Genomic DNA, 55538 nt, shown 5'->3' on the forward strand with positions numbered 1-55538 from the left:
GCCGCTTCGGCCAGGCCGGCATCGATGTGTTGGCGGTGTTCGGGCGTTCCAGCTTGTTCCTGTTCCATGCCTTGCTTGGACGGGGCGGCATCGGTGGCGGCTTTGGGCTGCTGGTCAAGCAGTTGCATTCGGTGGGCGTGATGTCCCTGGTGATCATCGTGGTCTCCGGGGTGTTCATCGGCATGGTGCTGGCGCTGCAGGGCTTCAACATTCTTTCCAGCTATGGTTCAGAGCAGGCCGTCGGGCAGATGGTGGCGCTGACACTGCTGCGTGAACTGGGGCCGGTGGTGACCGCCTTGCTGTTCGCCGGGCGCGCAGGTTCGGCGTTGACCGCCGAAATCGGCAACATGAAGTCCACCGAGCAGTTGTCCAGCCTGGAAATGATCGGGGTCGACCCGCTCAAGTACATCATCGCGCCACGTTTGTGGGCCGGTTTCATTTCCCTGCCGGTGCTGGCGATGATTTTCAGCGTCGTGGGTATCTGGGGGGGCTCGTGGGTAGCTGTCGACTGGCTGGGAGTCTATGAAGGTTCCTACTGGTCGAACATGCAGAACAGCGTGACGTTCTCCGACGATGTGCTCAACGGGATCATCAAAAGTATCGTCTTTGCCTTTGTCGTGACCTGGATCGCCGTATTCCAAGGCTATGACTGCGAACCCACTTCCGAGGGGATCAGTCGTGCCACTACCAAGACCGTTGTGTATGCCTCGTTGGCAGTGCTCGGCCTGGACTTTATTCTGACCGCCTTGATGTTTGGAGATTTCTGATGCAAAACCGCACCCTGGAAATCGGTGTCGGCCTTTTCTTGCTGGCTGGCATCCTGGCTTTGCTCTTGTTGGCGTTGCGGGTCAGTGGCTTGTCCCCGACTCCGAGCACCGACACGTATAAACTTTACGCCTACTTCGACAATATCGCCGGTTTGACGGTCAGAGCAAAGGTGACCATGGCCGGTGTGACCATCGGCAAGGTCACGGCCATCGATCTGGATCGCGACAGCTTTACCGGTCGGGTGACCATGCAGCTGGAAAAACGCATCGATAATCTGCCGGCGGACTCCACTGCATCTATCCTGACCGCAGGACTGTTGGGCGAGAAGTACATCGGTATCAGCGTGGGCGGGGAAGACACCCTGCTCAAGGATGGTGGAACCATCCATGACACGCAGTCATCGCTGGTGCTCGAAGACCTGATCGGTAAATTCCTGCTCAATACCGTTAGCAAAGAAGCTAAATGAGGAACAGTTAAATGATCTCTACCTTGCGACGTGGCCTGTTGGTAATGCTCGCGGTGTTTCCGTTGGTGTCTCATGCCGTGGCGGCGCCTTCGGCGCACGATCTGGTGCAGGACACAACCAACCGTATGCTCGCGGACCTGGCTGCAAACAAAGAGAAGTACAAGCAGGACCCGCAGGATTTCTATACGGCGCTGGACAGCATCGTCGGGCCGGTTGTGGATGCCGAGGGTATTTCCAAGAGCATCATGACGGTCAAGTACTCGAAGAAAGCTACGCCTGCGCAGATGAAGACCTTCGAAGAAAACTTCAAGAAGGGTCTGTTCCAGTTCTACGGCAATGCCTTGCTGGAGTACAACAACCAGGGCATCACCGTTGAACCGGCAAAAGACGAGTCGGGCGACCGTACCAGCGTTGGCATGACCGTCAAGGGCAGCAGCGGCGCGATCTATCCAGTGTCCTACACGCTGGAAAAGATCAACGGCGAGTGGAAACTGCGTAACGTCATCATCAACGGCATCAACATCGGCAAGCTGTTCCGCGACCAGTTCGCCGATGCGATGCAGCGCAATGGCAACGACCTGGACAAGACCATCAACGGTTGGGCCGGGGAAGTCGCCAAGGCCAAGGAAGCCACCGACAAAAAACCGGAGCAGTCAGCCCAATGAGTGAGTCGGCAGTCCAGATGGACGAAGCGGGCGAGCTGCGACTCAGTGGCGTGCTGGATTACCGCACCGGCCCTGGCCTGCGCGAGCAGGGCAAGGCGCTGATCAAGGCCAGCAAGGCTTCGGCGCTGGTGGTCGATTGCTCGGCGGTGACCAAGTCCAGCAGCGTCGGTTTGTCGTTGCTGCTGTGCTTTATCCGGGATGCGCAGGCGGCCGGCAAGTCCCTGAGCATCCACGGGATGCCGGAAGACATGCGTGAAATCGCTCAGGTCAGCGAGCTGACCGAGCTGTTGGCGCATCCCTAACCCGCATCTATGAACAAGCCCCCCGTCCGAGTCCTGCTTGGCGGGGTTCGCAGGCGCGGGGCTTTTTTGTATGATGTCCGACCCGCGCGCACAGGGCGCCGATTGAGGTTGAGCATGCAGGCCAACGAAGTTAAGAGCTTTCTTGAAGGAAAGCTGCCCGGAACGAAAGTAGAAGTCGAGGGCGAAGGCTGCAATTTCCAGCTGAACGTGATTAGCGATGAACTGGCGGCATTGAGCCCGGTCAAGCGTCAACAGCAGGTCTATGCCCATTTGAACCCGTGGATCGTCGATGGCAGCATCCATGCGGTCACTATGAAATTTTTCAGCAGCGCGGCCTGGGCCGAGCGCACCTGAGCCCAAGGGCGTCGAGATTCTTATGGATAAATTGATTATTACCGGTGGCGCTCGTCTTGATGGCGAGATCCGCATCTCCGGGGCAAAGAACTCTGCCCTGCCGATCCTTGCCGCCACTTTGCTGTGCGATGGCCCGGTGACTGTGGCCAACCTGCCGCACCTGCACGACATCACCACGATGATCGAGCTGTTCGGGCGCATGGGCATCGAGCCTGTGATCGACGAGAAGCTCGCCGTCGAAATCGACCCGCGCACCATCAAGACCCTGGTCGCGCCGTACGAACTGGTTAAAACCATGCGTGCGTCGATTCTGGTACTGGGCCCGATGGTTGCCCGTTTCGGTGAAGCCGAAGTTGCCTTGCCTGGCGGTTGCGCCATTGGTTCGCGTCCGGTTGACCTGCACATCCGTGGCCTGGAAGCCATGGGCGCGGTCATCGACGTCGAAGGTGGCTACATCAAGGCCAAGGCGCCTGAAGGCGGCCTGCGCGGTGCACACTTCTTCTTCGATACCGTCAGTGTGACCGGTACCGAAAACATCATGATGGCTGCCGCTCTGGCCAAGGGCCGCAGCGTGCTGGCCAACGCCGCGCGCGAGCCGGAAGTGGTCGACCTGGCGAACTTCCTGAACGCCATGGGCGCCAAGGTTTCCGGCGCCGGTACCGATACCATCACCATCGATGGCGTCGAGCGTCTGCACACCACCACGTATAAAGTGATGCCAGACCGTATCGAAACCGGCACCTACCTGGTGGCGGCGGCGGTGACCGGCGGTCGTGTGAAGGTCAAGGATACAGATCCGACCATCCTCGAAGCCGTTCTGGAAAAACTCCGCGAGTCCGGTGCCGAAATCACCTGCGGCGAAGACTGGATCGAGCTGAACATGCACGGCAAGCGTCCGAAAGCCGTCAACGTGCGGACCGCTCCGTACCCGGCGTTTCCGACCGACATGCAGGCGCAGTTCATCTCCCTCAACGCCATTGCCGAAGGCACTGGTGCCGTGATCGAGACGATCTTCGAAAACCGCTTCATGCACGTTTACGAATTGCACCGCATGGGCGCTCACATCCAGGTCGAAGGCAACACTGCGATCGTTACCGGGATCGAAAAGCTCAAGGGCGCGCCAGTCATGGCCACCGACCTGCGTGCTTCGGCCAGCCTTGTGATCTCGGCGCTGATCGCCGAAGGCGATACCCTGATCGATCGCATCTACCACATAGACCGTGGTTACGAGTGCATTGAAGAGAAACTGCAGATGCTCGGCGCCAAGATCCGCCGCGTACCGGGCTAGTTTCTGCTGCATGGGCGCAAGGATGTGCCCGCTGAACTGTTGTAAAGTCGAGCCGGTTTCCGGCTCGATGTGTGTCCGGCGTCATTTGCGACCGGGCATGAGTACCTTGATAAGGACTGACGTTTCCCATGTTGACCATCGCACTGTCCAAGGGCCGCATCCTTGACGACACCCTGCCGCTTCTGGCTGAAGCGGGCATCGTGCCGACCGAGAATCCGGACAAGAGCCGCAAGCTGATCATTCCCACGACCCAGGAAGATGTACGCCTGCTGATCGTGCGTGCCACCGACGTGCCGACTTACGTCGAGCATGGTGCCGCCGACCTCGGTGTCGCCGGTAAAGATGTGCTGATGGAATATGGCGGCCAGGGTCTGTACGAGCCTCTGGACCTGCAAATTGCCCAGTGCAAGTTGATGACGGCCGGCAAGGTCGGTGCGGTCGAGCCCAAGGGCCGTCTGCGCATCGCCACCAAGTTCGTCAACGTTGCCAAGCGTTATTACGCTGAACAGGGTCGGCAGGTCGACATCATCAAGCTGTACGGCTCGATGGAACTGGCACCGCTGATCGGCCTTGCCGACAAGATCATCGACGTGGTCGACACCGGTAACACGCTGCGGGCCAACGGCCTGGAGCCACAGGATTTCATTGCTGCCATCAGCTCCCGGCTGATCGTCAACAAAGCTTCGATGAAGATGCAGCACGCCCGTATCCAGGCGTTGATCGACACCCTGCGCAAGGCAGTGGAGTCTCGACACCGCGGCTGATTCACCCGCGCGACGTTAAGTCGCGCCCGTCTATCCGCCTCATAGCCAGAATTCTCAGGTGCCCAAGCGGAAACGACTGCTAAGTTAGGGCGCCTGAGTTTTTGCCATTCCTATGAGGCTCTCGCTATGACCGCACCGACTGCAATTCGCCGACTCAACGCTGCTGACCCGGATTTCGCACATCATCTGGATCATCTGCTGAGCTGGGAAAGTGTGTCTGACGACTCGGTCAATCAGCGGGTGCTGGACATCATCAAGGCCGTGCGTGAGCGTGGCGACGCAGCCCTGGTGGACTTTACCCGCCAGTTCGATGGCCTGGACGTGAAGTCAATGGCCGACCTGATCCTGCCGCGCGAGCGTCTGGAACTGGCGCTGACCCGCATCTCCGTGCCTCAGCGCGAAGCCCTGGAAGTCGCCGCGGCCCGTGTGCGCAGCTACCACGAAAAACAGAAGCAGGACTCCTGGAGCTACACCGAGGCTGACGGCACCGTACTGGGCCAGAAAGTCACGCCGCTGGACCGCGCCGGTCTGTATGTACCGGGCGGCAAGGCGTCGTACCCGTCGTCGGTGTTGATGAACGCGATTCCGGCCAAGGTCGCCGGTGTCACCGAAGTGGTCATGGTGGTGCCAACCCCGCGCGGTGAAATCAACGAACTGGTGCTGGCCGCTGCCTGCATCGCCGGCGTCGACCGGGTGTTCACCATCGGTGGCGCTCAAGCCGTTGCCGCATTGGCTTACGGCACCGAAAGCGTGCCGAAGGTCGATAAAGTGGTCGGCCCGGGCAACATCTATGTCGCCACCGCCAAGCGCCACGTGTTTGGCCAGGTCGGTATCGACATGATCGCCGGTCCTTCGGAAATCCTCGTAGTGTGCGACGGCCAGACCGATCCGGACTGGATCGCCATGGACCTGTTCTCCCAGGCCGAGCACGACGAAGACGCCCAGGCGATTCTGGTCAGTCCCGACGCCGGGTTCCTCGACAAGGTCGCCGCCAGCATCGCCAAGCTGATGCCGACCATGGAGCGCGCCGCGATCATCGAAACCTCGATCAATGGCCGTGGTGCATTGATCAAGGTTCGCGACATGGAGCAAGCCATCGAAGTGGCCAACCGCATCGCGCCCGAGCACCTCGAATTGTCCGTTGCCGATCCACAGGCCTGGCTGCCGCAGATCCGCCACGCCGGCGCGATCTTCATGGGTCGTCACACGTCCGAAGCCCTGGGCGACTACTGCGCAGGTCCCAACCACGTGTTGCCGACCTCCGGCACTGCGCGCTTCTCTTCGCCGCTGGGCGTGTACGACTTCCAGAAACGCTCGTCGATCATTTTCTGCTCCGAGCAGGGCGCTTCCGAGTTGGGCAAGACCGCTTCCGTGCTGGCCCGTGGCGAGTCGCTGACCGCCCACGCCCGTAGCGCCGAATACCGCATCGTTGATGAAGACTCTCCACAAGGGCAGGGAAACTGAACATGAGTAAATTCTGGAGCCCGTTCGTCAAGAATCTGGTGCCTTACGTGCCGGGCGAACAGCCGAAACTGGCGAAACTGGTGAAACTCAACACCAACGAAAACCCGTACGGTCCATCGCCGAAAGCCTTGGCTGCGATGCAATCCGAACTCAATGACAACCTGCGCCTGTACCCGGACCCCAATAGCGATCTGCTGAAGAACGCGGTCGCCAAATACTATGGCGTGCAGAGCAACCAGGTGTTCCTCGGCAACGGTTCCGATGAAGTGCTGGCGCACATCTTCCACGGTTTGCTGCAGCACGATCAGCCGCTGCTGTTCCCGGACATCAGCTACAGCTTCTACCCGGTCTACTGCGGGCTGTACGGCATCAAGTTCGACGCGGTGCCGCTGGACGAGCAGTTCCGGATCAACCCGGCGGACTACGCCAGGCCGAACGGCGGGATCATTTTTCCCAACCCGAACGCACCGACCGGCTGCCTGTTGGCGCTGGAGGCGGTGGAGCAGATTCTCAAGGCCAGCCCGGATTCGGTGGTGGTGGTCGACGAGGCCTACATCGACTTCGGCGGCGAGACGGCAATCACCCTGGTGGACCGCTATCCGAACCTGCTGGTGACCCAGACCCTGTCCAAGTCCCGTTCCCTGGCCGGGCTACGGGTGGGTCTGGCGGTCGGTCATCCGGACCTGATCGAGGCGCTGGAGCGGATCAAGAACAGCTTCAACTCCTATCCGCTGGATCGCATGGCGAATGTCGGTGCCGCCGCCGCATTCGAAGATCGCGAGTACTTCGACAAGACCTGCCGTTTGGTCATCGAGCACCGTGAGTGGGTGATTGCGCAGCTGGAAGGGAAGGGCTTTGAAGTGCTGCCATCGGCGGCGAATTTTATTTTCGCCCGTCACCCCCGGCACGATGCGGCAGGTATCGCGGCTAAATTGCGCGAACAGGGCGTGATTGTCCGGCACTTCAAGCAGGAACGGATTGCCCAGTTCCTGCGGATATCCATCGGCACGCCAGAGCAGAATCAGGCGCTGATCGACGGTCTGGGCGATCTTTAACTCACCGCCAACCCTTGTGGGAGCGGGCTTGCTCGCGAAAGCGGCGTGTCAGTCGACGCAGAAGTTAACTGACACGCCGCTTTCGCGAGCAAGTCGGATCGCCGCACCGCCGCTCCCACAGGTTTTTGGGTTGCCCGCTTACTCTTCTTCTTTCTCTTGGGCCGGTGCCGGCGGTGGTCGCAGGCCGACTTCCGCCATCAGCTTGAGCTCCTTGCCGTTGCGCATTACCTCGATCGCGACCTTGTCGGTCGGCTTGATCCGCGCCACTTGATTCATCGAGCGACGGCCATCTCCGGCCGGTTCGCCATCGATGGAAAGAATCACATCACCCAGTTGCAGGCCGGCTTTCTGTGCCGGGCCATCGCGGAAAATCCCCGCCACGACAATGCCTGGACGTCCGGACAAGCCGAACGACTCAGCCAGTTCCTGGGTCAGCGGCTGCACTTCGATACCCAGCCAGCCACGAATCACCTGGCCGTGCTCGATGATCGACTTCATCACTTCCATCGCCAACTTCACCGGGATTGCGAAACCAATGCCCTGGGAGCCCCCGGACTTGGAAAAGATCGCCGTGTTGATGCCGGTCAGGTTGCCGATGGCATCCACCAGCGCACCGCCCGAGTTGCCGGGGTTGATCGCCGCATCGGTCTGGATGAAGTCTTCGTAGTTGTTCAGGCCCAGTTGGTTGCGCCCGGTGGCGCTGATGATGCCCATGGTCACGGTCTGGCCGACGCCGAACGGGTTGCCGATGGCCAGCGCGACGTCGCCGATGCGGATGTTGTCGGAACGCCCCACGGTGATCGCCGGCAGGTTTTTCAGGTCGATCTTCAGAACTGCGAGATCAGTCTCCGGATCGCTGCCGATCACCCGCGCCAGGGTTTCCCGGCCGTCCTTGAGTGCCACCACGATCTGGTCGGCGCCGCTGGTCACGTGGTTGTTGGTCAGGATGTAGCCTTCCGGGCTCATGATCACGCCGGAACCGAGGCTCGACTCCATGCGTTTCTGCTTGGGCGAGTTATCGCCGAAGAAACGACGGAACTGCGGATCTTCGAACAACGGATGGTTGGGTTTGTTGATGACTTTGGTGGTGTACAGGTTCACCACCGACGGTGCCGCGGTGGATACCGCTTCGGCATAAGACACCGGGCCCTGCTGCATGCTGGTGGTTTGCGGCGCTTGTTGCAGATTGACATCGAGGCTCGGGAGCCCGACCCACTGCGGGTAACGCTGGATTATCAAAAGAGCGACAAGCACGCCGGCCAACAGCGGCCAGCCGGAAAAACGCAGCGCCTTGAGCATTAAGCAGTTCCTGAGAGAGTTGCAGGCGGTATGAGACCGCTCATAATGACGCGCATTATACGAGGCCGCACGCGCCTCTGAACGGGATATTTAGGAGTCTTTTATGGCCGTCGCCCTGAGCACCCTGGTCGAAGAAGCCGACCGCTACCTCAACAGCGCCAAAATCGCCGATTACTGCCCCAACGGCTTGCAGGTCGAGGGGCGGCCGCAAGTGATGCGCATTGTCAGTGGCGTCACTGCCAGCCAGGCCTTGCTCGATGCGGCCGTGGAGGCCAATGCCGACCTGGTGCTGGTGCATCATGGCTACTTCTGGAAGGGCGAGAACCCGTGCATCACCGGCATGAAACAGCGCCGCCTGAAGACCCTGCTCAAGCACGATATCAGCCTGTTGTCCTATCACCTGCCGCTGGACCTGCACCCGGACGTCGGCAATAACGTGCAGCTCGCGCGTCAGCTCGACATCACCGTCGAAGGTCCGCTGGACCCGGACAACCTGAAGATTGTCGGCCTGGTCGGCTCGCTGAATGAGCCGATGATGCCCCGGGATTTCGCCCGCCGCGTCCAGGAAGTGATGGGCCGTGAGCCGCTGTTGATCGAAGGCAGCGCCATGATCCGTCGCGTCGGCTGGTGCACCGGTGGTGGCCAGGGTTACATCGATCAGGCCATTCTGGCGGGCGTCGATCTGTACCTCAGCGGCGAGGCTTCCGAGCAAACCTTCCACAGCGCCCGGGAAAACGACATCAGCTTCATCGCCGCCGGTCACCATGCCACCGAGCGCTACGGCGTTCAGGCGCTGGGGGATTATCTGGCCCGTCGGTTTGCGCTGGAGCACATCTTCATCGATTGTCCCAATCCGATCTGAGGTACGCCATTGATCCAAATGTGGGAGCGGGCTTGCTCGCGAATGCGGTGAATCAGTCAGCATTCACGTTGAGTGATACGCCGCCTTCGCGAGCAAGCCCGCTCCCACAGGGTTCTGCTGTGCCCAAACGGGCAGGCATATTCATATGCTCTTTCGATCTAGTTTGCGTCCTGATTAGAAGTTGTCGCTGTGCTAGGATCCCCGCTCGAACACGGCCCGCTGGCCGTTCATAAGAAAGTTTTCGTGAGTAGCCATGGTCGACAAACTGACGCATCTGAAACAGCTGGAGGCGGAAAGCATCCACATCATCCGCGAGGTGGCCGCCGAGTTCGACAACCCGGTGATGCTGTACTCCATCGGTAAAGACTCCGCCGTGATGCTGCATCTGGCACGCAAGGCGTTCTTCCCGGGCAAGCTGCCGTTTCCGGTGATGCACGTCGACACTCGCTGGAAATTCAAGGAGATGTACAGCTTCCGCGACAAGATGGTCGCCGAGCTGGGTCTCGACCTGATCACCCACGTCAACCCGGACGGCGTGGCGCAGGACATCAACCCGTTCACCCACGGCAGCGCCAAGCACACCGACATCATGAAGACCGAGGGCCTCAAGCAGGCACTCGACAAGTATGGTTTCGACGCAGCATTCGGCGGCGCCCGTCGCGATGAAGAGAAGTCCCGCGCCAAAGAGCGCGTGTACTCGTTCCGCGACAGCAAGCACCGCTGGGACCCGAAGAACCAGCGTCCCGAGCTGTGGAACGTCTACAACGGCAAGGTCAACAAGGGCGAATCGATCCGCGTCTTCCCGCTGTCGAACTGGACCGAACTGGACATCTGGCAGTACATCTACCTTGAAGGCATCCCGATCGTTCCGCTGTACTTCGCCGCTGAACGCGAAGTCATCGAGAAGAACGGCACGCTGATCATGATCGACGACGAGCGTATCCTCGAGCACCTGAGCGATGAAGACAAAGCGCGCATCGTCAAAAAGAAAGTGCGTTTCCGTACCCTTGGTTGCTACCCGTTGACGGGCGCGGTGGAGTCCGAGGCCGAAAGCCTGACGGACATCATTCAGGAAATGCTCCTGACGCGAACTTCCGAGCGCCAGGGCCGTGTCATCGACCACGATGGCGCAGGCTCGATGGAAGACAAAAAACGTCAGGGTTATTTCTAAGGGGTTGTCATGTCGCACGTATCTGATTTGATCAGCGAGGACATCCTCGCCTACCTGGGCCAGCACGAACGTAAAGAGCTGCTGCGCTTTCTGACCTGCGGTAACGTCGACGACGGCAAGAGCACCCTGATCGGGCGCCTGCTGCACGACTCCAAGATGATCTACGAAGATCACCTGGAAGCCATTACCCGCGACTCGAAAAAAGTCGGCACCACCGGCGAAGACATCGACCTGGCGCTGCTGGTCGACGGCCTGCAAGCCGAGCGTGAGCAAGGCATCACCATCGATGTCGCGTACCGCTATTTCTCCACCGCCAAGCGCAAATTCATCATCGCCGACACCCCTGGCCATGAGCAGTACACCCGCAACATGGCCACCGGTGCCTCCACCTGTGACCTGGCGATCATCCTGGTCGACGCCCGTTACGGCGTGCAGACCCAGACCCGTCGCCACAGCTTCATCGCCTCGCTGCTGGGTATCAAACACATCGTCGTGGCCATCAACAAGATGGACCTCAAGGGCTTCGATCAGGGCGTGTTCGAGTCGATCAAGGCCGACTACCTGCAGTTCGCCGAAGGCTTGAAGCTCAAGCCCACCAGCATGCACTTCGTGCCGATGTCGGCGTTGAAGGGCGACAACGTGGTGAACAAGTCCGAGCGCTCGCCGTGGTACACCGGCCAGTCGCTGATGGAAATTCTCGAGACCGTGGAAGTGGCGGGCGATCGCAACTTCACCGACCTGCGTTTCCCGGTGCAGTACGTCAACCGTCCGAACCTGAACTTCCGTGGCTTCGCCGGTACGCTGGCCAGCGGCATCGTCAAGAAAGGCGACGAAGTCGTGGTGCTGCCGTCGGGCAAGAGCAGCCGCGTGAAGTCCATCGTCACCTTCGAAGGTGAACTGGAGCACGCAGGCCCGGGTCAGGCAGTCACGCTGACCATGGAAGACGAAATCGATATCTCCCGTGGCGATCTGTTGGTTCACGCCGACAACGTGCCGCCGGTAACTGACAGCTTCGAAGCGATGCTGGTGTGGATGGCTGAAGAGCCGATGCTGCCGGGCAAGAAGTACGACATCAAACGCGCCACCAGTTACGTGCCGGGCTCTATCGCCAGCATCGTCAACAAGGTCGACGTGAACACCCTGGAAGAAGGTCCGGCCAGCGCGTTGCAGCTCAACGAAATCGGCAAGGTCAAGATTGCGCTCGATGCGCCGATTGCCCTCGACGGTTACGACAGCAACCGCACCACCGGCGCCTTCATCATCATCGATCGCTTGACCAACGGCACCGTTGGCGCCGGCATGATCGTTGCCCAGCCGTTGGCCCATGGCACCAGCACGCATCACGGCAAACTGGCCCACGTCGCCACCGAAGAGCGCGCACAGCGCTTTGGCCAGCAACCGGCCACCGTGCTGTTCAGCGGCTTGTCGGGCGCGGGCAAAAGCACCCTGGCGTATGCGGTTGAACGCAAGTTGTTCGACATGGGCCGTGCGGTGTTCGTACTCGATGGCCAGAATCTGCGTCACGACCTGAACAAAGGTCTGCCACAGGATCGCGCCGGTCGTACCGAGAACTGGCGCCGTGCCGCACACGTTGCGCGTCAGTTCAACGAAGCCGGTCTGCTGACCCTGGCGGCGTTCGTTGCCCCGAATGCAGAAGGTCGTGAACAGGCCCGGGAACTGATCGGCAAGGAACGTCTGCTGACGGTCTACGTCCAGGCTTCGCCGACGGTTTGCGCCGAGCGTGATCCGCAAGGTTTGTACGCGGCGGCCGGGGATAACATCCCGGGCGAGTCCTTCCCGTACGACGTGCCGCTGGATGCCGACCTGGTGATCGACACCCAGTCCGTATCGCTGGAAGAAAGCGTCAAGCAAGTGCTGGCTCTACTGCGTGAGCGCGGTGCGATTTAAGCCTTAGCCGCAAAATGAAAAACCCGCCGATGAGTGATCATCGGCGGGTTTTTTTATTTGAGATCGACTCGATCAAATGTGGGAGCGGGCTTGCTCGCGAATGCGGTGTGCCATTCAACATTGGTGTTGACTGATCCACCGCTTTCGCGAGCAAGCCCGCTCCCACAGGGGGATCAGTGTTTGTCTGGATATTCGCGGTGCATCTGTTCCAGCAACGCATCCTTGTCCTGCCACAACTGGTTGATCCAGCCCTGGAACTGCAGGCGGTATTCGCCGTCCTGGTCGTAATTCTTGCCGATGAATTGCGGCGGGATATTCAGTTCTTCGAAGTGCACCACCACATCTGCGACGTTCCCGCACAGCAAATCCCAGAAACCCGGGCGCCCGGCGGGGTAGTGGATGGTCACGTTGACGATCGACTCCAGCTGCTCGCCCATCGCATCCAGCACAAAGGCAATGCCGCCGGCCTTGGCCTTGAGCAGGTACTTGAAGGGTGACTGCTGCTGGGCATGCTTGCCCTCGGTGAAGCGCGTGCCTTCGACGAAGTTGAAAATACCCACCGGGTTGTCGCGGAATTTCGCACAGGTCTTGCGGGTGGTTTCCAGGTCCTTGCCTTTCTTCTCCGGGTGTTTCTCCAGATAGGCCTTGGAGTAGCGCTTCATGAACGGAAAGCCCAGCGCCCACCAGGCCAGACCGATCACCGGGACCCAGATCAGCTCCTGCTTGAGAAAGAACTTCAGCGGCTGAATGCGCCGGTTGAGCACGTATTGCAGCACCAGGATGTCGACCCAGCTCTGGTGGTTGCTGGTGATCAGGTACGAGTGCTGATAGTCGAGGCCTTGCAGGCCGCTGATGTGCCAGCGCGTGGGGCGCACCAGGTTCATCCAGCCTTTGTTGAGGCTGATCCAGGCTTCGTGAGTATGGCTCATCAGCCAGCCCGCGAGGCGCTGGGTGAGGGCGAATGGCAGTACCTTGACGAGCGCCACGCAAAACAGGAACGAGCAGAGCAATATCGTGTTCAGTGCCAACAGCAGCGAGGCGATCACGCCCCGCAACGGGGCGGGTAGGAAGTCCAGCATTTACACATCCATAGGTCGGTTGGCGGCTTGAATCGCGGTCAGGGCGATGGTGTAGACGATGTCATCGACCTGCGCGCCGCGGGGCAAATCGTTCACCGGTTTGCGCAAGCCTTGCAGCATCGGCCCGAGGCTGACGCAGTCTGCGCTGCGCTGCACGGCTTTGTGGGTGGTGTTGCCGGTGTTGAGGTCGGGGAACACGTACACCGTGGCACGACCGGCCACCTGACTGTTCGGCGCCAGTTGCCGGGCCACGTTTTCGTTGGCGGCGGCGTCGTACTGCAAGGGGCCGTCGATCAGCAGCGAGTGCTGTTGTTCGTGTGCCAGCAAGGTCGCCTCGCGGACCTTCTCGACGTCTTCGCCGCTGTCCGACTCGCCGCTGGAGTAGCTGATCATCGCCACCCGTGGCGTGATGCCGAAGGCGGCGGCCGAATCAGCGCTTTGCAGGGCGATCTCGGCCAGTTCGCTGGCACTCGGGTGCGGGTTCATCACGCAGTCGCCGTAGACCAGCACTTCTTCCGGGAACAGCATGAAGAACACCGACGACACCAGGGTGCAACCGGGGGCGGTTTTGATCAGTTGCAGAGCCGGGCGGATGGTGTTGGCGGTGGTGTTGATCACGCCCGACACGAGGCCGTCGACTTCATCCAGGGCCAGCATCATGGTGCCGATCACCACGGTGTCTTCCAGTTGTTGCTCGGCCATCGGCGCGTTGAGGCTTTTGCTTTTGCGCAGCGCGACCATGGGCTCGACATAGCGTTCGCGAATCGAGTCCGGATCGATGATTTCCAGTCCCGGTGGCAACTCGATGCCTTGGGCGCGGGCGACGGCCTGCACGTCCTCGGGCTTGGCCAGCAACACACAGCGAGCGATGCCACGGGCCTGGCAGATCGCGGCGGCCTGCACGGTCAGCGGCTCGCTGCCTTCGGGCAGCACGATGCGCTTGTTGGCCGCCTGGGCGCGCTGGATCAATTGATAGCGGAAAACCGCTGGTGACAGGCGCATTTCCCGTGGCGTACCACAGCGCTGGTGCAGCCAGTTGGCATCGAGATGGCCGGCGATGAAATCGGTAATGATTTCGGCGCGCTCGCGGTCATCGATGGGGATTTCCTTGTTCAGGCCATTGAGCAGGTTGGCGGTGTCATAGGAACCGGTACTCACCGACAGCACCGGCAACCCGGCCTGCAGGGCGCCGCGACACAGGTCCATGATGCGCGGGTCGGGCAGGGTGTCGCTGGTCAGCAGCAGGCCGGCCAGCGGCACGCCGTTCAAGGCCGCGAGGCTGACGGCGAGGATGATGTCGTCGCGGTCGCCGGGGGTCACCACCAGTACGCCGGGCTTGAGCAGCTCCACTGTGTTGCGCATGGTGCGGGCGCAAATGATGATCTTGGTCATGCGCCGGGTTTCGTAATCACCGGCGTTGAGCACTTGCGCGCCCATCAGGTCGGCGACGTCGCGGGTCCGCGGGGCGTTCAGTTCCGGCTGGAACGGAATGCAGCCGAGCAAGCGGAAATCACCACTGCGCAGCAACGGTGAATGCTCCTTCAGGCGCGTGGCGAAGGCCTCCATGCTTTCCTCGGTCTTGACCTTGTTGAGGATCACGCCGAGGACTTTCGGGTCTTTCGGCCCGCCGAACAATTGCGCCTGCAGCTCGACGCGACCTGAGAGTTCGGTCAGCACTTCGTTTTCCGGCGCCGAGACCAGGATCACCTCGGCGTCGAGGCTCTTGGCCAGGTGCAGGTTGACCCGCGCGGCATAACTGGCGCTGCGGGTCGGCACCATGCCTTCGACGATCAGCACGTCCTTGCCGATGGCCGCCTGCTGATAAAGGGCGATGATTTCTTCGAGCAGTTCATCGAGCTGACCGTCGCCGAGCATCCGCTCGACATGGGCCAGGCCCAGGGGCTGAGGCGGTTTCAAGCCGTGGGTGCGGGCCACCAGTTCGGTGGAACGTTCCGGGCCCGTGTCGCCCGGATGCGGCTGGGCAATGGGTTTGAAGAAACCGACCTTGAGCCCTGCTCGCTCAAGGGTGCGCACCAGCCCGAGGCTGATGGAGGTCAGACCCACACCAAAATCGGTGGGCGCGATAAAAAAAGTTTGCATGCGGATTCTCTGGAAGGTGCATGGCAATGGTGAAAGCCTATAACTGGCGATCTACCGAAATTCAGTCGCCAAGGTTATCGCTAACCGAGCCTTGTGCGCACCAACCGCAATCAAAGGGCTGGCCTATTTTTTCCTGGCGCTGCGCGGGGTCCATGACCCAGGCGCGGGATTGCCAGGGTGGCTGGTGCCGCAGGTGCTGCGTGTGGCCGCAGGAAAGCTCGGCCACCCAGTGTCCGTCCTCGTCCTGATGGAAGCCGGTGATCGTCGTATCCCGTCTGTCCGGGTTGTGTTCGCTTTCGGACGATGGCTTCGCTAAACTTGGCCTTTCAATCTTCTTATGCAAAAGGTCTCGCCCCATGCTGATCGCCGCCAATAAGGCTGTCTCCATCGACTATACCCTGACCAACGACGCTGGTGAGGTCATCGACAGCTCCGCCGGCGGCGCGCCGCTGGTCTACCTGCAAGGCGCAGGCAACATCATCCCGGGCCTGGAAAAGGCTCTGGAAGGCAAGGCTGTCGGCGAAGAGCTGACCGTTGCCGTTGAACCGGAAGACGCTTACGGCGAATACGCTGCCGAACTGGTCAGCACCCTGAGCCGAAGCATGTTCGAAGGCGTCGACGAGCTGGAAGTGGGCATGCAGTTCCACGCTTCCGCACCGGACGGCCAGATGCAGATCGTAACCATCCGTGATCTGGACGGCGACGAGGTGACCGTTGACGGCAACCACCCGTTGGCCGGCCAGCGCCTGAATTTCCAGGTCAAGATCGTTGCCATCCGTGACGCCAGCCAGGAAGAAATCGCTCATGGCCACGTCCATGGCGAAGGTGGCCATCACCACTGATTTCTGCGCTAAGCTCAGATAACTGGAGAGGCGCCCCGAGGGCGCCTTTTTAGTCTGCGGCTGTCCCTGACGACACCGCCAAGTGGCTGTTTCGAGAAGAACACGGGAATCTGGAGTACGCCATGAGTGCTTTTCACGACCTTAAATTGACAGCCCTGGATGGACAGGAGCTACCTCTGGCGCCTTTCAAAGGCCAAGTCGTACTGGTGGTCAACGTCGCCTCAAAATGCGGCCTGACCCCGCAGTACGCGGCGCTGGAAAACCTCTACCAACAATACAAGGGCAAAGGCTTCAGTGTGCTGGGCTTGCCGTGCAACCAGTTTGCCGGACAGGAACCGGGGACCGAGCAGGAGATCAAGGATTTCTGCAGCCTCAACTATGGCGTGACCTTTCCGTTGTCCAGCAAGCTGGAAGTCAACGGACATGACCGTCATCAGTTGTACCGCCTGCTGGCGGGCGAGGGCGCGGAATTTCCCGGCGACATCACCTGGAACTTCGAGAAGTTCCTGCTGGGCAAGGATGGCCGTGTACTGGCTCGGTTCTCGCCGCGTACGGCGCCGGATGATCCGACCATCGTTCATGCAATTGAAAAAGCGCTGAGCTGATATCTCCCCCTGTAGGAGCGAGCCTGCTCGCGATGAACCTGAGAACGCCGCGGTGTGTCTGGCTTACGGCGTTGTCGTTGACGAACATCGCGAGCAAGCTCGCTCCTACAGTACTCCCTGCCTTTTGACCCTTAATCACGCTGATCAATAATGCTGTTCAATGTGTTGGACTCTCCATATTATCACCGTCATAAAGTCATTCTTCCGTGGAGCGTCCCATGCCCGTCAAAGCCCTGTTCAAACCGTTCCACCTCGGCACCCTCGAACTGCCGACCCGCGTCGTCATGGCGCCGATGACCCGCTCCTTTTCCCCGGGCGGCGTGCCTGATTCCAAAGTGATCGAGTACTACCGTCGTCGCGCCGCTGCGGGCGTCGGCCTGATCATCACCGAAGGCACCACCGTTGGTCACAAGGCTTCCAACGGCTACCCGAACGTTCCGCATTTCTACGGTGAAGCGGCCCTGGCCGGCTGGAAAAAAGTCGTCGAGGCCGTTCACGCTGAAGGCGGCAAGATCGTTCCGCAACTGTGGCACGTGGGCAGCGTGCGCCGTATCGGCACCGAGCCGGACGCCAGCGTGCCGGCTTATGGCCCGTCGGAAAAGTTGAAGGAAGGTCAGGTCGTGGTGCACGGCATGACCAGGCAGGACATCCAGGACGTGATTGCCGCGTTCGCCCAGGCCGCCAAGGATGCCCAGAGCATCGGCATGGACGGCGTGGAAATCCACGGTGCCCACGGTTATCTGGTGGACCAGTTCTTCTGGGAAGGCAGCAATCAACGTACCGACGAATACGGCGGCAGCCTGGCCAATCGTTCGCGCTTCGCCATTGAATTGATTCAGGCCGTGCGTGCCGCGGTCGGTGAAGGTTTCCCGATCATCTTGCGCTTCTCCCAGTGGAAGCAGCAGGACTACACCGCGCGCCTGGTGCAAACCCCGGAAGCCTTGGGCGAGTTCCTCAAGCCGTTGGCCGACGCGGGCGTGGATATTTTCCACTGCTCGACCCGCCGCTTCTGGGAGCCGGAGTTCGACGGTTGCGAATTGAACCTGGCCGGCTGGACCCGCCAACTCACCGGCAAGCCGACCATCACCGTGGGCAGCGTCGGCCTGGACGGCGAGTTCCTGCAATTCATGGTCAACACCGACAAGGTCGCACAACCGGCCAGCCTGGAAAAACTGCTGGAGCGCCTGAACAACGATGAGTTCGACCTGGTGGCGGTCGGTCGTGCCTTGCTGGTGGATCCGGACTGGGCGCAGAAAGTGCGCGACGGCCGTGAGGAAGACATTCTGCCTTTCAGCCGTGAGGCGTTGATGACGCTGGTTTAAGCGGCGACCGGACTTACGCTTTCGCGAGCAAGCCCGCTCCCACAAGGGATTTGTGTACGACACAGAACCAATGTGGGAGCGGGCCTGCTCGCGAAGACTGACTAAAGAACACTACAAACTCAGGGAACAATCGGTGCATTCGGCACCACCATCTCCCCGGCACAGGCCCCGCGCAACTGCCCCTCGAACTGCTCGATGATCGTCGCCCAACCCTGCCGACTGGCATGCTGGCGTGCATTGAGCCGCACATTGCGCAAGGTTTCCCTGTCCTCCAGCAGCCATGCCGCTGCATCGCAGAACGCCTCCTCATCCCCCGGCATCGCCAGCACGCCATTGTAGCCATGACGAATATGCTGGGCGGCGGCCGCCTGGTCGTAGGCCACCACGCCAAGCCCCGAGGCAAGTGCTTCGAGCACCACATTGCCGAAGGTTTCAGTCAGGCTCGGAAACAGAAACACGTCGCCCGACGCGTAGTGACTCGCCAGGGCTTCACCCCGTTGGGTGCCGCAGAAAATCGCCTCGGGCATTTCGTATTCCAGTTCCTGGCGCTGCGGGCCATCGCCGACCACGATCAGTTTCAGCGTGCGCTGGGGATAACTCGCCTTGAGGGTATTGAAGGTGCGCTTGAGCAGGCCAAGGTTTTTTTCCTGGGCCAGGCGGCCGACATGAATGACGGCGATGTCTGCCTCGGCCAGTCCCCATTGCTCGCGCAGGGCGTTCAAGCGTTTGGCCGGGTGAAACAATTCGCTGTCGACCCCCCGGGACAGCAACGCCAGTCGCTCGAAATGACGTCGCTCCAGTTCCAGGCGCTGGCTGACGCTGGGCACCAGGGTCATGGTCGAACGGTTATGGAACCAGCGCAGGTAGTGAGTCAGCAGGCGCGTGAGCAAGCCAAAACCGTACTGGTTGGAGTACTGCTGGAAATTGGTGTGGAAACCGCTGACCACGGAAATCCCCAGTCGCCGTGCCGCGCGCAACGCAGAGAGACCCAGCGGGCCCTCGGTGGCGATGTAGAGCACATCCGGGCGGTGACGCGTCCAGCGCCGCAGCAGTTTGTGCATCGACGACTGACCCCATTGCAGGCCGGGATAGCCCGGCAGCGGCCAGCCGCGGCACAGCAGCAATTCATCGTCGCTGCCCAACTGCTGGTCGCAGCCCTGACGCGGCCGCACCAGTTCCACTTGATGCCCGCGCGCGCGCAAACCGTCGCACAAGCGACCCAGGGTATTGGCCACGCCGTTGATTTCCGGTGGGAAGGTTTCGGTAATCAGGGTGATATGCAGAGCTGTCGTCATGACCCCAGTGTCGACCGGGGCCATGTCGTCAGTGTGACGTCGGGATGATGGATTTGTGACTTAGCGCTGGGTCACCAGGTTTTCCGCACCACGTTCACGCACCCAGAACAGCGTCGCTCCGGCCACGGCGGCCGGCATCATCAGGATGTTGACCACCGGAATCAGCAGCACCAGATAAACACTTCCGCCAAAACTCATGCTCTGCCAGCGCTTCTCGCGCAGCCAGGCGAGCATCTCGTTCCAACCCAGCTTGTGGTTGTCCGCCGGGTAGTCGATGTATTGGATCGCCATCATCCACACCCCGAACAACAGCCACAGCGGCGCGGCGATGATGTTCACCACCGGGATGAACGAGAGGATGAACAGCCCGATTGCCCGGGGCAGGAAGTAGCCGAGTTTGCGCATTTCCCGGGCCAGGGTGCGGGGGATCATCGCGATCAGCTCACTCCAGCTGAAGGCCGGGAAGTCATCGGTGCCGCGCACCACCACTTCGACTTTCTCCGCGAGGAAGCCGTTGAACGGCGCGGCAATGACGTTGGCGAGCATGGTGAAGGTGAAGAACACCATCAACACCACCAGTACCACGAACAGCGGCCAGAGGATGTAGCCGAGAAAACTCAGCCAGTCAGGCAGGGACGGCATCAAGGTGTCGACCCACAGGCTGAATTGATGGCCGGCCAGGTAGATCAATCCGACGAACAGCACCAGGTTGATTGCCAGCGGCAACAGCACAAACAAGCGCAGGCTGGGGCTCAGCACCAGCTTGAGGCCTTCGCGCAGGTATTGCGGGCCGGACAGAACGGGGGCGGGCATAAGAGGCTCCAGGCAGAGGGAAAACGCGCCGACCTTACCGGCTTTGCCTCACAGGCGAAAGCGCGATGGTGGTATCGACATTCACTGTAACAAAGACGTCGATATCGTCGGTCAGATGGCATAGAGACCACCTATGAGCTGGATTGTTAAACCGTATTTCCTTAATCTTCGCCCCCTCGATACGCTGCACCCAATCTTTTTACAGGACGGTCGGGTTCAAGCCTTCCCCAAGTGCTTTCAACCGTTCTTTTTTATTCCAGCCGGCAATCCGGCGTTCCGCGCCAGGTATTCCGGGCCGGTCAACAGGAGCAGGTCATGTCTGAAGTCCGTCATTCGCGAGTGATTATTCTCGGTTCCGGCCCTGCCGGTTACAGCGCCGCGGTCTATGCCGCCCGTGCCAACCTCAAGCCACTGCTGATCACCGGCATGCAGGCCGGCGGTCAACTGACCACCACCACCGAAGTCGACAACTGGCCGGGCGACGTCCACGGCCTGACCGGCCCGGCGCTGATGGAGCGGATGCGCGAGCACGCCGAGCGCTTTGAAACCGAGATCGTGTTCGATCACATCAATGCCGTCGACTTCGCCGCCAAGCCGTATACCCTGACCGGTGACAGCGCGACTTACACCTGCGATGCCCTGATCATCGCCACCGGCGCCAGCGCTCGTTACCTGGGCCTGCCATCGGAAGAAGCGTTCATGGGCAAAGGCGTTTCGGCCTGCGCGACCTGCGACGGTTTCTTCTATCGCAACAAGCCGGTTGCCGTGGTCGGCGGTGGCAACACCGCTGTTGAGGAAGCTCTGTACCTGGCCAACATCGCCAGCAAGGTGACCCTGATCCACCGTCGCGAGACCTTCCGCGCCGAGAAGATCCTGATCGACAAGCTGAACGCCCGTGTTGCCGAAGGCAAGATCGAGCTGAAGCTGAACGCGACCCTGGACGAAGTGCTGGGCGACAACATGGGCGTGACCGGTGCCCGCCTGAAGAACAACGACGGCAGCTTCGACGAAGTGAAAGTCGACGGCGTGTTCATCGCTATCGGCCACACCCCGAACACTTCGCTGTTCGAAGGCCAGCTGACCCTGAAAGACGGTTACCTGGTGGTGCAGGGCGGCCGTGACGGCAACGCCACTGCCACCAACCTCGAAGGTATCTTCGCCGCTGGTGACGTGGCTGACCACGTGTACCGCCAGGCCATCACCTCGGCTGGCGCCGGTTGCATGGCGGCACTGGATGCCGAGCGTTACCTCGACAATCTGCAGAACGCTTGATTCTGCTTTCGTAAAAAAACCGGCCTCGGCCTAATACCCGTCAGTTAAGCCACAACGCAATCTGTAGCAGCTGGCGTAGCCTGCGTCCGGCTGTGCAGCAGTCGTAAAATCAGAGTTCGCGGTCCATCAGAGAGATCGTGCAAGCCGGATATACGACTGCTGCGCAGCCGGACGCAGCCTTCGGCAGCTGCTACAAGGAAGGCGTAGCGTCTGGGTTCACCTGACTGATCGGCATTAGGTCTCGGCCGGTTTTTTTATGCCCACGATTTAATGCTTGATAACACTCCCACAGGGATTGTGTTCAGGTCAGTCTTGCCAGGCATGCCTCAAGGATGTCCAGCCCTTCTTCCAGCACCGCAGCTTCGATGGTCAACGGCGCCAGCAGGCGGACGATATGACGAGATTTGCCGCTGGGCATCAGCAGCAAACCCGCATCCCGCGCCAGGGCCAGCAGTTGGGTCAATTGAGCCGGCGCAGGCGAGCCATCGGCATTGATCAGCTCGATACCGCGCATCGCGCCGACACCGGTCAGGCGGCCCAGATATGGTGTCAGCAGATTCGCACGCCAGGTTGCATGGCGGCCGACAATCGCTTCTTCCTGTTGGGTGCCCCAGGCATGCAGGTTGGCATCGGTCATTTCGTCCAGGGTTGCCAGTGCCGCAGCGCAGGCAATGGGATTGCCGGAATAGGTGCCACCGAGTCCACCCTTGGGCAGGTTATCCAGCAGCGCTTTGCGCCCGACCACCGCACCCAGCGGCACACCGCCGGCGATGCTTTTGCCGAGCAGGATCAGGTCCGGCTCGATGCCCAATCGCGAGAACGCGAAGCGCTGGCCGGTACGGCCGAAACCGGACTGGATTTCATCGGCGATCAGCACGATGCCTTTCTCGTCGCAGAAGCGGCGCAGCGCCTGGGCGAACTCGACCTCCATGGCCAGGAAGCCCGCTTCGCCCTGCACCGGTTCGACGATAAAGCAGGCGACGTCTTCGACATCAATCTCGACGCTGAACAGGCGTTCCATGGCTTTGAGGGCCTCGGCACAGGTGACGCCGTTGTCCTGGCTGGGGAAGGGCAGGTGAAACACCGGCCCCGGTAGTACACCGACCTTCTGTTTGTAGGGCGCGACTTTGCCATTGAGGTTGAGGGTGGCCAGTGTGCGGCCGTGGAAAGCGCCGTCGAAGGCGATGGCCGCGCTGCGGCCGGTGGCGCCACGGACGATCTTCAGGGCGTTCTCCGCCGCTTCCGCGCCGCTGTTGGTCAGCATGCCGCTGACCGGGTAACCCACCGGCATGAACGCACTGAGGCGATCCATCAGCTCGAGGTAAGGCTCATGGGGGGCTGCGTTGAACGCATAGTGGGTCAGTCGGGTGGCTTGTTCGCGAATGGCTTCGACGATGCGCGGATGGCAATGGCCGAGGTTCAGCACGCCGATGCCGCCGACAAAGTCGATGTAGCGTTTGCCATCGGTGTCCCAGACCTCGGCATTCTTGCCGTGGCTGAGCGTGACTGGGTGAACGGTGTTGATCGACTGGCTGATGGTTTCGCTGCGCATGGAGGACCGGCTCGCAAGAAGGAGGACTTCTTTTTATCTAAGCCGTGAGCGGTGGCAGGGGGCAAACGAAATAAAGTTGCCGGGTCAATCTTAAAAGTCGGGTTGTGCTTGTGATCAATTCCGCGCCATGAACGCAAAACCTGTAGGAGCGAGCTTGCTCGCGATGGTGGTGAACGATGACGCTGGGAGCCTGACACCCCGTGGCGTTCTTCAGTCCATCGCGAGCGGGCTCGCTCCTACAAATCAAATCAGCGGCGTGTCAGCGGCTGTTGAGAGAACTTCACACCGGCAAGGCCATGGGCAATCAACGCGCGGATGTTGCCGTGATCGCTGCCTTCAGGTGTGGCAACAACCGAACGGTAATGCTCGCCGAAAGCCAGCAGGGCTTCTTCATCGCTCAAGCCTTCGAGCAGCGCCAGGCCCAGGGTCTTGCACGAACCTTCGTTCTGCCCGGCCGCGTTTTCCACGCCACCGTTGTTGAAGGCCTGAGGCTGATAGTCGTAACCGGCGGCGATGAACGCCAGGGTGTCGGCGAAGGCGTGTTCGCCGCTCTTGAGGCTGGCGCGCAGGGTGTTCAAATCACTCATTGGGTTTTCCTTTGGCGAACGCCGCTTGCTGGTCGGCGCTGGCTTCTTGCTGATATTGGGCTTTCCATTCGGCGTACGGCATGCCGTAAACCACTTCGCGGGCCTCGTCGAGGCTGACCTCGATCTGGCGTTCGTCGGCCGCGGCCTTGTACCACTTGGACAGGCAGTTGCGGCAGAAGCCCGAGAGGTTCATCAAGTCGATGTTCTGCACATCCTTGCGGCTGTCCAGGTGGGCCACCAGCCGGCGAAAGGCGGCGGCTTCGAGTTCCAGGCGTTGTTGGTCGGTCATGGGGGGTCTCTGCGAGACAGCTTTGAGCGACAAGCTTCAAGCTGCAAGATGGATTGCGGTGGCTTCTAGCTTACCGCTTGAAGCTTGAAGCTTGAAGCTTAGCGGCTTGCCGCGAGTGTTATCGACACCGACTCGGCGAATCGCAGCGCGTGAGGCTTGTCGACCTCGACCTCTGCGTACAGCACCGATGCGTTGGCCATCACCAGGTCGAGAATTTCCTGGGTCAGGCGTTCGAGCAGCGCAAAGCGGTTGCCTTCCACATGGGCGATGATCGCCTTGGTAATGGTCCGGTAGTTCAACGCGTGATCGATGTCGTTGTCCCGTACGGCTTGCTGGGCGGCGTACAGAATGGTGAGGTTGATCAGCACATCCTGCTTGTTGAGGATTTCATCCTCGTTGATGCCGATGAAGGTACGCAGGCACAGGTCTTTGACCCGGATGCGTGCCATGCCTGGCTGAAGTTGTGGCATTGCTACTTGCTCCGTCCAATCAATTGCAGGAACTCCTGGCGGGTGTTGCTCGACTCGCGGAAGGCGCCGAGCATCACCGAGGTGTTCATGGTCGAATTCTGTTTCTCGACGCCGCGCATCATCATGCACATGTGCTGTGCCTCGATGACCACGGCGACGCCTGCCGCGCCGGTCACCTGTTGCACTGCGTCGGCAATTTGCCGGGTGAGGTTTTCCTGGATCTGCAGGCGCCGGGCGAACATGTCCACCAGTCGCGCGATCTTCGACAGGCCCAGCACCTTGCCGGTTGGAATATAAGCCACATGCGCCTTGCCGATGAAGGGCAGGATGTGGTGTTCGCAAAGCGAGTACAGCTCGATGTTGTCGACGATCACCATTTCATCGTTGTCGGAGGCGAACAGCGCGCCGTTGACGATCTCTTCGACACTTTGCTCATAACCATGGCAAAGGTACTGCATCGCTTTGGCTGCGCGCGTCGGCGTATCGAGCAAACCTTCGCGGTCAGGGTTTTCACCGAGACCGATGAGGATCTCTCGATAATTCTGGGGCAGGGATAACGTCATGGAAAATCCTCGCGGGACACTATTTGATGTGCCTTCCGCCGTTGACGGTCAGGGTGGTGCCGGTGACATAAGGGTTGTCGAGCAGATAGCGCAGACTCTGGTAGACCACTTCGCAGCCGGGTTCGATGCCCAGCGCGGACTTGGCCAGCACCTTGGCACGGTAGGCCGCGTCGTCCTCAGGGTTGAACAGTAGCAGGGCTGGCGCGATCCCGTTGACCTTGATGGCCGGCGCGTACCTGGCGGCGAAGGACAGGGTCAGGCTGTCGAGCCCGGCTTTGCTGGCGCAATAGCCAATGTGCTTGCTGCTGCCCTTGCGGGTCACGTCATCGCTGATGTGCACGATGTCGGCGGGGCTCGAGCGTTGCAGCAGGTCGGCGCAATGCAGGTTGATCAGGTAGGGCGCCAGCATGTGCACGCTGAACATGCGGGTGAATGCCGCGGCGTCGGTGTCCGGCGTTTCGGCCAGCCATTCGGAGGCGTTGTGGACAATCGCCCGCAAACAGTCGGTGTGGGTTTTCAGTTCGCTGATGAAGGCGAGAATCCCGGCCTCGCTGGCGAAGTCCGCGAACACGGCGGTGGCCCCCAGGTCGCGCAGGGCTTGTACGCCGGGCCGCTCGCTGCGGTAGCTGAAAATCACTCGATGGCCGTCTTCCAGCAATCGCCGGGCGCAGTGCAAACCGACACGCTGGCCGGCGCCGGTAATCAGGATAGGGGCTGCGGAAGAAGTCATGAACGGCTCGCGTCGCGGTGAGAGCAAAACTATACCAGCGACGGAGGCGGTCTACCTATTGTGCAAAACAGGCCTGTGTGGGAGCGGCGGTGCGGCGATCCGACTTGCTCGCGAAGACGGTGTGTCAGTCAACATTTGTTCCGGCTGACACAACGCTATCGCGAGCAAGTCGGATCGACGCATCGCCGCTTCCACAACAGTTATCAGTGGTTTTGGGGGGCGGGTTCGGTGGGCAAACGGCGCACCGGCGTGCTGTTCAGCCAATTGGCCAGCAGTCGAGTCGACAAAGGAATGAAGAAATACACCATCAACGGCGTCAGGCACAGGGTGCTGATGAACACTCGCGGCAACAAGTTCATGTCACTGATCAACGGCCCCAGCACAAAGTTGAACAGCAGCGAGACCGGAAAGAACGCCAGCCAGATCGCCACGGCCTGTTTCCAGCGCGGCGGGCGTTGACCGACGGCACCGAACCAACCCTCGATACCACTGACCCGGTGTTCTGTCGGGTGGGCGAACAGGTCGCTGCCACGTGCCAGCCAGGCAGTGCGCGAAGCGGAATGCTCCCAGGCGTGCAGGGTCTGCTCGTCGGCGAAGCGGAAAATGATCTGGAATTCGTCGTCCTCGGGCGGTGGAGCGAGCACACCGGAGCCGAGATAACCGGGAAAATCAGTGGCCAGTTGTTCGCCTTCGCGCAGCCAGGCAATCAGGTCCTGGTAACGTCCATTGGCAACGCGGCGCGCTACCATCAGCGTGACGGGAGGGGTAGACATTGTGTATCTCCGTAAGGCGTTTGCGTCGCTCCGGATAGGAACTTCGCCAGGCGCAGCGCCGGGGTAGTGGGCTGCGACTTGAAACAAGCAAGGATTATTCCTGATTCTGCCCGTGGCGTCTGTGACGTTTATCCGCTCATCCGCAGTATCGATTTTTTACGGAAACTTTACGGGGCGGGGGCGTTAAAATAACGCTCGGACGATACAGGGATGTTTCAACAGCATGCCGATACATACAGACGTCGCTTCAGGATCCAAGCAGGCCATCGCTCTTGAGCAAGAAGAGCTCTTTCCCATTCGCGAGGTGGCTCGACTGACAGGTGTCAACCCGGTCACGCTTCGCGCCTGGGAGCGACGTTATGGCCTGATTGTTCCAACACGCACCGAAAGCGGGCATCGCCTGTACTCGCTGACCGATATTGAGCGCGTTCGCAGCATCCTCGGCTGGATCGAGCGCGGGGTTGCCGTCAGCAAGATCGGCAAGCTCCTGGCCAGGGCCGAGCCGCTCCAGACGTTGTCGCACATCATCCCCAACAGCCTTGTGGAAGCCGATTACGCGCAGTGGCGGCAGCAGGTGCTTGCCGCGGTCAACGGGTTTGACGACATTCGGCTGGAGCAGGTCTACGGGCAAATCTTTTCCAGCTACTCCCTGCCAGTGGTGTTCCAGGACATTCTGATCCCCGTCTGGAGGCAGTTGTTGCAACGCCAGGACCAGTTCGGTGAAACCAGCGAGTGGCTGTTCCTGGATGGCTTTCTGCGTTCCCGGGTGGTGCAGCGTCTGTTGTTGATGCGTGAAAAACAGCCGCGACGCGTGGTCATCTGTGCCCTGGATGGCAATGGCCGGGAACTGGAACTGCTGGTCGCCGCCCTGTTCCTGAGTTCCGGGCCATCGGCCGTTCGCGTATTGAACATGGGTCAGCCATTCGAGGAGCTGGCGCTGGTGTGCGAAAGGATCAAGCCCCTGGCGCTGGTGCTGTTTTCCAATCAGGTGCCGAATGCCGAGTTGCCGCGGCGCCTGAATCGCCTGGCCATGAGTCTGGAGTGTCGGTTGTTGTTGGCCGGCGATGCTTGCGACCTGGCGCAAGAGAGCCTGGCCGGGTCATCGATCGGTTGCCTGGGCAATGAAGGGGAGGTCATGAGCCAGCGTCTGAAGCAGTTCCTGGCGGGTACTCTGGATACTTGACGTTCAGAGATGCAGCGCGGGATGCGTCAACCGATGCTGTTGCAGGATGAACTGGCGCAGACGCTCGGTTTCGTCCGTATCGCTCTGGTTCAGTTGATAGGCGTAGAAGCCCTGTTCGTTTTCTTTCTCGAAGGTGCCGCGCAAGGCAATACGCTCATAACCAGACGGGCTGAACCACAAGGCGAAATGCTTCGGCGGCTTGGTCTTGTTGCGAGCTTCCAGCAAAACCCCTTTGCACGAGACTTCGTGTACCCACAGGGTGCCGGGTTGACCCTTGGCGTTTTCCAGCGCTACCGGTTCGTCCAGCACCAGGCGCCAAGGCCGGACCATCGGTCCGTCTTCATAGATGCTCGGTACGCCCAGGCGCAAATGCAGCGCATGGAACTCATCTTCCACCAAGTGCAGGGGGAAGGTCATTTGCTGGTTTTCGAAGCTGGCTTGAATGGTGACCTGTTCATGGGCCGCCAGGCGGGTGAGCAGGTCACGGATTTGCGACCCACCGTTGACGAGCAGGCTCGACGTCGCGTCCCGCACATTGAGTTGCGGGTTGTGTTGCATGGTCTGGATGAAATCCAGCTCATCCTGGGTCAGGAGCGCGTCGCGTTGCATGGCCAGCTCGAAAGGTATAGTTACAAAATTATTGGTGATTGTAGTTACTGACCATTAATTCTAAGTTTTGTTTACACCGTTCGTCGCCTTGAGCGCGGCAAGCTCGGCCTGGAGTTCAGCCAGCTGCCCCTCCAGCTGTGCCACGCGCTGTTGCGTCTTGACCTGCACGGTGACGTCTTTCTGCACGCCGACAAAATAGGTTTGTCCGTCCGCCGGATTTTTCACCGTTGAAAGGGACAGCTCGTTCCAGAACGGTGTGCCGTCCTTGCGGTAGTTGCGCAGTATTTCCCGGCAGGAGCCTTCTCGGTTCAAGGCGTTGCGAATCAACGGCAGGGCTTCCTGGTCGCGGTCCCCTGACTGCAGGAAACGACAATCCTGATAGAGGATCTCTTCACTGGAGTACCCCGTCAGGCGCTCGAACGCGGGGTTGACGTAAATGAGGATGTTGTCCTGATCGCCTTCCTTTTCGGCGATCACGATGCCGTCATTGGAGGCGTTGATCACCATTTGCAGTAGTTGAGCATTAATCATCGGAGCATCCTTTCCTGATTGATTGTCAATTGCATTCTAAAAGAATAATCACGACCGTGGTGTTAATATCCGGGTCTTTCACTCGGATTCAGGATCAGATTGATGAAAGTCGCCATCATTTCCGGCTCGGTATACGGCACGGCCGAAGAAGTTGCCCGCCACGCCGCCAGCCTGTTGAAAGCCGCCGGTTTCGAAACCTGGCACAACCCGCGTGCGACCCTCGCCGACGTCCAGGCGTTTGGCCCCGAAGCCTTTCTGGCGGTGACCTCGACCACCGGCATGGGTGAGCTGCCGGACAATCTGCAACCACTGTATTCGAGCATTCGTGACCAATTGCCAGCAGCCTGGCGCGGTTTGCCGGGCGCGGTGATCGGATTGGGCGATGCGAGTTATGGCGATACTTTTTGTGGCGGCGGCGAGCAGATGCGCGAATTGTTCGGTGAACTGGGCATTCGCGAAGTACTGCCGATGCTGCGCCTGGATGCCAGCGAGAGCGTGACCCCCGAGACGGATGCCGAGCCTTGGCTGGCGGACCTGATCCGCGCACTAAGCACCTGATCGTTACCCGGCATCCATGCCAGTCAGGGTTCTGACAGTACGGTAAAAACCGCCTGTCAGACCATCGCTGGCGCCGGTCGTTTGACATGGATCCAGGGTGGCAGAGCGACTGACCCGCTGGGCCACCAAGCTGGCTGCCAATGCAACTACACGAACCTCAAGGGCTGACTAGACTCGGTGAACATAGGAAACACTCCATAATAAAAAACACCGAGGCTCCTTGCCGTGACTGTCGCTCCCGTCCAATCGCCACACAGTGTCAAAGACCAGGTCAGTGCTGCCGAGTGGCAGACCCGCGTCGACCTGGCAGCCTGTTATCGCCTGGTCGCTCAACACGGTTGGGATGACCTGATCTTTACCCACATCTCCGCCAAGGTGCCCGGCACCGAAGATTTCCTGATCAACCCGTTCGGGTTGATGTTTCACGAAATGACCGCGTCGAGCCTGGTCAAGGTGGATCAGGCCGGCAACAAGCTGATGGACAGTCCTTACGAGATCAATCCGGCGGGTTACACCATCCACAGCGCCGTGCATGAAGTCCGTCACGATGTCGTCTGCGTGCTTCACACCCACACGGCTTCGGGGGTGGCGGTGTCAGCACAGAAGCAGGGTATTTTGCCGATCAGCCAGCAGTCGTTGTTCGTGCTTTCCAGCCTGGCCTACCACGCCTACGAAGGCGTGGCGCTCAACCATGAAGAAAAAGTGCGGCTACAGGCCGATCTCGGTGAAAACAATTTCCTGATGTTGCATAACCACGGTCTGCTGACGTGCGGCAGCACCATTGCCGATACGTTCCTGATGATGTTTACCTTTCAGCGTGCCTGTGACATTCAGGTCATGGCGCAAAACGGTGCCGCTGAACTGATCGCCATCGAACCGCAGATTCTGGCCGGCGCCAAAGCCATGATCGCGGGTGTCACCCGAAGTGCTCAAGGAATGGGCGGAGCGCTGGCCTGGCCGGCGTTGCTGCGTAAACTCGATAAACTGGACCCGGGTTATAAAGTCTAATGGAACTCGCCGAGATCCCCCTGTGTGTCTGGCGCAAACGCAGCCAGACGTTCGTGTTTCGTGGCCAGAGCATCCGTTACTGGACAGCAGGGCAGGGTGAACCTCTGTTGCTCATTCACGGCTTTCCGTCCGCCAGTTGGGACTGGCATTACCTGTGGCAGCCATTGACCCAGCGTTTTCGCGTGATCGCTTGCGACATGCTGGGTTTCGGCGATTCGGCCAAACCGGTGAATCACGAATACAGCCTGCTGGAGCAAGCGGATCTGCAACAGGCACTGCTTGAACACCTGAATGTCGAGCAGCCAGTGCACCTGCTCGCCCACGATTATGGCGACAGCGTGGCCCAGGAACTGCTGGCCCGGCATTACGAGTCGCGAGTGGAGCTGGCCAGTTGTGTGTTTCTCAACGGTGGGCTGTTTCCGGAAACCCACCGCCCGGTACTGATGCAAAAACTCTTGCTCAGCTCTTTGGGCTGGATGATTGGCCGCGCCTTCAGCCGTGATGGCCTGGTCAGAAGTTTTCGGCGGATTTTCGGTCCGCAAACCCGTCCCAGTGAAAGCCAGATGGATGACTTCTGGAGCCTGGTCGAAAGCCAGCGCGGGCCACGGATCATGCACAAGTTGATCGCTTACATCCCGGAGCGACGCGTCTGGCGCAACCGCTGGGTGAGCGCGATGCAGCGCGGTGAAGTGCCGCTGCGAGTGATCGATGGCGGAGTCGATCCGATCTCCGGTGTGCATATGGTCGAGCGCTACCGGGAACTGATACCGGATGCGGACACCGTGGTGTTGCCCGACATCGGTCACTACCCGCAGATCGAAGCCCCCGGCGAGGTGCTCAAGCACTATCTGGCGTTTCGCGATCAGTTGCTTTCCCCTCCGCGCAATGTTGCCTGCTCCTGATTCGCAGCGTTGAACCTGCTCTGCTCCCTCGCCACAAGGGCTGCGCAACCTGTTGACGCGATCATCATCCCCCAGCCTTATCGCGCACCATTCAGCCTCCCCCGTGTTGATTGTGACCCGCTGCGCCGTGCCGGAAACTCGGACTCATCGTCCCTTGGCCTGCTGGAGTCCCCCCATGAATGAGTCTGTGCGCTTCGAAGATAAAGTCGTGATCATCACCGGTGCCGGTGGCGGCCTGGGACGGGCGCATGCACTGCTGTTCGCCAAACAGGGTGCCAGGGTTATGGTCAACGATCTGGGCGGCTCGACCCAGGGCGAAGGCGCCAACGCCTCGGCCGCCGACCGCGTGGTCGCGGAGATTCGCGAGGCCGGCGGCATCGCCGAGGCCAACCACGACTCGGTCACGGACGGTGACAAACTGGTTCAGCACGCCCTGGACGTCTTCGGTCGCGTCGACGTGGTGGTCAACAACGCCGGGATCCTGCGTGACAAGACCTTCCACAAAATGGATGACGCCGACTGGGACCTGGTTTACCGCGTCCACGTCGAAGGTGCCTACAAAGTCACCCGCGCCGCCTGGCCGCACATGCGCGAGCAAAACTACGGCCGGGTGATTTTCACTGCGTCGACCTCGGGTATCTATGGCAACTTCGGTCAGTCCAACTACGGCATGGCCAAGCTTGGTCTCTATGGCCTGACCCGCACTCTGGCCATCGAAGGCCGCAAGAACAACATCCTGGTCAACGCCATCGCCCCAACCGGCGGCACGCGCATGACCGAAGGCCTGATCCCTCCGCAAGTCTTCGAACAGCTCAGGCCGGAACTGGTCAGCCCGCTGGTTGTGTTCCTGGCCAGCGAGAACTGCCAGGAAACCTCCGGTCTGTTCGAAGTCGGTGGCGGCTGGATGGGCAAGGTCCGCTGGGAGCGCAGCCTCGGCATCGGGTTCGATCCACGGGCCGGTTTCTCCCCGGAAGACGTGGCGGCGCACTGGCAGCAGATTTGCGACTTCGAAGGCGCGGCGCATCCGAAGGACAACATAGAAGCGCTGAAGGAAATGATGGGGAATTTGCATAAGTATTCGCTCTGATGGCGCCGGCAAGGTCAAATTGACTGACCTTGCCGGTTCTTGCATTTGTTGCCTGGAAACCCTTTGGTCGTGATCAGCCGGGAAAGTATTTGACTACCAGCGCCTTCAGATTGGCGGCTGTCTGTGCGTCCATTTTTCCATCGAAGTGTTCCGGGCGAAAATGCATCTGGAATGCCCGCACCAACTGTTGAAAACCACCTTCCGTCGAGGCGCCCGAAACATCGTATCCATAGGACTTGAACAGCCCCAGCAATTCGCTTCGGCCCGGAACGCCCAATGTGGTGTATTGGCTCAGATACTGGTCCCGAGTGGCTTCATCGAACCAGGCACCGACGCCTTTCAGGTACAGCACCTGCCAGGGAAACATCGGCCCCGGGTCACTTTTGCGGCCGATTGAAATATCGGAGTGGCCCAAAACCTGCGTCGGCGTGATATCCGGGTAGCGCTTGAGGATGTTCAGCGCCAGTTGTCCAATCGCGGCAATCTGCTCGGAGTGATAGGGCGGGAAGGTGAATTCGCCTTTGTTGTCAGTCGCCAGGTTGACCACTTCAATGCCGATAGACGAGTCATTCAGATTGCTGCGGTTGCCCCACTGACTGACGCCCGCGTGCCACGCGCGATGTTTTTCATCCACCAGGTTGAACACTTCCTGCCCGGTATAACCGGCTTTCAGGTAACTGGCGATGGACTCAAGTGCGTCGCGTTTATCTGGTTCACCCGCGTAATCGTTAACGACCATCGCTGGCAAGCCAGCTCCCACAAGGGACCGCGTCCGCGTCGTTTTTCACGCAATACCTGTAGGAGCCAGCTTGCTGGCGATGGACTCAAGTGCGCCGCGTTTATCCAGATCACACGCGTAATCGTTAACGACCATCGCTGGCAAGCCAGCTCCTACAGGGGACCGTGCCCACGCTGAAAATGAGCCCATAAAAAAGGCCGCTGCAAACGCAGCGGCCAAAGTAAGACGTTGGATCAGGAGCTACAAATCAACGTCAGTGAACACGGGGCGATGAGCCGAATCCTCGATTCATCTGAAGTCTTTCAGTCACGGCGCAGGCCGGTACAGGGTGCTTGCGGTGGTTTACTGTGACAGCGAGGTAAGAATAAGCCCTTGGTGCCGTAGGAAAAATACCAATTGCGGACATGCACTGTTGCAGTCCCGGCAACAGTCAGGATTCGGGGGCTCGTCGTCTGTGCCAGTCATCCTTTAGAGGTACACCACGAATACCTCCTTGGTGCGCTTATCGACCCCGATGCCCGGCAGTAGGGTGAGGCCTTCTGTCACTCACCGGGGAAGACGCATGACAAAAACAACAATGCGCGCCATCTTCACACCGCAGGCGCTGGCGGCTGCGGTTGCCTTGGGTTGCTGCGCCCAGGCGCAGGCCATTTCGTTCAACATCGGGGAAATCGAGGGGACGTTCGACTCCTCGCTGTCGGTCGGCGCGAGCTGGGGCATGCGTGATGCGGATAGCGCGTTGGTGGGCGCCGTTAACGGCGGTTCCGGCCAGTCTTCGACCGGTGACGACGGGCGCCTGAACTTCAAGAAAGGCGAAACCTTCTCGAAGATCTTCAAGGGTATTCACGACCTCGAACTGAAGTACGGCGACACCGGTGCGTTTGTGCGTGGCAAGTACTGGTACGACTTTGAACTCAAGGATGAAAGCCGCCCATTCAAGGACATCAGCGATCACAATCGCAAAGAAGGCGCCAAGTCTTCAGGCGGACAAATCCTCGACGCTTTCGTCTATCACAACTACTCCCTCGCCGATTTGCCGGGCACGGTTCGCGCCGGCAAGCAGGTGGTCAGTTGGGGCGAGAGCACCTTCATCGGCAACTCGATCAACAGCATCAATCCGGTCGACGTGTCCGCGTTCCGTCGTCCTGGCGCCGAGATCAAGGAAGGCCTGATCCCGGTCAACATGCTGTTCGCCTCCCAGGGCCTGACGGAGAAGTTGACCGTGGAAGGCTTTTATCAACTGGAATGGGACCAGACGGTCGTCGATAACTGCGGCACTTTCTTTGGTGTCGATGTGGTGGCGGACGGCTGCAACAAGGGCTACACCGTGGCCAACCCGGCCATTGCACCCTTGCAGCCGATTGCTGCTGCCTTCGGCCAGGGCTTCGAGGTCAGCAAGGAGGGGGTGATCGTCCCCCGTGGCGGTGACCGCGATGCCCGGGATTCGGGACAGTGGGGTACGGCGTTGCGCTGGCTGGGGGACGATACCGAGTACGGTTTGTACTTCATGAACTACCACAGCCGTTCACCGAATGTCGGGACCACCACCGCCGGCCCCGGTACGCTGGCGAGCATTCCGGGGATCGTTGCCACCGCCAACCGCATCGCCCCCGGCAGCGGTTCGGGCCTGGCCCAAAGCGTGATGCTCGGTCGCGGCCAGTATTACCTCGAATACCCGGAGGACATCCGCCTCTACGGCGCGAGCTTCGCTACCACCTTATCCACCGGCACCGCGTGGAGCGGGGAAATCAGCTACCGCCCCAACCTCCCGGTGCAGGTCAACACCAATGACCTGACCCTGGCCATGCTCAATCCGATAGCGGGCGGTGCGGCATCGCCCATCGCCACGTCGCCCGGGGCTGACAACAAGGGTTATCGCCGCAAGGAAGTGACACAGTTCCAGAGCACCCTGACGCACTTCATCGACCAGATCGCCGGTGCGGATCGCCTGACCCTGGTGGGCGAGGCGGCGGTGGTTCGGGTCGGTGGTCTGGAAGCACGTACCAAACTGCGCTACGGCCGCGACTCGGTGTATGGCCAGTATGGTTTCGGCGGCGATACCGACGGTTTCGTGACCTCGACTTCATGGGGTTATCGCGGCCGGGCCATCCTCGACTACAACAACCTCATCGCCGGGATCAACGTCAGGCCCAACCTCTCGTGGTCCCACGATGTCTCCGGCTATGGCCCCAACGGTCTGTTCAACGAAGGCGCCAAGGCCGTCAGCCTCGGTGTCGATGCGGACTATCGCAACACCTACACCGCGAGCCTCAGTTACACCGACTTTTTCGGTGGGGACTTCAACGTCCTCACCGACCGTGACTTCGTGGCGTTGAGCTTTGGCGTGAATTTCTGATCTGGCTGAAAAGGATGATTTCAATGCGCAAGATGATTCTGCAATTAGGCGCGCTGACCCTCGGGTTGCTGACCGCCAACGTGATGGCTGCGGTGCTGCCGGAAGAGGCCAACAAGCTCGGCACCAGTCTTACACCACTCGGTGCCGAGAAGGCCGGCAATGCCGATGGCTCGATTCCAGCCTGGACCGGCGGCATCCCGAAAAATGCTGGCGCGGTGGACAGCAAAGGTTTCCTGGCTGACCCGTTCGCTAACGAAAAGCCGTTGTTCGTGATCACCGCAGCGACCGTCGACAAGTACAAGGACAAGCTCTCCGACGGCCAGATCGCGATGTTCAAACGCTATCCCGAGACTTACAAAATTCCGGTCTATCCCAGCCACCGCACCGTGGCGTTACCGGCCGAGATATATGAGTCGGCCAAACGCAGCGCACTGAACGTAACACCGATCAACGACGGTAACGGTCTGGCCAACTTCACCGGCAATCGCTACTACGCGTTCCCGATTCCAAAGAATGGCGTGGAAGTGATCTGGAACCATGTCACTCGTTACCACGGCGGCAATCTGCGCCGCACCATTACCCAGGCGACACCGCAGTCCAATGGCGATTTCACCGTGATCCGCTTCAAGGACGAAGTCGCCGTGCCGTCGTTGCTCGGTGATCTGAAGCCGGGCAGTGACGATAACGTTCTCAACTACTTCAAACAGGAAGTGACCGCGCCGGCGCGGCTGGCGGGCAACGTGTTGCTGGTCCACGAGACCCTCGACCAGGTCAAGGAACCGCGCAAGGCCTGGATCTACAATGCTGGCCAGCGTCGAGTACGGCGTGCGCCACAGGTCGCTTATGACGGCGTCGGCACCTCATCCGACGGCCTGCGCACCACCGACAACTTCGACATGTTTTCCGGCGCACCGGATCGCTACGACTGGAAACTGATCGGCAAAAAGGAGATGTACATCCCCTACAACAGCTACAAGCTCGACTCGCCAGACCTCAAGTACACCGATGTGATCAAGGCCGGGCACATCAATCAGGACCTGACGCGCTATGAGTTGCACCGGGTCTGGGAAGTCGTCGCCACGGTCAAGCCGAGCGAGCGGCACGTGTACGCCAAGCGCCACATGTACATCGATGAAGACAGCTGGCAAGTGGCGCTGGCCGACCACTACGACGGGCGTGGCCAACTCTGGCGCGTCGCCGAAGGGCATGCCCAGTTCTACTACGATCACCAGGTGCCGGCCTACACCGTCGAAGCGCTGTATGACCTGATTGCCGGTCGCTATATCGCCTTGGGAATGAAGAACGAAGAGAAGCGCAGCTTCGAATTCAACATTGATGCAAAAGCGGGGGACTACACGCCGGCAGCGTTGCGTAGCACGGGAGTCAGGTAGGTTTCCTACAGGCTCCTACACAAAAGGGTGACTTTGCGGTCACCTTTTTTATAGCGGTCGATCAGTGTGTTGAATACTTCTTCAACAAGCGCTCGGGAGGGGGCTAGGGTGGCGCCAGAATTATAAAAAAGGCGCATCACAATGACCGCAATGACGCACTGTCTGGACCGCCCCGGCTTCCTGCCCCGACTGTCGTCCCATCATCTGTCCCGCGAGCGGCTGATCGAGCCCATGCTGGTCTCGACCGCGCGGGTGAAGTTGCTTTGCGCTCCGGCCGGTAGTGGCAAGAGCGCGTTGCTCACCGAATGCCTGCTGCGGGCGCCGGAGCACGCTCGGGTCTGTTGGCTGCCGCTGGTGGGGGAGTCGTTGAGTGCAGCGGATTTTCTAATGCGCCTGACACAAGCGCTGGGTCTGCCCTCGATGGATGAGCCGGGGTTGCTGGCGCATCTGGCGCTATTGCAGACGCCGACCTGGCTGTTTCTCGATGATTATTGCCGCGCACCCAACCCGGAGCTCGACCGGATGCTCGATCGCCTGTTGGCCGTCGCCAGCCCGGCGCTGACCTGGTGGCTGAGTTCCCGTCGACGACCGCCCTGTAACTGGCCGCGGTTGCTGCTCGATGATGAGTTGTACGAGTGCGAAGGCCGGGCACTGGCGTTCACCGAGGCTGAAGTCGTGCAGTTGCTCGCTCATGTCGAGCCGACCCTGGCGGCACAAACCGCAAAAAGGGTGGTTCAGCGCAGCGGTGGCTGGTGCGCTGGCGTGCGCATCGCGTTGCTCAATGGTTGTCCATGGTCGGGTGAGCTGGGACGCTCGGCGACATTGCTCGATTATCTGCAACACGAGTTGTTCAACACCCTGCCGTCGGAGTTGGTCGAGGTCTGGAAGGTGTTGGTCCATCTGCCACGGTTCAATGCCAGCCTGTGCGAGCATCTTTTCGGTACGGGTGAGGGCGCGCAGTGGCTGCACGCGTTGCAAGACATGGGCTGCTTCATTGAACCCTGGGAAGACTCCGTCGAGTGGTTGCGGATCTTCGAGCCACTGGCCCGGGAGATGCGTGAGGAACCGACCCCGGCCGGGCGATCCTGGCATCGCCGCGCGTGCCAATGGTTCAGCGCCGAAGAAGACTGGCAGGGCGCCTTCGAGCAGGCGTTGCTGGCGCAAGAGCACGAAGTCGCGGTCAGCCTGATGCAACACTTCAGTTTTGAGCATCTGTTCAAGCGTCAGAACGTCAGCTGGTTACTCAAGCTGCACGAGCAACTGGGTGAACAGTTGACCCTGGGCACGCCGCAACGGGTGGGGTTGATCACTGCGGCTTTGCTGTTTGCCGGGCGTTTCGAGCAGGCAGCGGCCTGCATTGGGCAGTTGTCCAGATTTGCCCCGCAACCGACGGCATCCTTGCAACGGCAACTGCTGGCGCGTTGGCAGGCGCAACAAGGGTGGTTGCTGCATTTGCAGGGACGCCTGCCGGCGGCACGGGCGCATTTTATCGAGGCGCTGGACGGGCTGGACGCCAAGGCGTGGCCCGCTCGGTTGCTGTGTCTGTCCGGGTTGACCCAGCAAGCGCTGCTCAACGCTGACCTCGATGCCGCCCAGGCCTTCAATCGTGACGCCCTGTGCCTGGCGCGGGCACAAGGCTCGTTGCTGTTTGAAGGCTTGCTCGAACTCGATCATGCGCAGTTGCTGGAGCAGCGTGGTGCACCCCGGCGAGCCGGGCAGTTGCTGGCCGACATCCATGAAATGCTCGGACGGCAGGCTGACCGACCGACGCCGTTGCTGGGACGAATCGCCCTGCGGCGCGGGCGGTTGGCCTTGTGCCAAGGCCAGGATGAATTGGCCGGTGAATGTTTCCAGGCGGGCCTTGATGACTGCCTGCACAGTCAGGACAAGCACGTGTTGTATGGGTTTCTCGGGCAGGCGCAACTGGCGGCCAATCAACGTGATTACGCCCATGCATTTGATCGTCTGCGCGAGGCCGAACGGTTGATGCAGCAACGGCAGATCCCCGACACGGTTTATCGCAGTGTGCTGCTGCAAGTCAGCAGTCATTTCTGGCTGCAACAAGGGCGCCCTGAGTTGGCGCGGGAGGCGCTGACCCGTGTCTTGCGGCATTACCGTGGGCCCCATGCGCGCCAGGCACCACCCGCCACGCTGCAATTGATTGCGCGTATCGAATACCAGTTGGTGTTGGCCGAGACTCAACTGCAACTGGTGCAACGTCCACTGGATAGACTCAAGGCGTTACTCGAGCACGCGCAACAACACGCCATGCTGGCGCTGGAATCGGAGCTGCAACTGGCGATCTGCGAAGTGGCGGACCTGACGGGGGAGCCGGACACGGCTCACGCAGCACTGGAGGCCGGTCTGGTGCTCGTGAAGCGCTGTCAGGGGCAACAGGCATTGCGTGATTTGAACTTGCGCCAGCCAAACCTGATCTGTCGTTTACAAAGGGAGGATACGGTGACCGCGCTGGCCCTTGATGTCAGCCTGCTGAGTTGTCGGGAGCTGGAAGTGCTCGGCCTGATTGCCCAGGGTAATTCCAATCAGCAAATTGCCGAGCAGCTGTTCATTTCGCTGCATACCGTGAAAACCCATGCCCGGCGCATTCACAGCAAGTTGGGTGTGGAACGGCGTACACAGGCAGTTGCCATGGCGAAGAAATTGGGATTGATAATGCAGGTTTGGTAATTGTTGGTTTTGATCGGGAAATTGATTAAAACATACTGTCGCGTGCATCAATACTGCAGTTCCCGGGAGTCTGATTTGCATCCGCAACTCACGATCAAGGACATCAGTGACCTGGTGATCGAAATTGCTCCGGATTTCCTGATCTGATACTCAGGGACTTTCGTAGCCCATTCTCCAACTGATGGCCCGCGTCGCAGCCAGCAACCGTTGCGCCGCCGGGCCGTTTTCATCGGCATGGAACAGCGAGGTCGGCCCGACCACGGTCAAAACTGCCGCGATCCTGCCCATGGCGTTGAACACCGGTGCCGACAAGGCATCCACTCCGGGCATCAACAATCCATGCACATGATGCAGGCCCCGATGGCGGATCTGTTCGCTCATCGTTGCGTAGGCCTCGTCATCCGCCAAAGCGTGGGCGGCAACGTTTTGCAGTTCCTGTTCACGCAGGTCCACGGTTTCACGCGCAGGCAAGTAGGCACCAAATACCAGTCCCGTCGAAGAACTGAGCAATGGCAACACCGAGCCCAGTTGTGTCACCACCGTCACCGCACGCACCGCCGGTTCGATATGCACCACGGTCGCGCCCTGATTGCCCCACACCGCCAGAAAACAGGTTTCGTTCAAGTCGTCGCGCAGTTCAGCCAGGGGCAGGGCGGCGACTTTCAGCACGTCCATACTGTTGAGTGCCGCCAACCCGACGCGCAAGGCTTCGCGACCCAGCCCGTAATGGTTGGTGGCGGCGTTCTGTTCGGCGAATCCGCTGGCGATCAGGGCCTGCAAATAGCGGTGAACCTTGCTCGCCGGCATCTGCACGTGTTCGGCCAGGCGCGACAGCGAAGTCGAAGGCGACAACTCGGCCAGCGCCTTGAGGATGTCGGTGCCAACCTCGGCCGAGCGGACTTTCTGTTTACCGTTGTTGTCGCTGGTTTTTTCCATGGTGGCTGGGATCCCGGGACGAATGGGCGTCTTTATAGCTTGACGGTCAATACCAATCAAATTACGTTATGCGTAATCAAATTACGATAAAAACAACCCGGGCGTGCCTCGACCTCTGCAATAGAGCGAGCGGCCACTGCCGACTCCCTGTTCAGGAGGCTCCATGAACCCCGATTCAACGACGCCAGCGCTGGCCTACCTGTCAGGCTTCGGCAACGAATTCAGCAGCGAAGCGTTGCCCGGCGCACTGCCTGTCGGCCAGAACTCCCCGCAAAAAGCCCCGTACGGCCTTTACACCGAACTGTTCTCCGGCACGGCGTTCACCATGGCGCGCAGCGAAGCGCGGCGGACCTGGATGTACCGTATTCAGCCGTCGGCCAATCACCCGGCATTCGTCAAGCTGGACCGGCAACTGGCCGGCGGCCCGCTGGGCGAGGTGACGCCGAACCGCCTGCGCTGGAACCCGCTGGACATTCCCGCCGAGCCGACCGATTTCATCGACGGCCTGGTGAGCATGGCTGCCAACTCGGGCGCAGAAAAACCGACCGGGATCAGCATCTACAACTACCGGGCCAACCGTTCCATGGAGCGCGTGTTCTTCAACGCCGACGGCGAGATGTTGCTGGTGCCTGAACGGGGGCGCCTGCGCATTGCCACCGAGCTGGGCGTGCTTGAACTGGAACCGCTGGAAATTGCCGTACTGCCTCGCGGCCTTAAATTCCGCATCGAACTGCTCGACCCGCAAGCCCGCGGTTACGTCGCGGAAAACCACGGTGCGCCGTTGCGACTACCGGACCTGGGGCCGATTGGCAGCAATGGCCTGGCCAATCCGCGGGATTTCCTGACCCCGGTGGCGGCCTACGAAAACCTGCAACAACCCACCACGCTGGTGCAGAAGTTCCTTGGCCAGTTGTGGGCCTGCGAGCTCAATCATTCGCCGCTCAACGTGGTCGCCTGGCACGGTAACAACGTGCCGTACAAATATGACCTGCGCCGCTTCAACACCATCGGCACCGTCAGTTTCGATCACCCCGATCCGTCGATCTTCACCGTGCTGACCTCACCGACCAGCGTTCACGGCCTGGCCAACCTTGATTTCGTGATCTTCCCGCCGCGCTGGATGGTGGCCGAGAAAACCTTCCGTCCGCCGTGGTTCCATCGCAACCTGATGAACGAATTCATGGGATTGATCCAGGGCGAATACGACGCCAAGGCTGAAGGCTTTGTGCCCGGCGGTGCTTCGCTGCACAGCTGCATGAGCGCCCACGGTCCCGACGGAGAGACTTGCACCAAAGCGATCAACGCCGACCTCAAGCCGGCGAAAATCGACAACACCATGGCGTTTATGTTCGAGACCAGCCAGGTGCTGCGCCCAAGCCGCTTCGCCCTCGATTGCCCGCAACTGCAAAACACATACGACGCCTGCTGGGCTACATTGCCCGCCACTTTCGACCCGACCCGGAGATAACCCATGACGCAGACTTCCATCACTCGCAGCTGGGTTGCATCCGCCAACGGCCACGCGGATTTCCCCCTGCAAAACCTGCCGCTGGGCGTGTTCAGCCTCAACGGTTCTGCACCGCGCAGTGGCGTGGCCATTGGCGAGCACATCTTTGATCTGCAAGCGGCCCTGGAGGCCGGGTTGTTCGATGGCGCCGCGAAGGCTGCCGTCGAGGCCACCCGTGGCGGCCAGCTGAATGCGTTCTTCGAACTGGGCCGCGAGGCTCGCGTCGCGTTGCGCGAGCGTTTGCTGGAACTGTTCGCCGAGGGCAGCACCCTGCACGGCAAGATCGAAGCCCAGGGCGCAAAACTACTGCCGCTGGCGGCGAATTGCGAGATGCACCTGCCGGCGAAAATCAACGATTACACCGACTTCTACGTCGGCATCGAGCACGCGCAGAACGTCGGCAAACTGTTCCGTCCCGACAACCCGTTGCTGCCCAACTACAAGTACGTGCCAATCGGCTATCACGGCCGCGCATCGACCATTCGCCCCTCCGGCACCGATGTACGTCGCCCGAAAGGCCAGACCTTGCCGGCCGGTCAGAGCGAACCGACCTTTGGCCCTTGCGCGCGCCTGGACTACGAGCTGGAGCTGGGCATCTGGATCGGCCAGGGCAACGACATGGGCGACTCGATTGCCATTGGCGACGCCGCCGATCACATCGCCGGTTTCTGCCTGCTCAACGACTGGTCGGCACGGGACATCCAGGCCTGGGAATACCAGCCGCTGGGGCCGTTCCTGTCGAAAAGCTTCATCACCAGCATCTCGCCGTGGGTGGTCACCGCCGAAGCGCTGGAGCCGTTCCGTCGTGCCCAGCCTGCGCGTCCCGAAGGCGATCCGCAGCCGCTGCCGTATCTGTTCGACAAGCGCGACCAGGCCGCTGGCGCATTCGACATCGAACTGGAAGTGTTGCTGCTCACCGAAGCCATGCGCGAACAGAACCTGCCAGCCCATCGCCTGACCCTGAGCAACACCGGGCACATGTACTGGACCGTGGCGCAAATGGTCGCGCACCACAGCGTCAACGGTTGCCAATTGCAGGCCGGTGACTTGTTCGGTTCTGGCACCTTGTCGGGGCCGCAGAGCGGTCAGTTCGGGAGCCTGCTGGAAATTACCGAAGGCGGTAAAAAGCCGATCGAACTGGCCTCGGGCGAGGTGCGTAAATTCCTTGAGGACGGAGACGAAATCATCCTGCGCGGCCGTTGCCGCCGCGACGGTTTCGCGTCCATCGGTTTCGGTGAATGCCGCGGCAAAGTGCTGCCGGCGCGCTAACAGGAGCGGGGCATGGAACTCTATACCTACTACCGTTCGACTTCGTCGTACCGGGTGCGTATCGCGTTGGCGCTCAAGGGCCTGGATTATCAATCTTTGCCAGTCAACCTGATCGCACCACCCGGCGGCGAGCATCGGCAGCCGGCTTATCTGGGTATCAACCCGCAAGGCCGGGTGCCGGCCTTGCGCACCGATGCAGGCGAATTACTGATCCAGTCTCCTGCGATCATCGAGTACCTGGAAGAACGTTATCCACAGGTACCACTGCTGTCCAGGGACCTCGCCACCCGCGCCCATGAACGTGGTGTGGCGGCAGTCATCGGCTGCGATGTGCACCCGTTGCATAACGTCAGCGTGCTCAATCGGCTGCGCCAGTTGGGCCACGACGAACCGCAGGTGGTGGAGTGGATCGGCCACTGGGTCGGCCAGGGGTTGGCCACGGTGGAGCAGTTGATCGGTGATGACGGTTACTGTTTCGGCCCCGAGCCTGGGCTGGCGGACGTCTACCTGATCCCGCAGTTGTACGCGGCCGAGCGTTTCAATGTTTCTCTTGAGGCTTATCCGCGGATTCGTCGAGTGGCGGCATTGGCGGCGACGCATCCGGCGTTCATCAAGGCGCATCCGGCGAATCAGCCAGATACGCCATAACGATTCACCCTGTCCAATGTGGGAGCGGGCTTGTTCGCGAAGAGGGCGTGTCAGCCAATAATAATGTGGCTGACACGCCCTCTTCGCGAGCAAGCCCGCTCCCACAAGGTTTATTGTGATCAATGAACGATGGCGTTCGGCGGCAAATGCCCCAGCCGTTCCGTCAGGCGAATCCGCTGGATCGGGTCGTCGCTGAGCAGCAGCGCATGCTCAAGGTCAAAACGCTCGGCATTCGGGCAGTCCAGCCGTTGGTACAGGCTGGCCCGTGCCAGATAGTCGGCGGCAGTGGCATTGCCCAGTTCCAGGACGCGCTCGGCGTCGAGCAAGGCATTGATGAAATCGTCGTGGGACAGGTACAGCTGGCGCAGATTGCGCGACAGCCGTTGCAGCATCTGCACCGGCTCGGCGGTAACCAGGTGCTCGGCGCTGAGCTTCATGTTCGGGCCGTACTGGCGGTGCAGCAGTTCTCGACAATCGTTCGGATAAAGGCGACGGCCGCCGCAGGGATCGAGCAAATGATCTGCGCCCGGAACCCGCAGCAGGAAATGCCCGGGGAAGTTGACCCCGACCATGGGAATCTCCAGGCCCCTGGCCAACTCCAGCGCAATCAACCCCAGCGTCAAGGGTTGCCCTCGTCGGCGCTCCAGTACTTTGTCAATCAGTGCCACTTGCGGGCGCAAGGGTGTGAAGTCGTCCTGGGCGAAGCCAAGGTCATTCATGCGCCGCAGCAGTGGCTGGGCCAGTTCGCTGACCGGCAGCATCGGCAAGCCGCCACTGACCCGTTGTTGCAACACCTGGAAATCGGCCAACAGCGCTTGCGGCTGCACCTCGCTGTCGTGCTCGGCCGCAATCCACAGAGCCGCCTCGAACAGCGCGGGCGGTGAACGTAGCAGGCAGGCGAAAAACGATTGGCGCGGGGTCATCAAAATCTCCGGGCAATGCCTCGTTTTAGCCCCCTCTTCGGCATTCGTCCAGTGCTGCACAAGGGCGACCACCGGTTATTTCCGAAAGCCTGCTTTGGGGGTCGTGCTTATTCCGGTGCGCTTCTGCAATTTTTGGGCGCAAGCCTATACTGGCGACTACAAGAAGTGATTCGGGAGCCTTACGATGTTCGCTCTCATGCAAAGCACCCGCCTTGAATCGCTGCATCTGAGCGTTGACTCGGTCACCGGGTTGAAGGCGGTCATTGCCATTCATAACAGCCGGCTGGGGCCTGCCCTGGGTGGTTGTCGTTACCTTGCCTACCCGAGCGACGAATCGGCGGTCGAGGATGCCGTGCGCCTGGCCCAGGGTATGAGCTACAAGGCTGCGCTGGCCGGTCTGGCCCAGGGCGGCGGCGTGGCGGTGATCGTGCGCCCGGCCCATGTGGAAAACCGTGCAGCGCTGTTCGAAGCCTTCGGACGCTGCATCGAACAGCTCGAGGGTCGCTACATCACCGCCATCGACAGCGGTACTTCAGTGGCGGACATGGATTGCATCGCCCAGCAGACCCAGCACGTCACCAGCACCACCTCGGCGGGCGACCCCGCGCCACACGCGGCGATGGGCGTGTTCACCGGCATTCGCGCCACTGCGATGGCGCGACTGGGCAGCGATAACCTCGAAGGCCTGCGCGTGGCCATCCAGGGCCTGGGCAATGTCGGGTATGCATTGGCCGAACAGTTGCACGCCGCCGGTGCCGAACTGTTGGTCAGTGACATCGATCACGGCAAGGTGCAACTGGCCATGGAACAACTCGGCGCCCACCCGATTGCCAACGAAGCGCTGCTCAGCACTCCTTGCGACATCCTCGCGCCCTGCGGGCTGGGCGGTGTACTCAACAGCCATACCGTGACGCAACTGCGCTGCTCGGCGGTGGCCGGTTCGGCGAACAATCAGCTGACACATCTGGATGTCGCCGACCAACTGGAACGCCGCGGCATCCTGTACGCGCCAGATTATGTGATCAACGCCGGTGGGCTGATTTACGTGTCGCTCAAACACCGCGGTGAAGAACTGTCGACCATCACCGCGCACCTGTCGAAAATCAGCTCGCGCCTGACCGAAGTGTTCGCCCACGCCCAGGCGGAAAAACGCTCCCCGGCTCGGGTGGCCGACGAGTTGGCGGAGAAAGTGTTGTACCGCTGAATTGGGCATGCGTTATCCACAGGCATGAAAAAGGCCCTGGGTCATTCGACTCAGGGCCTGTTCAATTCGGGCTTTGCCTACTTGGCGGCTTTGGGGGCCTTGGCAGGCTTGGCCGGGGTGATCGGCTCAGCGGCCTCAACGACCTCGGTCGCCGCAACAGGTTGTGCGACTTCAACCGGTGCGCTGAGCAGTTCGGACAGGGCGTCCGGCTGGCTCTTGAACGCCTTGGCGAACACGTCGCGATTTTTCGCCATGTAAATCCCGGCTTCTTCCACTTGCTGCTCGGTCAGGGACGGAACGGCTTTTTGCAACACTTCAGCCAGCAATTCAGCCAGTTCGAGCATTTTGTCATGACGGTCAGCTTCGGCTTTATCCATGAACAAGCGCTCCAGATCTCGGCTGCTGCGGTATACCACTTCGACGGCCATTCACCACCTCACATGCCTTCACATTGGTTGTCGATTTCGACTACTGTATCTATATACAGCTAAAGGATAAGCGAAACCCTGTCTCTTGGGTAGTGGCTTTTTAATGTAGACCGGATTCGGGATTTGTCAGGCAAGGCGCTGCACAGGTGCGACCAAACGCCACGGCGCGCAATCCAGAGCGGCTCGCCATCATGGGCTGGCCTTTTTTCTGCATGCAGGAAAACCGTCACGTCCAACCCGCATCATCCGGTCGAATCGACCTAAGGAAGCAGCATCGTGAAAATCAACTGGGCCGAGAAACTGCGGCAGAACGTGCATGAACTGGCCGAGTCCCTGGGCAATCTGTTCGTCGAAACCTTTCACTACCTGGCGCTGTTCGCCATTGGTGCGGTGACCGCGTGGGCGGCGGTGATGGAATTTCTCGGGATGATCGAAGAAGGGCACATCAAGATCGATGACATCTTGCTGCTGTTCATCTACCTGGAATTGGGGGCGATGGTCGGGATTTACTTCAAGACCAACCACATGCCCGTGCGCTTCCTGATCTATGTGGCAATCACCGCGTTGACGCGGCTGCTGATTTCCAACGTTTCGCACCATAACCCGCCGGACCTGGGGATCATCTACCTGTGCGGCGGGATTCTGCTGTTGGCGTTTGCGATCCTGGTGGTGCGCTACGCTTCGTCGCAATTTCCTTCGGTGAAGATCGAGAACCCACACCGCAAAACAGGTGCGGGCTCCAGTGAACATCCCGAAGTAGAAAAGGGCGAGCTTTAAAGCCCCATGGCGGGTCGGGGGCGGCCATTGGCTGGTGGCGGCAGACTGTGCGTGCCGCCATCGGTCATGGATTCGAGGATGGCCACGGCGCTGTGGCCTTGTTCGATGGCAATGCCGAATTGAATGCTTTGCACCAGTCGTTTCAAGCGCTCGGGGTCATTGCGTTGTTCGGCGCTGATCATGCGTTTGGCCACCACGCGGCCACTGTTGGACAGGGTCAGCATGATGCTGCCGTCCAGGCCCTGAATGCTCAGGTTGATCTGGTAATCCGCTGCAAAGGCATCGGTAATGAGCTGGAAAGGGTTGTCCATGATGCGTCACCGCCTGATTGAACGTGCAGTTGTTGACCGGCCGTGATCGGGTTGGTTCGCTATGTCAGACCACCGGCCATCTCGCCATCATTGTTCCACCAGGGAACTAGCAAGGCTCATGCCGGAAAAATGCCGGACAAAAAACGCAGAAGCAACAAGGCGGGCACTGAGGCCTGATGCCGATCAGTTAAGCGAACCCAGACGCTACGCCTTCTTTGTAGCAGCTGCCGAAGGCTGCGTCCGGCTGCGCAGCAGTCGTAAATCCGGCTTGCACGATCTCTCTGACGTACCGCGAACTCTGATTTTACGACTGCTGCGCAGCCGGACGCAGGCTACGCCAGCTGCTACAGATTGCGTTGTGGCTTAACTGATCGGCATTACGCAATGGCGGGGACTTGATTCAGCAATTCATGCCGCAGAACCGGAACACCCTTTAGGCAAGTAGTCCTCGGAAACGCTGCTTTTGCATGACCAGCCTTTGGCTTCGTCCCGTGTCAGGGTGACGGTTTTGCCCTGGACCACCCCCGGGGCATTGTGCAATGTACAAACGACTGATCCCGCCCCCGGCGTTGTAGCCGTCACAGACAGGGTGCAATGGTTGGTCGATGTCTTGCCAGCGGGCGCCACGTTGGCAATTGTCGGGGTTTCCCCCTGGCTGATCACATCCTCGAACGGCACCTTCATTGCAGTCAGTTCGGCCAGCGCCGCCGTGACCTTGGCCCGGGCCTGGTACTTGGAATACATCGGCAGGCCCAGTGTTGCCAGGATCCCGATGATCGCCACCACGACCAGCAACTCGATCAGGGTAAAACCTTTCTGATTGTTCATGTACAAGCTCCATGCATGAGTCGAAGGCTCATGACCTGCCCCATGGCAGCACAGCCTGTGCCAAGGCCGGAAGCCCCTGTTGGCAGGGGGTCTGGTAGCCATCAGGCCATTTTCTGCTACCAGGAGCAGCACTAACTGACGTTTTTTGTCATATCACCCTGGCGGGTTTGGCCCCGTCCCTTGACTAGGCTATAAGAGCAATTCATTCGGAATACCCAGGACTGAACATGGCGGTCAAGGCAGCGAAAATCAGCGTGTATGCATGGGAAGGCATCGACCGCAAAGGCACAAAAGTGACCGGCGAACTCAGCGCTCAAAACCCGGCGCTGATCAAGGCGAAGCTGCGCAAGCAAGGCATCAGTCCCGGCAAGGTTCGCAAGAAAAACCATTCGGTTTTCAGCATGGGCAAGCGCATCAAGGCCCAGGACATTGCCCTGTTCACCCGGCAAATGGCGACGATGATGAAGGCCGGCGTGCCTTTGTTGCAGTCCTTCGACATCATCGGCGAAGGCTTCGACAATCCGGCCATGCGCAAGCTGGTGGATGAACTGAAACAGGAGGTTGCGGCAGGAAGCAGCTTCGCCTCCGCCCTGCGCAAGAAGCCCCGGTATTTCGATGAGCTGTATTGCAACCTGGTGGATGCCGGCGAGCAGGCCGGTGCCCTCGACACTCTTTTGGAGCGGGTGGCGACCTACAAGGAAAAAAGCGAAAGCCTCAAGGCCAGGATCAGGAAAGCCATGACCTACCCGCTGGTGGTGGTGTTCGTCGCGGCGATTGTCACCGGGATTCTGCTGGTCAATGTCGTGCCGCAGTTCGAATCCGTGTTCAAAGGCTTTGGCGCCGAACTGCCGGCCTTCACCGTGATGGTCATCGGCCTCTCGCAATTCCTGCAGGCCTGGTGGTGGGCGGTCCTTGGCTCGCTGGTCACGATGGCCTTCGGCGTGCGCCACGCCCTCAGCACATCCTCGGCCTTGCGTGACCGGATGGACACCTGGCTGCTGAAACTGCCACTGGTGGGCACCTTGATGCACAAGTCCGCCGTAGCCCGGTTCGCCCGTACACTGTCGACCACTTTCGCTGCCGGCGTGCCGCTGGTGGAGGCCTTGGAATCAGTGGCTGGCGCGACCGGCAATATCGTGTTCAAGCGCGCGGTATTGCGCATCCGGCAGGACATCTCGACCGGCATGCAATTGCATTTCGCCATGCGCACCTGCGGCGTCTTTCCGAACATGGCGATACAAATGACTGCCATCGGCGAAGAGTCCGGCACCCTGGACGCTATGCTCGACAAAGTCGCGGGGTTCTACGAAGAAAACGTCGATAACATGGTCGATAACCTCACCAGTCTGATGGAGCCGTTCATCATGGTGGTGCTGGGTGCTATTGTCGGTGGACTGGTAATTGCCATGTACCTGCCCATCTTCCAACTTGGCTCAGCGATCTGACATGCCCTTGAATGAAACCCTGATTCACTCTGCGCTGGCCTTTGTCCTTCTCGCGGGCATCACCGGCCTGCTGGTCGGCAGTTTCCTCAATGTCGTGATCTGGCGCCTGCCGAAAATGCTCGAACGCGACTGGCGTGAGCAGGCCCATGACATTCTCGGGCTGCCTGGCGAAACGCCGCTGCCGACCTACAACCTGTTGCTGCCCCACTCCCAGTGCCCGCACTGCGGTCACCGAATCCGCGCCTGGGAAAACATCCCGCTGCTCAGTTATGTGTTTTTGCGCGGTCGCTGTTCAGCCTGCACGGCGGCAATCAGCCCGCGCTATCCGTTGACCGAACTGGCCTGTGGGCTGTTGTCGGCGTTTGTAGCCTGGCACTTCGGCTTCGGTTGGCCGGCCGGCCTGATGCTGATCCTGAGCTGGGGGTTGCTGGCGATGAGCCTGATCGACGCCGAACATCAGATATTGCCGGACGTACTGGTGCTGCCGTTGATATGGCTGGGGTTGATCGTCAACAGTTTCGGCCTGTTCGTGTCGTTGCACGAGGCGCTTTGGGGGGCGGTCGCCGGCTACGGCTTGCTGTGGTCGGTGTTCTGGCTGTTCAAGCTGGTCACGGGCAAGGACGGCATGGGCTACGGTGATTTCAAGCTACTGGCGATGCTGGGCGCCTGGGGTGGCTGGCAGATTTTGCCCCTGACCATACTGCTGTCCTCGCTGGTGGGTGCCATTATCGGGCTGGTGCTGCTGCGCTGGCGCCATGCAAAAACCTCGACGCCGATCCCTTTCGGTCCCTATCTGGCCATTGCCGGCTGGATTGCGTTGCTCTGGGGTGGTCAAATAACCGACTTCTATTGGCAGTCTGTCGGTTTGAAATGAATACCCCTGTGGAAAAACCCTGGATTCTCGGCCTGACCGGCGGCATCGGCAGCGGAAAAAGCGCGGCCGCCCAACACTTCATCGACCTGGGCGTGCATGTGGTCGACGCCGATCATGCCGCTCGCTGGGTAGTGGAACCCGGCCGCCCGGCACTGGCGCAAATCGCCGAGCACTTCGGCCCCGGCGTGTTACAGGCCGACGGGCAACTGGACCGTGCTGCGCTACGCAAATTGATCTTCGAGGTGCCTGAGGAACGCCGCTGGCTGGAGGCCCTCCTGCATCCGCTGATCGGCGAGGAGATCGCTCACCACCTGGCGCTGGCAAAATCGCCTTATGCGATTCTGGTTTCGCCGCTGCTGATCGAGTCCGGGCAGTACGCCATGACCCAACGGGTGCTGGTGATCGATGCCCCTGAACAATTGCAGATCGAACGCACCCTGCAACGTGACCAGACCAGCGAACAGCAAGTCCAGGCGATCCTCAAGGCCCAGTCCAGCCGCCAGGATCGCGTGAGCCATGCCGACGACGTCGTGGTCAATGACCGCGACCTTGCCTGGCTGCACAGCGAGGTTGAACGCCTGCATCACTTTTATCTTTCTTTGCGTGGAGGCCAGTCATGAGCCAACCAACAACCGTCGAATGCCCAACCTGTGGCGCCCCCGTGGAATGGACCGCCGAGAGCAAATTCCGGCCATTCTGCTCCGACCGCTGCAAACTGATCGACCTGGGCGCCTGGGCGTCCGAAGAACACAAGATTCCAGTGGCTCCCGATGCCGAGGACGAGATGTTCAGCGGCGACTTCGACCCGCGCCACTGATCCATCGAGTGGGCGATTCCAGGTTTTGATGCGGATCAGGACTTGGGATCGTCGTCCTTCCAGGGAGCCGAGAGGTAGCGGGTGCGGTTGAACGTCTCAAGCCACTCCGGACAAAACACCACCAGCGCACTGACGATCATGCCGTTGATAAACGCTTCGGGAAAAATGATCAGCCACAGGTAGCCGACAAAATCCTCAAGCCAGTACGGCATCTCGAAACGCTCGTCGAACCACAGCAACCATAGCGCCAGCAGCAGGCACAGCAACGCCGACAGCGCCGCCGCAAAGAAGCCGGACACGAAGATATACACAAAGGGACTTCGCGGCTGAGCACGCTCCACCAGGATCGCGCAGCACTCGGTGACCAGCACCGGCAGCGCAATCAACAGCGCGCCATTGACCCCGACCGCCGCCAGGTCCTGTCGGTCGAGCAACACCAGCCCCGTTTGCGCCACCAACCCGCCGACCAGCGCCAGCGGCCAGTCCAGCAGCAGCGTCACCGCTGTCATGCCGATGAAGTGGTAAGACACGCCGGTATCAAAGTCGCGCCGCACCAGCCACAACAGAAACAGCGCAAACACCGTTCCAAACAGCAGATGCTGACGACGGCTGTCGGTGAACAGTTCAACCCACGGCGTGCGACAGATCGCCCAGATCAACACCGGCACATAGATCAGCCAGCCGACCGCAAGGGTTTGCGATGACAGCAACTCTGCACCGATCATGGCTACGCGCGCCTCCCAGGCGAAGAACAACAGACGCTCAGTCTACACCGCCGCTCGCCTGCCCTTCGACTTCAAGCCCAATGCCGCGGATCGTTCATCACCGCGTCATGTTCGGCGAACAGCTTCGGTAGCTCTGACTTGAGAAAGTCCACCCAGGTGCGGACCTTGGCATCGAGAAAATGACGCGAAGGATACAGCGCATACACATTGCGTTCGCGCAGGCGCCATGCAGGTAACACGCGCAGCAAAGTGCCGTCGCTCAAGGGCCGCGTCGCAGTGTAGAACGGCAGCAGGCTGATGCCCATGCCCGCCTCCGAAGCCTTGACCATCGACTCGGCAACATTGCACTGAAAGGTCTTGGCCGGGCTGACGGCGTGCTCGCCCTGCTCGTCCTGGAAAATCCATTGATCGCTGTACAACGGGTCGAGCATGCGCAGGCACTGATGATCGCTCAGCGCCAGCGGCTGCTGCGGCACACCCCGGCGGTGCAGGTAGTCCGGGGAGGCACAGGGTACGCTGTAGATCTGCCCGATGGCCTGCGCAACCATTTGCGAGTCTGCCAGTTCGGGCGCTATTGAAATCACCACATCGTGCCCTTCCTCCAGCGGATCGGGATTACGCTGCGACAAGGTCAATTCGAACACAACATCGGGATAAAGCTCGCTGTAGCGGGCGATCAACGGCGTGAGCAGCACACCCAGGCCGTTCATGCTGTGCACCCGCAGGCGTCCGGCCGGATTGATATGAGCGCCACGGGCCTCGGCGGTCGCCTCATCCATGGCATCGACGATTTGCCGGCTGCGCAGCAGGAAGCGCTCGCCGGCGTCGGTCAGGCTCAAGCGCCGCGTGGTGCGTTGCAGCAGTCGCGCTTGTACATGCTCCTCCAGATCCGCCACCAATCGGGATACCTGCGCGGTCGACAGATCCAGCGCATCGGCAGCCCCGGTGAAACTGGCGCAGTCCACCACCCGGATGAACACGCGCAAGTTGTTAAGCACATCCATAAGCCCTCCTCGGGCGATGACTGTTACGTTTTATGTAAGGCTGCATCCGCCGTTCGCCCCTTTATCCGTCGGTGGCAAAGACTAAAATTCAGACATCAGAACCGACACGGAGCACACCATCATGAAAACGTTGATCAGCCTGTTGCTGACCGTCATCGCCACCTCGGCCATGGCCGCTGACAACGAGCCCCTTGCAGTCCTGTACAACCCGGCGCAGCCACTGGACATCGCCAAGGTGGTTTCCGTGTCGGACACGGCGACCGCGTGCGGGGTTGTACCGGCGACCATGGAGTATGTCGATCATCAGGGCCAGACCCACCGCGTGACCTACAACGTCATCGGTGATTGCACCAGCAACCTGTGATCAATGGGCTCACAGCAGGGTCCAGGTGTAGCTGAGGATCAAGCGGTTCTCGTCGATATCACTGCGGTAGTTGGAACGCGCCATCGCGTTGCGCACACGGATGCCAAGGCCTTTGAGGCTACCGCTCTGCAACACATAGCCGATGTCCAGGTCACGCTCGCGATCCTTGCCTTCAAAGCCCTTGCCGGTATCGACATTGTTGCCGCTGATGTAGCGCACGGTGCTGGTCAGCCCCGGTACGCCGAGCGCCGCGAAGTCGTAGTCGTAGCGCGCCTGCCAGGAACGTTCATCGGTGGAGGCGAACTCGTAGGTCGGCACTTCGTTGCCCAGTGGTGAGATGTTGGCAAACACCCGTGGGAACGCACTGTCACCGAACATGCCCTGATAGCCGACGTAAAATGTATGACCGCCACGCTTGGCCGACAGCAACGAGAAGAACGCCTGGTTGTCGATGTTGCCCAGCAGTTTCTTGCCGTCCTCGCGCGAATCGTAGTAGCCGAGGTTGGCGCCGAGGATCCAGTCGCCCACCGGCTCACTGTGCTTTAAACCCAGAAAACGCTGGTTGTAGATATCTTCCAGTTGCCCGTACCAGGCGCTGACCGAGCTGCGCTTGTCGTTGAAGACATAATCAGCGCCGGCAAAATTGAAACCGTCACTGCTGACCTGGCGCTGCGGCACGTGACCCAGCATCGCTTGCATCTTTTCGTCGCCCGCCTCGTTGCGCAGGCTGGTTGAACTCAAGTGACCACCCTGCAGCGTCAGGCCATTGATCTCGTTGGAGGTGATGCTTGCGCCCTGATAACTCGGCGGCAGCAGGCGAATATCGCTGAATGCCAACACCGGTAGATTGGGTTGCAGTTCACCGACTTTCAGCTCGGTTTTGGAGTAACGCATCTTCAACGCGCCTTCCAGGCGGCTGTAGTTGTCCGCCGCGCGGCCGTCGCTCTGCACCGGCAGCAAACCGGTATTGGTCCGGTCCGGGGCGCTGTCGAGCTTGAGGCCGAGCAAGCCGATGACGTCCACCCCAAACCCGACGGTGCCCTGGGTGTATCCGGACTTCACGTTGAGGATGAAACCCTGGGCCCACTCTTGCGCCTTCGATTGCTGGTTGGCGCCGACGATGTCGGAATAGTCGCGGCTGAAGTAGTAATTGCGCGCTTGCAACGTCGCGGTGGTGTCTTCGACAAAGCCGGTTTCAGCCGCCATCGCACCAGTGGAAAAACTCGAGACGACAGCCAGGGACAACGCCGAACCGGTTGTTGGGAGAATCTGTTTCATCGTTTTTCTCTTATTGTTATTGATCGACTGATTGAAGGACTTCAGTTGCAGTGGAATTGCGAAGGGAAACGGGACGACGGGCGCTCAACAGCACATGGGTGGCCATGCCGAAAATCAGCCCCCAAAATGCCGCGGACAAACCGAACAACGACATGCCCGACGCAGTGACCAGAAAGGTCACCAGCGCGGCTTCGCGATCGCTCGGCACAGCCATCGCTCCCGTCAACGCGCCGGCAATGGCGGCGAACAGGGCCAGCCCGGCCAGCGCCGCGACCAGCTCTTTGGGGAACGCTGAAAACAGCGAGACCAGCGTGGCGCCGAAGATCCCCAACAGCAGGTAGCACAGGCCGCCGACGACCCCGGCCACGTAGCGTTTGCAAGGATTTTCGTGGGCTTCGCGACCGGTGCAGATCGCCGCGGTGATCGCCGCCAGATTCAGTCCATGGCAACCGAACGGCGCCAGCAGTGCCGTGCCCAGCGCGCTACTGGC

Annotated in this window: 58 protein-coding genes and 1 pseudogene (2 of these 59 cut by a window edge); 34 read left to right on the top strand and 25 right to left on the bottom strand. The window is 60.4% G+C overall.

The window, feature by feature from the left end:
• From mlaE to hisC, 9 genes are all read left to right on the top strand, one after another.
• On the top strand, positions 1–767 hold the 3' portion of the coding sequence (gene mlaE / locus AC07W4_RS15190) for a lipid asymmetry maintenance ABC transporter permease subunit MlaE (protein ID WP_495032964.1). It extends 31 nt beyond the left edge of the window; only the last 767 of its 798 coding nucleotides appear in the window; its start codon lies beyond the left edge, outside the window; the stop codon is at positions 765–767.
• Entirely contained in the window at positions 767–1234 is a 468-nt protein-coding gene (mlaD, locus tag AC07W4_RS15195; RefSeq protein ID WP_007970271.1) for an outer membrane lipid asymmetry maintenance protein MlaD, read from the top strand. Before mlaE ends, mlaD begins: the two co-directional genes overlap by 1 nt.
• Before the next feature lie 11 nt (positions 1235–1245).
• Positions 1246–1899, top strand: coding sequence for an MlaC/ttg2D family ABC transporter substrate-binding protein (locus AC07W4_RS15200; RefSeq protein WP_008046171.1), 654 nt, complete (start codon positions 1246–1248; stop codon positions 1897–1899).
• Positions 1896–2201, top strand: coding sequence for an STAS domain-containing protein (locus tag AC07W4_RS15205; RefSeq protein ID WP_008046178.1), 306 nt, complete (start codon positions 1896–1898; stop codon positions 2199–2201). The genes AC07W4_RS15200 and AC07W4_RS15205 overlap by 4 nt, the downstream gene beginning before the upstream one ends.
• Before the next feature lie 114 nt (positions 2202–2315).
• Complete coding sequence (locus tag AC07W4_RS15210; RefSeq protein WP_008046181.1) at positions 2316–2555, top strand: BolA family protein; 240 nt, start codon at positions 2316–2318, stop codon at positions 2553–2555.
• Positions 2556–2577: 22 nt separating this feature from the next.
• Positions 2578–3843: a UDP-N-acetylglucosamine 1-carboxyvinyltransferase gene (gene murA, locus AC07W4_RS15215; RefSeq protein WP_008046183.1), complete on the top strand. Its 1266-nt coding sequence runs from the start codon at positions 2578–2580 to the stop codon at positions 3841–3843.
• Between the two features lie 128 nt (positions 3844–3971).
• Complete coding sequence (hisG, locus tag AC07W4_RS15220; protein WP_008018703.1) at positions 3972–4607, top strand: ATP phosphoribosyltransferase; 636 nt, start codon at positions 3972–3974, stop codon at positions 4605–4607.
• Positions 4608–4733: 126 nt separating this feature from the next.
• Positions 4734–6071: a histidinol dehydrogenase gene (hisD, locus tag AC07W4_RS15225; protein ID WP_495032965.1), complete on the top strand. Its 1338-nt coding sequence runs from the start codon at positions 4734–4736 to the stop codon at positions 6069–6071.
• A gap of 2 nt (positions 6072–6073) precedes the next feature.
• The gene (gene hisC / locus AC07W4_RS15230; RefSeq protein ID WP_495032966.1) at positions 6074–7126 is read left to right on the top strand and encodes a histidinol-phosphate transaminase; all 1053 of its coding nucleotides are present in this window, start codon (positions 6074–6076) and stop codon (positions 7124–7126) included.
• A gap of 138 nt (positions 7127–7264) precedes the next feature.
• Here the strand turns inward: hisC and algW are convergent, their stop codons facing one another.
• Positions 7265–8425 (bottom strand): Do family serine endopeptidase AlgW, encoded by a 1161-nt coding sequence (gene algW, locus AC07W4_RS15235; RefSeq protein WP_495032967.1) that lies wholly within the window; start codon positions 8423–8425, stop codon positions 7265–7267.
• Positions 8426–8528: 103 nt separating this feature from the next.
• Here algW and AC07W4_RS15240 point away from each other — a divergent pair, with 103 nt between their 5' ends.
• The 3 genes from AC07W4_RS15240 (at position 8529) to cysN (ending at position 12366) form a co-directional block, all read left to right on the top strand.
• Positions 8529–9287, top strand: coding sequence for a Nif3-like dinuclear metal center hexameric protein (locus tag AC07W4_RS15240; protein WP_008046198.1), 759 nt, complete (start codon positions 8529–8531; stop codon positions 9285–9287).
• Between the two features lie 253 nt (positions 9288–9540).
• Positions 9541–10458 carry a sulfate adenylyltransferase subunit CysD gene (gene cysD / locus AC07W4_RS15245; protein WP_008046199.1) on the top strand — a complete coding sequence of 306 codons (918 nt, stop codon included), beginning with the start codon at positions 9541–9543 and terminating at the stop codon, positions 10456–10458.
• A 9-nt stretch (positions 10459–10467) separates the two neighbouring features.
• A complete protein-coding gene (cysN, locus tag AC07W4_RS15250; RefSeq protein ID WP_495032968.1) occupies positions 10468–12366 on the top strand; it encodes a sulfate adenylyltransferase subunit CysN in 1899 nt (632 codons plus the stop codon).
• A gap of 173 nt (positions 12367–12539) precedes the next feature.
• On the opposite strand, the gene yihG is transcribed toward cysN, so the two are convergent.
• The 3 genes from yihG to AC07W4_RS15265 all read right to left on the bottom strand — a co-directional run bounded on the left by yihG (position 12540) and on the right by AC07W4_RS15265 (position 15933).
• A complete protein-coding gene (gene yihG, locus AC07W4_RS15255; protein ID WP_495032969.1) occupies positions 12540–13445 on the bottom strand; it encodes a 1-acylglycerol-3-phosphate O-acyltransferase, YihG family in 906 nt (301 codons plus the stop codon).
• Entirely contained in the window at positions 13446–15545 is a 2100-nt protein-coding gene (pta, locus tag AC07W4_RS15260) for a phosphate acetyltransferase (RefSeq protein ID WP_495032970.1), read from the bottom strand. It abuts the gene before it with no gap.
• 61 nt (positions 15546–15606) lie between these two features.
• The gene (locus tag AC07W4_RS15265) at positions 15607–15933 is read right to left on the bottom strand and encodes a DUF3565 domain-containing protein (RefSeq protein WP_032829342.1); all 327 of its coding nucleotides are present in this window, start codon (positions 15931–15933) and stop codon (positions 15607–15609) included.
• On the opposite strand from AC07W4_RS15265, the gene AC07W4_RS15270 reads away from it, so the two are divergent.
• From AC07W4_RS15270 to AC07W4_RS15280, 3 genes are all read left to right on the top strand, one after another.
• Positions 15902–16387: an FKBP-type peptidyl-prolyl cis-trans isomerase gene (locus tag AC07W4_RS15270; protein WP_008046204.1), complete on the top strand. Its 486-nt coding sequence runs from the start codon at positions 15902–15904 to the stop codon at positions 16385–16387. The two genes, AC07W4_RS15265 and AC07W4_RS15270, sit on opposite strands and share 32 nt — an antisense overlap.
• Before the next feature lie 122 nt (positions 16388–16509).
• Positions 16510–16992: a glutathione peroxidase gene (locus AC07W4_RS15275; protein WP_008046206.1), complete on the top strand. Its 483-nt coding sequence runs from the start codon at positions 16510–16512 to the stop codon at positions 16990–16992.
• Positions 16993–17210: 218 nt separating this feature from the next.
• Positions 17211–18314 carry an NADH:flavin oxidoreductase gene (locus AC07W4_RS15280; RefSeq protein ID WP_495032971.1) on the top strand — a complete coding sequence of 368 codons (1104 nt, stop codon included), beginning with the start codon at positions 17211–17213 and terminating at the stop codon, positions 18312–18314.
• A 119-nt stretch (positions 18315–18433) separates the two neighbouring features.
• Here the strand turns inward: AC07W4_RS15280 and AC07W4_RS15285 are convergent, their stop codons facing one another.
• Complete coding sequence (locus tag AC07W4_RS15285; RefSeq protein WP_495032972.1) at positions 18434–19633, bottom strand: glycosyltransferase family 4 protein; 1200 nt, start codon at positions 19631–19633, stop codon at positions 18434–18436.
• Between the two features lie 36 nt (positions 19634–19669).
• Positions 19670–20422, bottom strand: coding sequence for a sulfate transporter CysZ (cysZ, locus tag AC07W4_RS15290; RefSeq protein ID WP_495032973.1), 753 nt, complete (start codon positions 20420–20422; stop codon positions 19670–19672).
• Positions 20423–20737: 315 nt separating this feature from the next.
• Between cysZ and trxB the strand changes: the two genes are divergently transcribed.
• Entirely contained in the window at positions 20738–21694 is a 957-nt protein-coding gene (trxB, locus tag AC07W4_RS15295; protein WP_007970300.1) for a thioredoxin-disulfide reductase, read from the top strand.
• A 301-nt stretch (positions 21695–21995) separates the two neighbouring features.
• Here the strand turns inward: trxB and AC07W4_RS15300 are convergent, their stop codons facing one another.
• From AC07W4_RS15300 to AC07W4_RS15330, 7 genes are all read right to left on the bottom strand, one after another.
• Positions 21996–23246 carry a 2-aminoadipate transaminase gene (locus tag AC07W4_RS15300; RefSeq protein ID WP_495032974.1) on the bottom strand — a complete coding sequence of 417 codons (1251 nt, stop codon included), beginning with the start codon at positions 23244–23246 and terminating at the stop codon, positions 21996–21998.
• 248 nt (positions 23247–23494) lie between these two features.
• Entirely contained in the window at positions 23495–23833 is a 339-nt protein-coding gene (locus tag AC07W4_RS15305; RefSeq protein ID WP_192346194.1) for a HopJ type III effector protein, read from the bottom strand.
• A complete protein-coding gene (locus AC07W4_RS15310) occupies positions 23826–24122 on the bottom strand; it encodes a DUF1244 domain-containing protein (protein ID WP_008000589.1) in 297 nt (98 codons plus the stop codon). The genes AC07W4_RS15305 and AC07W4_RS15310 overlap by 8 nt, the downstream gene beginning before the upstream one ends.
• 98 nt (positions 24123–24220) lie before the next feature.
• On the bottom strand, positions 24221–24592 hold the full coding sequence (folX, locus tag AC07W4_RS15315) for a dihydroneopterin triphosphate 2'-epimerase (RefSeq protein ID WP_008046220.1): 372 nt from the start codon (positions 24590–24592) through the stop codon (positions 24221–24223).
• A 2-nt stretch (positions 24593–24594) separates the two neighbouring features.
• On the bottom strand, positions 24595–25155 hold the full coding sequence (folE, locus tag AC07W4_RS15320; RefSeq protein WP_008046221.1) for a GTP cyclohydrolase I FolE: 561 nt from the start codon (positions 25153–25155) through the stop codon (positions 24595–24597).
• A 19-nt stretch (positions 25156–25174) separates the two neighbouring features.
• Positions 25175–25885, bottom strand: a complete 711-nt coding sequence (gene folM / locus AC07W4_RS15325) for a dihydromonapterin reductase (RefSeq protein ID WP_495032975.1) — start codon at positions 25883–25885, stop codon at positions 25175–25177.
• Positions 25886–26088: 203 nt separating this feature from the next.
• Entirely contained in the window at positions 26089–26658 is a 570-nt protein-coding gene (locus AC07W4_RS15330) for an antibiotic biosynthesis monooxygenase (protein ID WP_495032976.1), read from the bottom strand.
• Positions 26659–26881: 223 nt separating this feature from the next.
• Here AC07W4_RS15330 and AC07W4_RS15335 point away from each other — a divergent pair, with 223 nt between their 5' ends.
• Entirely contained in the window at positions 26882–27841 is a 960-nt protein-coding gene (locus AC07W4_RS15335) for a MerR family transcriptional regulator (RefSeq protein WP_495032977.1), read from the top strand.
• 3 nt (positions 27842–27844) lie between these two features.
• Here AC07W4_RS15335 and AC07W4_RS15340 read toward each other — a convergent pair whose 3' ends face one another.
• The gene (locus tag AC07W4_RS15340) at positions 27845–28450 is read right to left on the bottom strand and encodes a hypothetical protein (RefSeq protein ID WP_495032978.1); all 606 of its coding nucleotides are present in this window, start codon (positions 28448–28450) and stop codon (positions 27845–27847) included.
• A gap of 60 nt (positions 28451–28510) precedes the next feature.
• Entirely contained in the window at positions 28511–28981 is a 471-nt protein-coding gene (locus AC07W4_RS15345) for a PAS domain-containing protein (RefSeq protein WP_495032979.1), read from the bottom strand.
• A gap of 102 nt (positions 28982–29083) precedes the next feature.
• Between AC07W4_RS15345 and AC07W4_RS15350 the strand changes: the two genes are divergently transcribed.
• The 4 genes from AC07W4_RS15350 (at position 29084) to AC07W4_RS15365 (ending at position 32536) form a co-directional block, all read left to right on the top strand.
• On the top strand, positions 29084–29539 hold the full coding sequence (locus tag AC07W4_RS15350; RefSeq protein WP_495032980.1) for a flavodoxin: 456 nt from the start codon (positions 29084–29086) through the stop codon (positions 29537–29539).
• Positions 29540–29764: 225 nt separating this feature from the next.
• A complete protein-coding gene (locus AC07W4_RS15355) occupies positions 29765–30547 on the top strand; it encodes a class II aldolase/adducin family protein (protein ID WP_495032981.1) in 783 nt (260 codons plus the stop codon).
• Complete coding sequence (locus tag AC07W4_RS15360) at positions 30547–31449, top strand: alpha/beta fold hydrolase (RefSeq protein WP_495032982.1); 903 nt, start codon at positions 30547–30549, stop codon at positions 31447–31449. Before AC07W4_RS15355 ends, AC07W4_RS15360 begins: the two co-directional genes overlap by 1 nt.
• Before the next feature lie 175 nt (positions 31450–31624).
• Positions 31625–32536, top strand: coding sequence for an SDR family oxidoreductase (locus tag AC07W4_RS15365; protein WP_495032983.1), 912 nt, complete (start codon positions 31625–31627; stop codon positions 32534–32536).
• Between the two features lie 73 nt (positions 32537–32609).
• Here AC07W4_RS15365 and AC07W4_RS15370 read toward each other — a convergent pair whose 3' ends face one another.
• Positions 32610–33275 (bottom strand): N-acetylmuramoyl-L-alanine amidase, encoded by a 666-nt coding sequence (locus tag AC07W4_RS15370; protein ID WP_495032984.1) that lies wholly within the window; start codon positions 33273–33275, stop codon positions 32610–32612.
• 562 nt (positions 33276–33837) lie between these two features.
• Here AC07W4_RS15370 and AC07W4_RS15375 point away from each other — a divergent pair.
• From AC07W4_RS15375 to AC07W4_RS15385, 3 genes are all read left to right on the top strand, one after another.
• A complete protein-coding gene (locus AC07W4_RS15375) occupies positions 33838–35631 on the top strand; it encodes a DUF1302 domain-containing protein (RefSeq protein WP_495032985.1) in 1794 nt (597 codons plus the stop codon).
• Between the two features lie 23 nt (positions 35632–35654).
• Positions 35655–37022 carry a DUF1329 domain-containing protein gene (locus AC07W4_RS15380; RefSeq protein WP_008000622.1) on the top strand — a complete coding sequence of 456 codons (1368 nt, stop codon included), beginning with the start codon at positions 35655–35657 and terminating at the stop codon, positions 37020–37022.
• Between the two features lie 141 nt (positions 37023–37163).
• Positions 37164–39710 (top strand): LuxR C-terminal-related transcriptional regulator, encoded by a 2547-nt coding sequence (locus AC07W4_RS15385; protein WP_495032986.1) that lies wholly within the window; start codon positions 37164–37166, stop codon positions 39708–39710.
• Positions 39711–39860: 150 nt separating this feature from the next.
• Here AC07W4_RS15385 and AC07W4_RS15390 read toward each other — a convergent pair whose 3' ends face one another.
• Entirely contained in the window at positions 39861–40646 is a 786-nt protein-coding gene (locus AC07W4_RS15390; RefSeq protein ID WP_495032987.1) for an IclR family transcriptional regulator, read from the bottom strand.
• Positions 40647–40809: 163 nt separating this feature from the next.
• On the opposite strand from AC07W4_RS15390, the gene hmgA reads away from it, so the two are divergent.
• The 3 genes from hmgA to maiA are packed head-to-tail and all read left to right on the top strand — an operon-like array spanning position 40810 to position 44070.
• Positions 40810–42114: a homogentisate 1,2-dioxygenase gene (gene hmgA / locus AC07W4_RS15395; protein WP_008046789.1), complete on the top strand. Its 1305-nt coding sequence runs from the start codon at positions 40810–40812 to the stop codon at positions 42112–42114.
• A 3-nt stretch (positions 42115–42117) separates the two neighbouring features.
• The gene (fahA, locus tag AC07W4_RS15400; RefSeq protein WP_495032988.1) at positions 42118–43422 is read left to right on the top strand and encodes a fumarylacetoacetase; all 1305 of its coding nucleotides are present in this window, start codon (positions 42118–42120) and stop codon (positions 43420–43422) included.
• A gap of 12 nt (positions 43423–43434) precedes the next feature.
• The gene (gene maiA / locus AC07W4_RS15405) at positions 43435–44070 is read left to right on the top strand and encodes a maleylacetoacetate isomerase (RefSeq protein WP_495032989.1); all 636 of its coding nucleotides are present in this window, start codon (positions 43435–43437) and stop codon (positions 44068–44070) included.
• Between the two features lie 119 nt (positions 44071–44189).
• On the opposite strand, the gene AC07W4_RS15410 is transcribed toward maiA, so the two are convergent.
• Positions 44190–44993, bottom strand: coding sequence for a SirB1 family protein (locus AC07W4_RS15410; protein ID WP_495032990.1), 804 nt, complete (start codon positions 44991–44993; stop codon positions 44190–44192).
• Positions 44994–45177: 184 nt separating this feature from the next.
• Between AC07W4_RS15410 and AC07W4_RS15415 the strand changes: the two genes are divergently transcribed.
• Positions 45178–46197 (top strand): Glu/Leu/Phe/Val dehydrogenase family protein, encoded by a 1020-nt coding sequence (locus tag AC07W4_RS15415; protein WP_008046782.1) that lies wholly within the window; start codon positions 45178–45180, stop codon positions 46195–46197.
• A gap of 188 nt (positions 46198–46385) precedes the next feature.
• Here AC07W4_RS15415 and AC07W4_RS15420 read toward each other — a convergent pair.
• Positions 46386–46625: pseudogene (locus AC07W4_RS15420) on the bottom strand (YebG family protein); the annotation flags it as partial.
• Between the two features lie 276 nt (positions 46626–46901).
• Here AC07W4_RS15420 and AC07W4_RS15425 point away from each other — a divergent pair.
• Positions 46902–47402 carry a phosphate-starvation-inducible protein PsiE gene (locus tag AC07W4_RS15425; protein ID WP_008000650.1) on the top strand — a complete coding sequence of 167 codons (501 nt, stop codon included), beginning with the start codon at positions 46902–46904 and terminating at the stop codon, positions 47400–47402.
• Here AC07W4_RS15425 and AC07W4_RS15430 read toward each other — a convergent pair.
• Positions 47399–47713, bottom strand: a complete 315-nt coding sequence (locus AC07W4_RS15430) for a DUF3509 domain-containing protein (protein ID WP_150754415.1) — start codon at positions 47711–47713, stop codon at positions 47399–47401. The two genes, AC07W4_RS15425 and AC07W4_RS15430, sit on opposite strands and share 4 nt — an antisense overlap.
• A gap of 408 nt (positions 47714–48121) precedes the next feature.
• Complete coding sequence (locus tag AC07W4_RS15435; protein WP_008052106.1) at positions 48122–48541, bottom strand: pilin; 420 nt, start codon at positions 48539–48541, stop codon at positions 48122–48124.
• A gap of 227 nt (positions 48542–48768) precedes the next feature.
• Between AC07W4_RS15435 and AC07W4_RS15440 the strand changes: the two genes are divergently transcribed.
• Genes AC07W4_RS15440 through yacG form a run of 4 tightly spaced genes read left to right on the top strand, consistent with a single transcriptional unit; the run spans position 48769 to position 51677 of the window.
• Positions 48769–49986 carry a type II secretion system F family protein gene (locus AC07W4_RS15440; protein ID WP_495032991.1) on the top strand — a complete coding sequence of 406 codons (1218 nt, stop codon included), beginning with the start codon at positions 48769–48771 and terminating at the stop codon, positions 49984–49986.
• Between the two features lies 1 nt (position 49987).
• Positions 49988–50860 carry a prepilin peptidase gene (locus tag AC07W4_RS15445; protein ID WP_495032992.1) on the top strand — a complete coding sequence of 291 codons (873 nt, stop codon included), beginning with the start codon at positions 49988–49990 and terminating at the stop codon, positions 50858–50860.
• Complete coding sequence (coaE, locus tag AC07W4_RS15450) at positions 50857–51480, top strand: dephospho-CoA kinase (RefSeq protein ID WP_495032993.1); 624 nt, start codon at positions 50857–50859, stop codon at positions 51478–51480. The genes AC07W4_RS15445 and coaE overlap by 4 nt, the downstream gene beginning before the upstream one ends.
• On the top strand, positions 51477–51677 hold the full coding sequence (gene yacG, locus AC07W4_RS15455) for a DNA gyrase inhibitor YacG (RefSeq protein ID WP_007970539.1): 201 nt from the start codon (positions 51477–51479) through the stop codon (positions 51675–51677). The genes coaE and yacG overlap by 4 nt, the downstream gene beginning before the upstream one ends.
• A gap of 35 nt (positions 51678–51712) precedes the next feature.
• Here yacG and AC07W4_RS15460 read toward each other — a convergent pair whose 3' ends face one another.
• Both AC07W4_RS15460 and AC07W4_RS15465 read right to left on the bottom strand, forming a co-directional pair.
• Positions 51713–52402 carry an energy-coupling factor ABC transporter permease gene (locus tag AC07W4_RS15460; RefSeq protein ID WP_008052101.1) on the bottom strand — a complete coding sequence of 230 codons (690 nt, stop codon included), beginning with the start codon at positions 52400–52402 and terminating at the stop codon, positions 51713–51715.
• A gap of 71 nt (positions 52403–52473) precedes the next feature.
• On the bottom strand, positions 52474–53406 hold the full coding sequence (locus AC07W4_RS15465) for a LysR family transcriptional regulator (protein ID WP_495032994.1): 933 nt from the start codon (positions 53404–53406) through the stop codon (positions 52474–52476).
• A gap of 121 nt (positions 53407–53527) precedes the next feature.
• Here AC07W4_RS15465 and AC07W4_RS15470 point away from each other — a divergent pair, with 121 nt between their 5' ends.
• Complete coding sequence (locus AC07W4_RS15470) at positions 53528–53770, top strand: DUF2790 domain-containing protein (RefSeq protein ID WP_008052099.1); 243 nt, start codon at positions 53528–53530, stop codon at positions 53768–53770.
• 9 nt (positions 53771–53779) lie between these two features.
• Here AC07W4_RS15470 and AC07W4_RS15475 read toward each other — a convergent pair whose 3' ends face one another.
• Positions 53780–55048 carry an OprD family porin gene (locus AC07W4_RS15475; RefSeq protein ID WP_495032995.1) on the bottom strand — a complete coding sequence of 423 codons (1269 nt, stop codon included), beginning with the start codon at positions 55046–55048 and terminating at the stop codon, positions 53780–53782.
• Positions 55049–55064: 16 nt separating this feature from the next.
• Positions 55065–55538 carry the 3' portion of a benzoate/H(+) symporter BenE family transporter gene (locus AC07W4_RS15480; protein WP_495032996.1) on the bottom strand. Its footprint extends 747 nt past the window's final position, so the window shows 474 of its 1221 coding nt (coding positions 748–1221); the start codon falls outside the window, past its right edge — the gene reads right to left on this strand; it ends in the stop codon at positions 55065–55067.

This window comes from Pseudomonas sp. GW821-FHT02A08, from assembly GCF_059422045.1.

Coding starts and splice junctions, on each gene's coding strand:
- AC07W4_RS15445 (WP_495032992.1), top strand. CDS start 49,988: ATGCCCTTGAATGAAACCCTGATTCACTCTGCGCTGGCCTTTGTCCTT.
- AC07W4_RS15375 (WP_495032985.1), top strand. CDS start 33,838: ATGACAAAAACAACAATGCGCGCCATCTTCACACCGCAGGCGCTGGCG.
- hisC (WP_495032966.1), top strand. CDS start 6,074: ATGAGTAAATTCTGGAGCCCGTTCGTCAAGAATCTGGTGCCTTACGTG.
- algW (WP_495032967.1), bottom strand. CDS start 8,425: ATGCTCAAGGCGCTGCGTTTTTCCGGCTGGCCGCTGTTGGCCGGCGTG.
- AC07W4_RS15430 (WP_150754415.1), bottom strand. CDS start 47,713: ATGGACAACCCTTTCCAGCTCATTACCGATGCCTTTGCAGCGGATTAC.
- AC07W4_RS15340 (WP_495032978.1), bottom strand. CDS start 28,450: ATGCAACGCGACGCGCTCCTGACCCAGGATGAGCTGGATTTCATCCAG.
- AC07W4_RS15360 (WP_495032982.1), top strand. CDS start 30,547: ATGGAACTCGCCGAGATCCCCCTGTGTGTCTGGCGCAAACGCAGCCAG.
- AC07W4_RS15345 (WP_495032979.1), bottom strand. CDS start 28,981: ATGATTAATGCTCAACTACTGCAAATGGTGATCAACGCCTCCAATGAC.
- hisD (WP_495032965.1), top strand. CDS start 4,734: ATGACCGCACCGACTGCAATTCGCCGACTCAACGCTGCTGACCCGGAT.
- AC07W4_RS15465 (WP_495032994.1), bottom strand. CDS start 53,406: ATGGATGTGCTTAACAACTTGCGCGTGTTCATCCGGGTGGTGGACTGC.
- AC07W4_RS15285 (WP_495032972.1), bottom strand. CDS start 19,633: ATGGCCCCGGTCGACACTGGGGTCATGACGACAGCTCTGCATATCACC.
- AC07W4_RS15460 (WP_008052101.1), bottom strand. CDS start 52,402: ATGATCGGTGCAGAGTTGCTGTCATCGCAAACCCTTGCGGTCGGCTGG.
- AC07W4_RS15300 (WP_495032974.1), bottom strand. CDS start 23,246: ATGCGCAGCGAAACCATCAGCCAGTCGATCAACACCGTTCACCCAGTC.
- AC07W4_RS15205 (WP_008046178.1), top strand. CDS start 1,896: ATGAGTGAGTCGGCAGTCCAGATGGACGAAGCGGGCGAGCTGCGACTC.
- AC07W4_RS15200 (WP_008046171.1), top strand. CDS start 1,246: ATGATCTCTACCTTGCGACGTGGCCTGTTGGTAATGCTCGCGGTGTTT.
- AC07W4_RS15335 (WP_495032977.1), top strand. CDS start 26,882: ATGCCGATACATACAGACGTCGCTTCAGGATCCAAGCAGGCCATCGCT.
- cysD (WP_008046199.1), top strand. CDS start 9,541: ATGGTCGACAAACTGACGCATCTGAAACAGCTGGAGGCGGAAAGCATC.
- AC07W4_RS15275 (WP_008046206.1), top strand. CDS start 16,510: ATGAGTGCTTTTCACGACCTTAAATTGACAGCCCTGGATGGACAGGAG.
- cysN (WP_495032968.1), top strand. CDS start 10,468: ATGTCGCACGTATCTGATTTGATCAGCGAGGACATCCTCGCCTACCTG.
- folE (WP_008046221.1), bottom strand. CDS start 25,155: ATGACGTTATCCCTGCCCCAGAATTATCGAGAGATCCTCATCGGTCTC.
- AC07W4_RS15310 (WP_008000589.1), bottom strand. CDS start 24,122: ATGACCGACCAACAACGCCTGGAACTCGAAGCCGCCGCCTTTCGCCGG.
- AC07W4_RS15330 (WP_495032976.1), bottom strand. CDS start 26,658: ATGTCTACCCCTCCCGTCACGCTGATGGTAGCGCGCCGCGTTGCCAAT.
- AC07W4_RS15270 (WP_008046204.1), top strand. CDS start 15,902: ATGCTGATCGCCGCCAATAAGGCTGTCTCCATCGACTATACCCTGACC.
- trxB (WP_007970300.1), top strand. CDS start 20,738: ATGTCTGAAGTCCGTCATTCGCGAGTGATTATTCTCGGTTCCGGCCCT.
- maiA (WP_495032989.1), top strand. CDS start 43,435: ATGGAACTCTATACCTACTACCGTTCGACTTCGTCGTACCGGGTGCGT.
- hisG (WP_008018703.1), top strand. CDS start 3,972: ATGTTGACCATCGCACTGTCCAAGGGCCGCATCCTTGACGACACCCTG.
- AC07W4_RS15475 (WP_495032995.1), bottom strand. CDS start 55,048: ATGAAACAGATTCTCCCAACAACCGGTTCGGCGTTGTCCCTGGCTGTC.
- murA (WP_008046183.1), top strand. CDS start 2,578: ATGGATAAATTGATTATTACCGGTGGCGCTCGTCTTGATGGCGAGATC.
- AC07W4_RS15210 (WP_008046181.1), top strand. CDS start 2,316: ATGCAGGCCAACGAAGTTAAGAGCTTTCTTGAAGGAAAGCTGCCCGGA.
- AC07W4_RS15350 (WP_495032980.1), top strand. CDS start 29,084: ATGAAAGTCGCCATCATTTCCGGCTCGGTATACGGCACGGCCGAAGAA.
- AC07W4_RS15390 (WP_495032987.1), bottom strand. CDS start 40,646: ATGGAAAAAACCAGCGACAACAACGGTAAACAGAAAGTCCGCTCGGCC.
- AC07W4_RS15410 (WP_495032990.1), bottom strand. CDS start 44,993: ATGACCCCGCGCCAATCGTTTTTCGCCTGCCTGCTACGTTCACCGCCC.
- AC07W4_RS15280 (WP_495032971.1), top strand. CDS start 17,211: ATGCCCGTCAAAGCCCTGTTCAAACCGTTCCACCTCGGCACCCTCGAA.
- yihG (WP_495032969.1), bottom strand. CDS start 13,445: ATGCTGGACTTCCTACCCGCCCCGTTGCGGGGCGTGATCGCCTCGCTG.
- AC07W4_RS15365 (WP_495032983.1), top strand. CDS start 31,625: ATGAATGAGTCTGTGCGCTTCGAAGATAAAGTCGTGATCATCACCGGT.
- mlaD (WP_007970271.1), top strand. CDS start 767: ATGCAAAACCGCACCCTGGAAATCGGTGTCGGCCTTTTCTTGCTGGCT.
- fahA (WP_495032988.1), top strand. CDS start 42,118: ATGACGCAGACTTCCATCACTCGCAGCTGGGTTGCATCCGCCAACGGC.
- folM (WP_495032975.1), bottom strand. CDS start 25,885: ATGACTTCTTCCGCAGCCCCTATCCTGATTACCGGCGCCGGCCAGCGT.
- cysZ (WP_495032973.1), bottom strand. CDS start 20,422: ATGCCCGCCCCCGTTCTGTCCGGCCCGCAATACCTGCGCGAAGGCCTC.
- AC07W4_RS15470 (WP_008052099.1), top strand. CDS start 53,528: ATGAAAACGTTGATCAGCCTGTTGCTGACCGTCATCGCCACCTCGGCC.
- AC07W4_RS15385 (WP_495032986.1), top strand. CDS start 37,164: ATGACCGCAATGACGCACTGTCTGGACCGCCCCGGCTTCCTGCCCCGA.
- yacG (WP_007970539.1), top strand. CDS start 51,477: ATGAGCCAACCAACAACCGTCGAATGCCCAACCTGTGGCGCCCCCGTG.
- AC07W4_RS15440 (WP_495032991.1), top strand. CDS start 48,769: ATGGCGGTCAAGGCAGCGAAAATCAGCGTGTATGCATGGGAAGGCATC.
- AC07W4_RS15265 (WP_032829342.1), bottom strand. CDS start 15,933: ATGGAGACAGCCTTATTGGCGGCGATCAGCATGGGGCGAGACCTTTTG.
- AC07W4_RS15435 (WP_008052106.1), bottom strand. CDS start 48,541: ATGAACAATCAGAAAGGTTTTACCCTGATCGAGTTGCTGGTCGTGGTG.
- hmgA (WP_008046789.1), top strand. CDS start 40,810: ATGAACCCCGATTCAACGACGCCAGCGCTGGCCTACCTGTCAGGCTTC.
- AC07W4_RS15370 (WP_495032984.1), bottom strand. CDS start 33,275: ATGGTCGTTAACGATTACGCGGGTGAACCAGATAAACGCGACGCACTT.
- AC07W4_RS15240 (WP_008046198.1), top strand. CDS start 8,529: ATGGCCGTCGCCCTGAGCACCCTGGTCGAAGAAGCCGACCGCTACCTC.
- AC07W4_RS15415 (WP_008046782.1), top strand. CDS start 45,178: ATGTTCGCTCTCATGCAAAGCACCCGCCTTGAATCGCTGCATCTGAGC.
- AC07W4_RS15380 (WP_008000622.1), top strand. CDS start 35,655: ATGCGCAAGATGATTCTGCAATTAGGCGCGCTGACCCTCGGGTTGCTG.
- folX (WP_008046220.1), bottom strand. CDS start 24,592: ATGCCACAACTTCAGCCAGGCATGGCACGCATCCGGGTCAAAGACCTG.
- pta (WP_495032970.1), bottom strand. CDS start 15,545: ATGCAAACTTTTTTTATCGCGCCCACCGATTTTGGTGTGGGTCTGACC.
- coaE (WP_495032993.1), top strand. CDS start 50,857: ATGAATACCCCTGTGGAAAAACCCTGGATTCTCGGCCTGACCGGCGGC.
- AC07W4_RS15305 (WP_192346194.1), bottom strand. CDS start 23,833: ATGAGTGATTTGAACACCCTGCGCGCCAGCCTCAAGAGCGGCGAACAC.